The following is a 43,485-nucleotide window of genomic DNA, read 5'->3' on the forward strand; positions in this document are numbered from 1 at the left end:
CAGGTACAGCTGCCCGTTCACATGGTCGGTCTCGTGGGCGAGGCAGCGTGCGAAGTACCCCGTGCCCTCGACGACGAGCGGGCGGCCGTCCCGGTCGAGGCCGCGCACCACGGCCCGGTCCGGGCGCGGTACCGCCATCACGGCGCCCGGCACGGACAGACAGCCCTCCTCCTCGTCGAGCAGCCGCCGGCCGGCCGGGTCGAGCCGGTCCAGCACGGGGTTGACGATGTGCCCGACATGCCGGGCTCCCTCGTCGTCGGGGCAGTCGTAGACGAACAGTCCGAGGCCGATGCCGACCTGGTTGGCCGCGAGTCCGGCGCCCTCGGCGACGTACATCGTCAGGAACATGTCGTCGATGAGCGCGGCGAGGTCAGGACCGAACTCGGTGACGTCCCGGCAGGGCTTGTGCAGGACCTCCTCGCCGACCTCGGTGATCCGCCGGACCGCACCCCGCCCGGCCTCGGGCGCGAGCCGCGGATACGAGTCGACGGGCCTGCCCTGGACGAAGACACCGGGCATCTCCTGGCTCCCTGTGTTTGTGAGGATGCTGTGGGTGACGGAGCTTCGGGGTTCCGGCCTGTGGGACCTCTCCCTACCCTCCGATTCCCATGACAACAGAACACGCCCAGCACTCCCAGGCGCACGTCGGACACTCCCGCAGACGCTTCCTGGCCGCCGCGGGCTCGATGGCGGCCGGGGGAGCGGCCACCGCCCTGGCGGCAGCGGGACGCGCCGCCGCGGCCCCGGGCGCCGCAGGCAAGCGCGTCGCGGTCCTCGGCGGCGGCGTCTCGGGCCTCAGCGCCGCCCACGAACTCGTCGAGCGCGGCTACGCGGTCACCGTCTACGAGTACTACGACGCCCTCGGCGGCAAGGCCCGCTCGATGGACGTCCCCGGCACCGGCACCGGCGGCCGCAGACCGCTCCCCGGCGAACACGGCTTCCGGTTCTTCCCCGGCTTCTACCGGAACCTGCCGGACACGATGCGCCGCATCCCCTTCCCCGGCAACGCCGGCGGAGTCCACGACAACCTCCGCAGCGGCACGGAGGCGCTGTTCGCGCGCGCCGCCGGCCGCCCCGATCTGCACTTCCCGCTGCGCCGGGTCACCACCCCGCCCGCGCCCGGCGACCTCACCCCGTCCTGGATCCGCGACCAGATCCTGTCCGTCCTCGACCTGGGCACCAGCCTGCCCGCCCACGAGGCCGCCTACTTCGCCGGCCGTCTCCTGGTCCACCTCACCAGCTGCGACGCCCGCCGCGAGGGCCAGTGGGAGCAGGTCCCGTGGTGGGACTTCATCCGGGCCGGCGAGATGAGCCGTGAGTACCAGGTGCTCCTAGGGATCGGCCAGACCCGCAACCTGGTCGCCACCCGCGCCGAGATCGCCTCCACGCGCACGGTCGGCCGGGTCATCGTCGAGGCGCTGCTGCTGTGGGGCCTGCTGGGCCGGGGCATGGACGGCGACGCCGATATCGACCGTGTGCTCAACGCCCCCACGAGCGAGGCCTGGATCGACCCCTGGGAGACCTATCTGCGCTCCCGGGGCGTCGAGTTCGTGCTCGGCACCCAGGTGCGTGAGGTGGTCCACGAGGGCGGCCGGGTGACCGGGGTGCGGGTCCGCGCGCGGGACGGCGGCGAGGAGCGCACCGTCACCGCCGACCACTACGTCTCCGCGCTGCCCGTCGAACACGCCCGCGCGACCTGGGGACGGGCCCTGCGCGCCGCCGACCCCCAGCTGGGCCGGTGCGACGCGCTGAGGACGGACTGGATGACCGGCGTGATGTTCTATCTGCGCACCCCGACGCCCGTCGTGCACGGGCACATCAACTGCCTGGACTCGCCCTGGGCGGTGACGGCCGTCGGGCAGGCGCAGTTCTGGGACGAACGGGACTTCGCGCGCGACTACGGGGACGGGCAGGCCCACGACTGTCTGTCGGCCATCGTCTCGGAATGGGACAAGCCCGGCATCCTGTACGGCAAGACGGCCCGTGAGTGCACCCGGGAGGAGGTCGTCGCCGAGCTGTGGGCGCAGTTGAAGGACGGGCTGAACGACCCGGGCAGGACCACGCTCACCGACGGGGACCGGCTCGGCTGGTTCATGGACCCGGCGGTGACGGGGCTCGGCGGTCCCGACCCGCAGAACCGCGAGCAGCTGCTCATCCATCCCACCGGCACGCTCTACAACCGCCCGTCGGCCAGGACCGCCGTGCCGAACTTCTTCCTCGCGGGCGACTATGTCCGCACGGATGTGGACCTGGCGACGATGGAGGGCGCCAACGAGTCGGCGCGCCGGGCCGTCAACGCACTCCTGGACGCGGACAATTCGGACGCCGAGCGCTGCCGGCTGTGGGAACTGTTCCGCCCGCCGGAACTGGAACCTCTCAAGCGTCTCGACGAGGTGCGCTACCGGCTGGGCCTGCCCAACACCTTCGACCTGGGATGACGCGGAAGAGCCGCCGCCCCCCGAGCGGCTGCGGCCCTTCCGGCTGCGACCGTGCTCAGAGCACCCGCACCGCGCCGGACGGCGGGTCGTACGACAGCGGCCTCTCGACGACGCCCGTGGAGGGGTTCTGCGCGCCGACGAACATGCCGTCGCCGACGTACACCCCCACGTGGTAGGCGCTGCCCGCGCCGCCCCAGTACAGGATGTCGCCCGGCTGCAGGTTGCTCAGCGAGACCTGGGTGCCCGCGGTCGACTGGTCCTGGGAGACGCGCGGCAGGCTGATGCCGACCTGCTTGAAGGCGGTCTGCACGAGCCCGGAGCAGTCGTAGGCGGACGGGCCGGTGGCGCCGGAGACATACGCCTTGCCGACCTGGGCCTTCACGAACGAGATGACCGCGGCGGCCGAACCGGTCGCCGCGGAGCTGCCGCTGGAGACGCTCGCGGAGGCGCCCGAGCCGGCGGCGGGGGTGGAGGCCGAGGCGGAGGTGGAGGCGCTCAGGGCGGTCCGCTCGGCGGCGCGCGAGGCGCGCTCGGCCGCGGCCTTGCGGGCGGCCTCCGCGGCCTTCTTCCTCGCCTCCGCCTTCTTCTTGGCATCGGCCAGGTCCGCCTTGGCCTCTTTCGCGGCCTTTGCGGCGGCCGCGTCGCGCTCGGCCTGGAGCTGGTAGTTCGCGGCGGCCTGCTGCGTGACCTCCGCGGACTGGGCGACCTGGACGGCCATGTCGGCCGTCAGGGTGGGCAGTTCGAGGGTCTGCGTCACAGGTTCGGCGGCGCTCGCCGAACCGGACGCACCGGCGACTGCCAGGGTGCCGAGGACGCCACCGGCAACTCCGGCCCGCATCGCGATTTTCGACGCGTTGCGGCGGGGCTTCCGGTGGCTGCGTATGTGAGCGGTGTGGGACATGGGACTAAGCGGTACCAGGGGCTCCTTCATATCTTCAAGAAACGTGTGCTGTGCCACAGTTGCTCAATCGCGACGGCGAATCTCGGGCGCGTCGTTCTTTATTGACGCCGTAACGGACATTGCGGACGCAGGTGATCAAGCCCGTGATCATGGGCTTTCGCTGATACGCCCGAATTGCCCCGCACCTACCATCGGTTGAGGTCGAGGCCAAGCCCCGTTCTCAGGCGGCTCTCATCGATGTGGCGGAGGTCACGGAACGGTTACCGTGGCCGTCGCGTCCGGTGTCCGGTTTGCGCCCTGTCGACTTCGTGAACGCGTGCACGCGTCCACACCTCGCCCCGCACCTCCTCCTGATGTGTGAACGCGCTCCTCTATCAGCGCGTCCGGTCCAGCACCAATTTGCATGCAAGGGAAGTCTCTTGATATTGAGATGCCCCCTCCGGCCTGGCTTGACGAGCGAAAATGTCACCTCGGGTGATCGCTCAAGCGCCTCAGGTGTGAAGATCACCGCTCATCCGGCTTCATGATCCTTCGTCAGGTGGTGGAGATCACAAAGCTTGAGTAATACCCCGTGTCGCAGATCACAGAGCGGCGGGCATAAGATGCGAGGCAGTTGGGCTTGTGACCCGCTTCACATGTTCTCGATCTTCGCCCGGGACGCGCGGGGCTCGTGGGACGGGTGGGGCGGCTGTGAGCCCGATGCCAACCGCCACCAGTCAGTGCCGACTGAGAGGAGCGAGGAGCGGTGAACGCTTATGCGCCCATCCTCGTACTGGGAGCCCTCGGGGCAGGCTTTGCGATCTTCTCCGTGGTCATGGCCACGTTGATCGGGCCAAAGCGGTACAACCGCGCCAGGCTCGAAGCCTACGAATGCGGCATCGAGCCCACCCCCACGCCGGCCGGCGGCGGGCGCTTCCCGATCAAGTACTACCTGACGGCGATGCTCTTCATCGTCTTCGACATCGAGATCGTCTTCCTCTACCCCTGGGCCGTCACCTTCGACGCCCTGGGTGTTTTCGGGCTCGTGGAGATGCTGCTCTTCGTGCTCACCGTCTTCGTCGCGTACGCGTACGTATGGCGGCGCGGCGGCCTGGAATGGGACTGAGGGGCCTTAAGGACATGGGACTCGAAGAAAAGCTGCCGAGCGGTTTCCTGCTGACCACCGTCGAGCAGGCCGCGGGCTGGGTGCGCAAGTCGTCCGTCTTCCCCGCGACGTTCGGACTCGCCTGCTGCGCCATCGAGATGATGACGACCGGGGCCGGCCGCTACGACCTGGCGCGCTTCGGCATGGAGGTCTTCCGCGGCTCGCCGCGCCAGGCGGACCTCATGATCGTCGCGGGCCGGGTCAGCCAGAAGATGGCGCCGGTGCTGCGCCAGGTCTACGACCAGATGCCCAACCCGAAGTGGGTGATCTCCATGGGCGTCTGCGCCTCCTCGGGCGGCATGTTCAACAACTACGCGATCGTCCAGGGCGTCGACCACATCGTCCCGGTCGACATCTACCTCCCCGGCTGTCCGCCCCGGCCCGAGATGCTGATGGACGCGATCCTCAAGCTCCACCAGAAGATCCAGTCCACCAAGCTCGGCGTGAACGCCGAGGAAGCGGCCCGCGAGGCGGAGGAGGCGGCGCTCAAGGCCCTGCCCACGATCGAGATGAAGGGGCTGCTGCGATGAGCGACGCGAACGGCACCGGCGGCGCGAACGGCGTGAACCCCGAGAAGGACCTCGCCGCCGCCAACCTGCCCGGCCGGCGCGGCGAGGGCGGTGAGGAGATCCGCGTCCAGCGCGGCATGTTCGGCGCCAACAACGGCGGTGACACCTCCGGCTACGGCGGCCTGGTGCGCTCGGTCCGGCTCCCGGGACCGGCCACCCGCCCGTACGGGGGCTGGTTCGACGAGGTCGCCGACGAACTCGAGGGCGCCCTGGAGGAGCAGGGACTCGTCCCGGACAACGCCATCGAGAAGACCGTCGTCGACCGGGGCGAGCTGACCTTCCACATCGAGCGCGCGTACCTGGTCCAGGTCGCCCGCACCCTGCGCGACGACCCGGCGCTGCGCTTCGAGCTGTGCACCGGCGTCAGCGGCGTCCACTACCCGCAGGACAAGGGACGCGAGCTGCACGCCGTCTACCACCTGCGCTCGATCACCCACAACCGGCTGATCCGCCTCGAAGCCAGCGCCCCGGACAGCGAGCCGCACATCCCGTCGCTGGTCGCCGTGTATCCGACCAACGACTGGCACGAGCGCGAGACCTACGACTTCTTCGGCATCGTCTTCGACGGTCACCCGGCCCTCACGCGGATCATGATGCCGGACGACTGGCAGGGCCATCCGCAGCGCAAGGACTACCCGCTCGGCGGCATCCCCGTCGAGTACAAGGGCGCCCAGATCCCGGCTCCGGACCAGCGGAGGTCTTACTCGTGAGCACGCAGTCAGCATCCGCGGCGTCGGCGTCGGCGCGCGAGACGACCGAGGGCACCGTCTACACGGTCACCGGCGGCGACTGGGACGAGGTCGTCCAGTCGGCGACCCGTGCCGACGACGAGCGCATCGTCGTCAACATGGGGCCCCAGCACCCCTCCACCCACGGGGTGCTCCGGCTGATCCTGGAGATCGAGGGCGAGACGGTCACCGAGGCCCGCTGTGGCATCGGCTACCTGCACACCGGTATCGAGAAGAACCTCGAATACCGGACGTGGACGCAGGGCACCACGTTCGTGACGCGCATGGACTACCTGACGTCCTTCTTCAACGAGACCGCCTACTGCCTCGCCGTCGAGAAGCTCCTCGGCATCGAGGACGAGATCACCGAGCGGGCCGAGATCATCCGGGTGCTCCTGATGGAGCTGAACCGGATGTCCTCGCACCTGGTGTGCATCGCCACCGGCGGCATGGAGCTGGGCGCCACCACGATCATGATCTACGGGTTCCGTGACCGAGAGATGATTCTCGACATCTACGAGCTCATCACGGGCCTCAGGATGAACCACGCGTACATCCGGCCCGGCGGACTCGCCCAGGACCTGCCGCCCGGCGCGGTGGACCAGATCCGCGAGTTCGTGAAGAAGATGAAGAAGAACCTCCCGGAGTACGACAAGCTCGCCACCGGGAACCCCATCTTCAAGGCCCGCATGCAGGACATCGGCTATCTCGACCTGGCCGGCTGCATGGCCCTCGGCGCCACCGGCCCGATCCTGCGCTCCGCCGGCCTGCCGCACGACCTGCGCAAGGCACAGCCGTACTGTGGCTACGAGACGTACGACTTCGACATCCCGACCGCCGACAGCTGCGACGCCTACGGGCGCTTCCTGGTCCGCCTGGAGGAGATGCGCCAGTCGCTCAGGATCGTCGAACAGTGCCTGGACCGGCTCCAGCCAGGACCGGTCATGGTCGCCGACAAGAAGATCGCCTGGCCCGCCCAGCTCGCCCTCGGACCGGACGGGCTCGGCAACTCCCTCGACCACATCAAGAAGATCATGGGCACCTCCATGGAGGCCCTGATCCACCACTTCAAGCTCGTCACGGAAGGCTTCCGCGTCCCGCCGGGACAGGCGTACGCGGCGGTCGAGTCACCCAAGGGCGAGCTCGGGGTGCACGTCGTCTCCGACGGCGGCACCCGCCCCTACCGGGTCCACTTCCGCGACCCGTCCTTCACCAACCTGCAGGCCATGGCGGCGATGTGCGAGGGCGGCCAGGTCGCCGACGTGATCGTCGCCGTAGCGTCCATCGACCCCGTGATGGGAGGCGTCGACCGGTGACCACCTCTTCTTCGGAGCGGGGCGTCAGCCTGGGCATGCCGGAACTGCCCGCGCCCGCGTACCCGGACGACGTACGGGCCCGGCTGGAGGCCGACGCGCGCGAGATCATCGCGCGCTACCCCGACTCCCGGTCCGCCCTGCTGCCGCTGCTGCACCTCGTGCAGTCGGAGGAGGGCCACGTCACGCGCACCGGGATGCAGTTCTGCGCGGACACGCTGCACCTGACCACGGCCGAGGTCACCGCGGTCGCCACCTTCTACACCATGTACCGGCGCAAGCCGTCCGGTGACTACCAGGTGGGCGTGTGCACCAACACGCTGTGCGCGGTCATGGGCGGTGACGCGATCTTCGAGACGCTCCAGGAGCACCTGGGTGTCGGCAACGGCGAGACCACCGACGACGGCAAGGTCACCCTGGAGCACATCGAGTGCAACGCGGCCTGCGACTTCGCGCCGGTCATGATGGTCAACTGGGAGTTCTTCGACAACCAGACGCCGGCGAGCGCCACCCGTCTCGTGGACGACCTCCGCGAGGGACGCCCCGTCGAGCCCACGCGCGGGGCGCGCCTGTGCACCTTCAAGGAGACCGCTCGCATCCTGGCCGGCTTCCCCGACGAGCGGCCCGGGGCCGTCGAGGAGAGCGGCAGCGCGGGACCCGCCTCGCTGGTGGGCCTCCGCCTGGCCAAGGGAGAGACCGCACCCGCGCGCGTGGTCCATCCGCGAGCCCAGGAGCCCCAGGACACGCCGCCCGCCGGCCAGGCCACAGAGGAGGGGGAGTGATGACCGTGGAGGCCGAACTCAAGGACCACAGCCCCGAGAAGCTGCTCGCACCCGTGCTGTCGGCCTTCTGGGACGAGGACAGGTCCTGGACGCTGGACGTGTACCGCAGGCACGAGGGGTACGAGGGGCTGCGCAAGGCGCTCGCCATGTCGCCGGACGACCTGATCGCGTACGTCAAGGACTCCGGTCTGCGCGGGCGCGGCGGCGCGGGATTCCCGACGGGAATGAAATGGCAGTTCATTCCCCAGGGGGATGGAAAACCGCACTATCTAGTTGTCAACGCCGACGAATCGGAGCCCGGGACATGCAAGGACATCCCGCTCCTCTTCGCGAACCCGCATAGCCTCATCGAGGGCATTGTCATCGCGTGTTATGCCATCAGGTCGTCTCATGCCTTCATCTATCTGCGTGGTGAAGTCGTCCCCGTTCTGCGGCGGTTGCACGAGGCCGTGCGCGAGGCCCGCGCGGCCGGCTACCTCGGCGAGAACATCCTGGGCAGCGGACTCGACCTCGACCTCACCGTGCACGCCGGCGCCGGCGCGTACATCTGCGGTGAGGAGACCGCGCTGCTCGACTCGCTCGAGGGCCGCCGCGGCCAACCGCGGCTGCGTCCCCCCTTCCCTGCTGTCGAAGGGCTCTATGCCTGCCCGACTGTGGTGAATAACGTCGAATCCATCGCGTCGGTTCCCGCCATCCTGAAAAACGGCAAGGAATGGTTCAGGGCGATGGGCAGCGAGAAGTCTCCCGGCTTCACGCTCTACTCGCTCAGCGGCCACGTCGCGAGCCCCGGCCAGTACGAGGCGCCGCTCGGCATCACCCTGCGCCAGCTCCTCGACATGAGCGGCGGGATGCGCCCCGGCCACCGCCTCAAGTTCTGGACGCCGGGCGGCTCCTCGACGCCGATGTTCACCGACGAGCACCTCGACGTCCCCCTTGACTACGAAGGAGTGGGCGCCGCGGGTTCCATGCTCGGCACCAAGGCCCTGCAGTGCTTCGACGAGACGACCTGCGTCGTGCGCGCGGTGACCCGCTGGACCGAGTTCTACGCCCACGAGTCCTGCGGCAAGTGCACCCCCTGCCGCGAAGGAACGTACTGGCTCGTGCAGTTGCTGCGGGACATCGAGGCCGGCAAGGGTGCCATGGCCGACCTCGACAAGCTCGCCGACATCGCCGACAACATCAACGGCAAGTCCTTCTGCGCCCTCGGCGACGGCGCCGCCTCGCCGATCTTCTCCTCGCTCAAGCACTTCCGCGAGGAGTACGAGCAGCACATCACGGGCCGGGGCTGCCCCTTCGACCCGGCCAAGTCGACTGCCTGGGCCGATCGCCCGGAGGTGAACGCATGACCGTGACCACCAGCGCTCCCTCAGGCGGGGGAGAAGCGGCGGTCCCGCCGGAGGACCTCGTCACGCTGACGATCGACGGCGTCGAGATCAGCGTGCCCAAGGGCACCCTGGTCATCCGGGCCGCCGAGCAACTCGGCATCGAGATCCCCCGCTTCTGCGACCATCCCCTCCTCGATCCGGCCGGCGCCTGCCGGCAGTGCATCGTGGAGGTCGAGGGCCAGCGCAAGCCCATGGCGTCCTGCACGATCAACTGCACGGACGGGATGGTGGTGAAGACCCAGCTCACCTCGCCGGTCGCCGAGAAGGCCCAGCACGGTGTGATGGAGCTGCTGCTCATCAACCACCCGCTGGACTGCCCGGTCTGCGACAAGGGCGGCGAGTGCCCGCTGCAGAACCAGGCGATGTCGCACGGCAACGCCGAGTCCCGCTTCGAGGGGCGCAAGCGGACCTACGAGAAGCCCGTCCCCATCTCCACGCAGGTGCTGCTCGACCGCGAGCGGTGCGTGCTGTGCGCCCGCTGCACCCGGTTCTCCAACCAGATCGCGGGCGACCCGATGATCGAGCTGATCGAGCGGGGCGCGCTCCAGCAGGTCGGCACCGGCGAGGGCGACCCCTTCGAGTCGTACTTCTCCGGGAACACCATCCAGATCTGCCCGGTCGGCGCGCTCACGTCCGCGGCCTACCGGTTCCGCTCCCGCCCCTTCGACCTGGTGTCCTCGCCGTCCGTGTGCGAGCACTGCTCCGGCGGCTGCGCGACACGCACGGACCACCGGCGCGGCAAGGTCATGCGGCGGCTCGCCGCCAACGACCCCGAGGTCAACGAGGAGTGGATCTGCGACAAGGGGCGGTTCGCCTTCCGGTACGCCCAGTTGAAGGACCGGCTCGACACTCCTCTGGTACGCGACGCGGAGGGCGAGCTGAAGCCGGCGTCCTGGCCGGACGCCCTGCAGATCGCCGCCCAGGGGCTGCTGGCCTCGCGCGGCAGGACCGGCGTCCTCACCGGCGGTCGGCTGACCGTCGAGGACGCGTACGCCTACAGCAAGTTCGCGCGCGTGGCGCTCGACACCAACGACATCGACTTCCGCGCGCGCGTGCACAGCGGCGAGGAGGCCGACTTCCTGGCCTCCCGGGTCGCCGGCCGCGGCCGTGACCTCGACGGTACGGGCGTCACGTACACCCTGCTGGAGAAGGCCCCCGCCGTCCTGCTGGTCGGGTTCGAGTCGGAGGAGGAGGCGCCCGGCGTCTTCCTGCGGCTGCGCAAGGCCTGGCGCAAGCACAAGCAGCAGGTGTTCTCGCTGGCCACACACGCCACCCGGGGCCTGGAGAAGACCGGCGGCACGCTGCTGGCCGCGGCTCCGGGCACCGAGACCGAATGGCTGGACGCGCTCGCCAGCGGCTTCGGCCTGGAAGGCGCCGGGACCACGGCGGCCGAGGCGCTGCGCGCCGACGGCGCGGTGATCGTCGTCGGCGAGCGGCTGGCCGGGGTGGCCGGCGGCCTCACCGCCGCCGTGCGGGCCGCGGCCGCGACCGGCGCCCGGCTGGCGTGGATCCCGCGCCGGGCCGGGGAACGCGGGGCGATCGAGGCGGGCGCGCTGCCGTCACTGCTGCCGGGCGGACGGCCGGCGACCGACCCGCGCGCGCGTGAGGAGGTCGCGGCGGCCTGGGGCCTGTCCGAACTCCCGCACCGCTACGGCCGCGACACCGGCGAGATCGTGGCCGCCGCCGCGAGCGGCGAGCTGCAGGCGCTGCTCGTCGCGGGCGTGGAGATCGCCGACCTGCCCGATCCGGCACGCGCGCGTGGGGCACTGTCCGAGGCCGGCTTCGTGGTGTCGCTGGAACTACGGCCCAGCGAGGTCAGCGAGCACGCCGACGTCGTGCTCCCGGTCGCCGCGGTCGCCGAGAAGACCGGCACCTTCCTCAACTGGGAGGGCCGGGCCCGCTTCTTCGAGGCCGCGCTCAAGCCCGACCAGATGACCCGGCGGCTGCCGCCGACCGACGCGCGCGTGCTGCAGATGCTGGCCGACGCCATGGACGTCCACCTGGGCCTGCCGGACCTGCGCACCACGCGCGCGGAACTGGACCGGCTCGGCGCCTGGGACGGGCCGCGGGCCGCCGATCCGCTGGAGACGGCGGCCGCGCCGCCGCGTCCGGCCGTCGGCGAGGCCCTGCTCGCCGGGCACCGGCTGCTGCTCGACCGGGGCGCCCTGCAGCAGGGCGACGAGGCGCTGGCCGGGACCCGGCACGCGGCACGCGTACGCGTGTCGGCCGCGACGGCCGCCGAGTCGGGCGTCGCGGACGGCGAGGTCCTCACCGTGACCGGCCCCGCAGGGACCGTCGAACTCCCGCTCCAGGTCACCGAGATGCCCGACCGGGTGGTGTGGCTCCCGCTGAACTCCGTGGGCGGCGGCGTCGCCTCCGACACCGGGGCCCGGCCCGGCTCCCTCGTCCGTATCGGCCCGGCGACACCCGCCGACCAGGCCCCCAAGGAGGTGGAGGCATGAGCACCTACGTCGCCGCTGAAGACCTCTCGATGTTCGGCACCGACCCCTGGTGGCTGGTCGTCGTCAAGGCGGTGTTCTGCTTCGCCTTCCTGATGCTGACCGTGCTGTTCTCCATCGTGTGGGAGCGCAAGGTCGTCGCCTGGATGCAGCTGCGCATCGGCCCCAACCGGCACGGCCCCTGGGGCATGCTCCAGTCGCTCGCCGACGGCATCAAGCTGATGCTCAAGGAGGACGTCGTCGTCAAGCGCGCGGACAAGGTGGTCTACGTCCTCGCGCCGATCGTCGCCGCCATCCCGGCGTTCATGGCGATCGCGGTGATCCCCTTCGGCCCGGCCGGCAACGAGGTCTCGATCTTCGGCCGGCGCACCACGATGCAGCTCACCGACCTGCCGATCGCGATGCTCTTCATCCTCGCGGTCGCCTCGGTCGGCATCTACGGCATCGTCCTCGCCGGCTGGAGCTCCGGATCGACCTACCCGCTCCTCGGCGGCCTGCGCTCCTGCGCGCAGATGATCTCCTACGAGATCGCCATGGGCGCGGCGTTCGCCTCGGTGTTCCTCTACTCGGGGTCGATGTCCACGTCGACGATCGTCGAACGGCAGCACGACCAGTGGTACATCCTGCTGCTGCCGGTCTCCTTCGTCCTCTACATCGTCACGATGATCGGCGAGACCAACCGCGCCCCCTTCGACATGCCGGAGTCCGAGGGCGACCTGGTGGGCGGCTTCAACACCGAGTACTCGTCGATCAAGTTCGCGATGTTCATGCTCTCCGAGTACGTGAACATGGTGACGGTCTCGGCCGTGGCGACCACGCTCTTCCTCGGCGGGTGGCGGGCCCCGTGGCCGATCAGCACGTTCTGGGAGGGCGCGAACCACGGCTGGTGGCCGATGCTCTGGTTCGTCGTCAAGGTCCAGTTGCTGCTGTTCTTCTTCATCTGGCTGCGCGGCACGCTCCCGCGCGTCCGCTACGACCAGCTGATGAAGCTCGGCTGGAAGGTCCTCATCCCGGTCTCCGTGGTGTGGCTGATGCTCGTCGCCACCGTGCGGGCCCTGCGGAACGAGAACTACAACTTCACCGACATCGCCCTCTACGTGGGCGGTGCCGTCCTCACCCTGCTGATTCTCTCCATCGTCGTCGACATGTTCATGGAGAAGGCGAAGGCGGCCGAACGGCCGGTCGGGGAACCGGGATTCGACCCGATGGCGGGCGGATTCCCCGTGCCGCCGCTGCCCGGACAGGAACTGCCACCGGTGCCGAGGCGCCGCTCGCGCCGCGAGCGGGAGCTGATTGTCAGTGGCGGGTCGGACACTGTCAGTGACGGATCTTCGGATGGAAAGGAGGCGTCCGATGGCTGAGGAGCCCAAGGAGACCAAGCCCGGTTTCCAGAACCCCGTGGCCGGCTTCGGCGTGACCTTCAAGGCCATGTTCAAGAAGCGGCTGACCGAGCAGTACCCGGAACAGAAGAAGACCACGGCCCCGCGGTTCCACGGACGGCACCAGCTCAACCGCCATCCGGACGGCCTGGAGAAGTGCATCGGCTGCGAGCTGTGCGCCTGGGCCTGCCCCGCCGACGCCATCTATGTGGAGGGCGCCGACAACACCGACGAGGAGCGCTACTCGCCGGGCGAGCGGTACGGCCGCGTCTACCAGATCAACTACGCCCGCTGCATCCTGTGCGGCCTGTGCATCGAGGCGTGCCCCACCCGCGCGCTCACGATGACCAACGAGTTCGAGCTGGCCGACTCCAGCCGGGCCAACCTCATCTACACCAAGGAGCAACTGCTCGCCGGTCTCGACGAGGGCATGGTCGACACACCGCACGCGATCTTCCCGGGCATGGACGAGCAGGACTACTACCGCGGGCTCGTCACCGAGGCCGCGCCGGGCACCGTGCGCCAGGCCGCCGTCTCCAAGGGCGAGAAGCCCCAGGAAGAGCCCCAGGAAGAGGAGGTGGAGGCATGACCGCGCCACTCGCCGCGTACACCACCTCCACCGGGGAGGCCTTCCAGTTCTGGGTGCTCGGCACCGTCGCCGTGCTGGGCGCCCTGGGCACCGTCTTCATGAGGAGGGCCGTGCACAGCGCGCTCTGCCTCGCCGGAACCATGATCGTCCTGGCGGTGTTCTACCTCGCCAACGGCGCCTACTTCCTGGGCATCGTGCAGATCGTCGTGTACACCGGCGCGATCATGATGCTGTTCCTGTTCGTGGTGATGCTCGTCGGCGTGACCGCGGCGGACTCCCTGAAGGAGACCATCAAGGGGCAGCGCTGGCTGGCCCTGCTGTGCGGGGCCGGCTTCGGCATCCTGCTGTTCGCGGGCATCGCGAACGCCTCCCTGAAGCAGTTCAACGGCACCGGCCGGGCGAACGCGAACGGCAATGTGGAGGGCCTCGCCGCCCTCATCTTCACCAAGTACGTCTTCGCCTTCGAAATCACCGGCGCGCTGCTCATCACGGCCGCCGTCGGCGCCATGGTGCTCACCCACCGGGAGCGCACCGAGCGGCCCAGGACCCAGCGCGAGCTGGCCGAGCAGCGGGTGCGCGAGGGAGTGCACCTGCCGCCGCTGCCGGCCCCCGGTGTCTACGCCCGGCACAACGCGGTGGACATCGCCGGCCTGCTGCCCGACGGCACCCCGTCCGAGCTGACGGTCAACAAGACGCTGCGCGAGCGCGGCCAGGTCCGTGACGTGTCGACGGAGGCGCTCAACGACCTGCGGGCCCTGGAGCGGCGCGCGGAGGAGCGGCTGGAGCGCACCGAGATCGAGCCGTCGATCGCCAAGCGGCCCGAGGAGGCGTCGAAGTGAATCCCGTCAACTACCTCTATCTCGCCGCCCTGTTGTTCACGATCGGCGCCACGGGCGTGCTCATCAGACGCAACGCGATCGTCGTGTTCATGTGCATCGAGCTGATGCTCAACGCGTGCAACCTGGCGTTCGTCACCTTCTCCCGGATGCACGGCAATCTCGACGGCCAGATCATCGCCTTCTTCACGATGGTCGTCGCCGCCGCGGAGGTCGTGGTCGGGCTCGCGATCATCGTGTCGCTGTTCCGTACCCGCCACTCGGCCTCGGTCGACGACGCCAGCCTGATGAAGCTGTAGGGGGCGCTGGACCGTATGAACGCAGAGAACCTGATCGCGCTGCTGATCGCGGCGCCCCTGCTCGGAGCGGCCGTCCTGCTGGTCGGCGGCCGGCGGCTGGACGCCGTCGGCCACTGGGTCGGCACGCTCCTGTCGGCGGCCTCCTTCGTGATCGGCGTGATCCTCTTCGCCGACCTGCTCGGCAAGGACGCCGAACACCGCACGCTCACCCAGCACCTGTTCAGCTGGATCCCGGTCGAGGGCTTCCAGGCGGACGTCGCCTTCCGCCTCGACCAGCTGTCGATGACGTTCGTGCTGCTGATCACGGGCGTCGGCTCGCTGATCCACCTGTACTCGATCGGGTACATGGAGCACGACGAGCGGCGGCGCCGCTTCTTCGGCTATCTGAACCTGTTCCTCGCGGCGATGCTGCTGCTCGTCCTCGCCGACAACTACCTGCTGCTGTACGTCGGCTGGGAGGGCGTCGGCCTCGCCTCCTACCTGCTGATCGGCTTCTGGCAGCACAAGCCGAGCGCGGCGACCGCGGCGAAGAAGGCCTTCCTGGTCAACCGCGTCGGCGACATGGGTCTCTCGATCGCGATCATGCTGATGTTCACCACCTTCGGCACCTTCGCGTTCGGCCCGCTGCTCGGCACCCACGCCGAACCCGGCCTCGCGGGCGGCGCCTCCGAGGGCAAGCTCACCGCGATCGCCCTGATGCTGCTGCTCGCCGCGTGCGGCAAGTCCGCCCAGGTGCCGCTGCAGTCCTGGCTCGGGGACGCGATGGAGGGCCCGACCCCGGTCTCGGCCCTCATCCACGCGGCGACCATGGTGACCGCCGGCGTGTATCTGATCGTCCGCTCGGCGGCGATCTTCAATGCCGCGCCGGACGCGCAGCTCGTCGTCACCGTCGTCGGCGCGGTCACGTTGCTGTTCGGTGCGATCGTCGGTTGCGCGAAGGACGACATCAAGAAGGCGCTGGCCGGTTCGACGATGTCGCAGATCGGCTACATGGTGCTGGCGGCGGGCCTCGGCCCGATCGGCTACGTCTTCGCGATCATGCACCTGGTGACGCACGGCTTCTTCAAGGCCGGGCTGTTCCTCGGCGCCGGTTCGGTCATGCACGGCATGAACGACGAGGTCGACATGAGGAAGTACGGCGGTCTGCGGACGTACATGCCGGTCACCTTCATCACCTTCGGCCTCGGCTACCTCGCCATCATCGGATTCCCGGGCCTGTCCGGCTTCTTCTCCAAGGACAAGATCATCGAGGCGGCCTTCGCCAAGGGCGGCACCGAGGGCTGGATCCTCGGCGGCGCGGCCCTGCTCGGCGCGGCCATCACCGCGTACTACATGACCCGCGTGATGCTGATGACGTTCTTCGGTGAGAAGCGCTGGCAGCCCGACGAGAACGGCAACGAACCGCATCCGCACGAGTCGCCCAGGGTCATGACGATCCCGATGATCGTGCTGGCCGTCGGCTCGGTCTTCGGCGGCGCGATCTTCGGCATCGGCGACCGCTTCCTGCACTGGCTGGAGCCCGTCACCGGCCACTCGCACGGCGATTCGCCGGTCAGCGCCCTCACCGTCACCCTCGCCACGGTGGTGGTGCTGGTGATCGGCGGCGCGATCGCCTATGCCCAGTACGGCCGCCGCCCGGTCCCCGCGGTCGCCCCGCGCGGCTCGCTGCTCACCCGGGCCGCCCGGCGCGACCTGCTCCAGGACGACTTCAACCACGTCGTCCTGGTCCGCGGCGGAGAGCACCTGACGCGCTCGCTGGTGTACGTCGACCACACCCTGGTCGACGGGGTCGTCAACGGCACGGCCGCCGGCTTCGGCGGCCTCTCCGGACGGCTGCGCCGCGTGCAGAACGGCTTCGCGCGCAGTTACGCGGTCTCGATGTTCGGCGGTGTGGCACTCCTGATCGCCGCGACCCTGCTGATGAGGGCGGTCTGATACCGATGTCCTTTCCCCTGCTGACAGCGACGGCGGTGCTCCCGGCCGTCGGGGCGATCGCCACGGCGGCCGTACCGGCCGCGCGGCGCACCGCCGCCAAGTGGCTGGCGCTGCTGGTCTCGCTCGCCACGCTCGCCCTGGCGATCGTCGTCCTGGTCCGCTTCGACCCGGACGGCGACCGCTACCAGCTCACCGAGTCCCATGCCTGGATCAAGGCCTTCGGGGTCAGGTACGAGCTGGGCGTGGACGGTATCGCGGTCGCTCTCGTCGCGCTGACCGCCCTGCTGATCCCGTTCATCATCCTCGCGGGCTGGCACGACGCCGACCCGCTGGAGACCGGCAGCCGCCGCTGGCGGCCGACCCAGGGCTTCTTCGCCCTGATCCTGGCCGTCGAGGCGATGGTGATCATCTCCTTCGAGGCCACCGACGTCTTTGTCTTCTACATCTTCTTCGAAGCCATGCTGATCCCGATGTACTTCCTCATCGGCGGCTTCGGGGACCGTGCCCACGAGCACGGGGAGAAAGCGGCGGCGACACAACGGTCGTACGCGGCGGTGAAGTTCCTGCTCTACAACCTGGTCGGCGGTCTGATCATGCTGGCCGCGGTGATCGGGGTCTACGTGGTCGCCGGGAACTTCAGCCTCCAGGAGATCGCGCAGGCGCGGGCCGACGGCTCGCTGCACATGGCGACCAGCACCGAGCGCTGGCTGTTCCTGGGCTTCTTCTTCGCGTTCGCGGTGAAGGCGCCCCTGTGGCCGCTGCACACCTGGCTGCCCAACGCCATGGGCGAGGCCACCGCACCGGTCGCCGTCCTCATCACCGCGGTCGTCGACAAGGTGGGCACCTTCGCGATGCTCCGCTTCTGCCTCCAGCTGTTCCCGGAGGCGAGCAAGTGGGCGACGCCGGTCATTCTCGTACTGGCCCTGATCAGCATCATCTACGGGGCGCTGCTCGCCGTCGGCCAGCGCGACATCAAGCGGCTGGTGGCCTACGCGTCGATCTCGCACTTCGGCTTCATCATCATGGGCATCTTCGCGATGACCAGCCAGGGCCAGTCCGGTGCCACGCTCTACATGGTCAACCACGGCATCTCCACGGCCGCGCTGATGCTGGTCGCGGGCTTCCTGATCTCCCGGCGCGGCTCGCGGCTCATCGCGGACTACGGCGGGGTCCAGAAGGTCGCCCCGGTGCTCGCGGGCACCTTCCTGATCGGTGGCCTGGCGACCCTGTCCCTGCCGGGCCTGGCGCCCTTCGTGAGCGAGTTCCTGGTCCTGGTCGGCACGTTCACGCGCTACCCGGCGATCGGCATCATCGCCACCTTCGGCATCGTCCTCGCCGCGCTCTACACCCTCGTGCTGTACCAGCGGACGATGACGGGCCCGGTGAAGGCCGAGGTCGCCAAGATGCCCGACCTGCGGGTGCGTGAGCTCGTGGTGGTGGCACCGCTCGTCGTGCTGCTGATCTTCCTGGGCGTCTACCCGAAGCCCGTCACGGACATCGTCAACCCGGCGGTGCGGCAGACCATGTCCGACGTACACCAGACCGACCCCAAGCCCGAGGTGGAGGCGGCCAAGTGAGCGCAGCAGCCGTCCACAGCCTGTGGACAACCGCGGCCGACCCGATCTCGAAGATCGACGCGCCGAAGATCGAGTACGGACAGCTGTCGCCGACCCTGATCATCGTCGGCGCGGCGATCCTAGGGGTGCTGATCGAGGCGTTCGTGCCGCGCAGATCCCGTTACCACGCCCAGGTGTTCGTGTCCGTCGTGGCGCTGTGCGCCGCCTTCGCCGTGGTGGTCGCGCTCGCGGCCGACGGGTACGGCACGACGAAGGCGCACATCGCGGCGATGGGCGCGATCGCCGTCGACGGGCCGTCGCTGTTCCTGCAGGGGACGATCCTGCTGGCCGGTCTGGTCGGCCTGTTCACCTTCGCCGAGCGCCGTCTGGACCCCGAGGCGCACGGCAACCGGGTCGACTCCTTCGCCGCGCAGGCCGCGTCCGTGCCGGGCAGCGACAGCGAGAAGGCCGCCGTGAAGGCCGGGTTCACCACCACCGAGGTGTTCCCGCTGCTGATGTTCGCGGTCGCCGGCATGCTGGTCTTCCCCTCGGCGAACGACCTGCTGACCCTGTTCATCGCCCTGGAGGTCTTCTCCCTCCCGCTCTACCTGCTGTGCGCGCTCGCCCGTCGCAAGCGCCTGATGTCGCAGGAGGCCGCGGTCAAGTACTTCCTGCTCGGCGCGTTCGCCTCCGCGTTCACGCTGTTCGGCATCGCGCTGCTCTACGGCTACGCGGGCTCGGTGTCGTACGCGACGATCGCGCAGGTCGTCGACGGCACGGTCACCGACGTCGACCCGGCCCTGGCCAACACGATGGGCAACGACGCGCTGCTGCTGATCGGCGGCGCGATGGTGCTGATGGGCCTGCTGTTCAAGGTGGGCGCGGTGCCCTTCCACATGTGGACCCCGGACGTCTACCAGGGCGCGCCGACCCCGGTGACCGGCTTCATGGCGGCGGCCACCAAGGTGGCGGCGTTCGGCGCGCTGCTGCGCCTGCTGTACGTCGTCCTGCCCGGTCTGCGCTGGGACTGGCGGCCGGTCATGTGGGCGGTCGCGATCGTCACCATGCTGGGCGGTGCGATCGTCGCGATCACCCAGACCGACATCAAGCGACTGCTGGCGTACTCGTCGATCGCGCACGCGGGCTTCATCCTCGCGGGTGTCATCGCGACCTCGAGGGACGGCGTCTCCTCCGTCCTCTTCTACCTGGCCGCGTACTCCTTCGTGACGATCGGCGCGTTCGCCGTGGTCACCCTGGTGCGCGACGCGGGCGGCGAGGCGACGCACCTGTCCAGGTGGGCCGGGCTCGGCCGGCGTTCACCGCTGGTCGCGGCCGTGTTCGCGGTGTTCCTGCTGGCCTTCGCGGGCATTCCGCTGACGTCCGGGTTCGCCGGGAAGTTCGCCGTGTTCAAGGCGGCGGCCGAGGGCGGCGCGGGTCCGCTGGTGGTCATCGGTGTGATCTCGTCGGCGATCGCGGCGTTCTTCTACATCCGGGTGATCGTGCTGATGTTCTTCAGCGAGCCCCGGCCGGAGGGCCCGACCGTCGCGGTGCCCTCGCCGCTGACGATGGCGACGATCGGCATCGGTGTGGCCGTCACGGTAGTGCTCGGTGTGGCGCCGCAGTACTTCCTGGACCTGGCGAACCAGGCGGGCGTCTTCGTGCGCTGACGCGTCGCGTCGCATGCGGTACGCGGCGGCCCGGCACCGTTGGGAGGTGCCGGGCCGCTGTCCGTCTCGTGCCGGGCTACTGCGGCGTGGCGCGGCGCGTCCTGATCTGGGTGAGGTCCAGGTCCACGGAGAAGGGAACGTCCGTCTTCATCCGCTCGCGGAAGATCCCCACGCTGGTGTAGGTGCCGGTCGTCGGCTCCAGTTCGAAGGCGTGCACGGCGGCACGGCCCTTCTCGTTCTCGACCCGCCAGTAGTGGGGGATCTTCGCCCGGGCGTACTTCAGGGGCTTGGTCTCGCGGTCGCGGGAGACGGAGTCCTCGGAGACGACCTCGATGGCCAGGATCACCGCCGCCACCGGGAAGCGGGTCTGGTTCGCGTCCTCGACCACGTTCCCACGCACGACGACCACCTCCGGTTCCGGGCGGTTCTGCCGGTCGATATCGATGGTGAGCTCGCGGAACACCTCAAAATCCGCAGGCGCCAGGGACTGGAGCTGCCACTTGAAGTAGTCGGTGGCACGCTCGTGAAAGATGGTCTGCGGCCTCACGAAGACCAGGCTCCCGTCGATCAGTTCTGTGTGCGGAGGAAGATCCGGAAGCCGGTCCAGGTCGTCGGCGGTCCAGCCGCCTTGAGGCGGGACCGGCCAGCTGGACGCGGACGCCTTCGGCGCGACGCTCGTCTGTGCTCCCATGGGACGGAGTCTCGCCGGTTCAATCAGACTATCGGCCGGAAACGGGCAGGTCTCCCGCAAACGTGTGAACGACTGCCGTGTCCTTGACGCAGTGTGAAGCCAGAGCCTGTGGATAACTACGGGGCTGTCGGTCCGGGCCCCTATCGTGGAGGCAGTGGTCGAGGGACGACGTACGGGGGACACGGCGATGGGTGGGACGGGCGGGATCGACGAGATGCCAGGGGTGACCGAGAGCGAGGCGCTGGCCACGCTGCACCGGATCTTCGGATACGACGCATTCCGGGGCGAGCAGGAAGAGATCATCGAGCATGTGGTGGCGGGCGGCGATGCGGTCGTCCTCATGCCGACCGGCGGCGGCAAGTCGCTGTGCTACCAGATCCCGGCCCTGGTCAGACCCGGTACGGGCGTCGTGGTCTCGCCGCTCATCGCACTGATGCAGGACCAGGTGGACGCGCTGCGCGCGCTCGGCGTGCGCGCCGGGTTCGTCAACTCGACCCAGGACTTCGACGAGCGCCGCATGGTCGAGGCGGAGTTCCTGGCGGGCGAGCTTGACCTGCTCTATCTCGCCCCGGAGCGGCTGCGCCTGGACTCCACCCTCGACCTGCTCTCCCGCGGCAAGATCTCCGTCTTCGCGATCGACGAGGCGCACTGTGTGTCCCAGTGGGGCCACGACTTCCGGCCCGACTACCTCGCCCTGTCCCTGCTCGGCGAGCGCTGGCCGGACGTCCCGCGGATCGCGCTGACCGCGACGGCCACGCGCGCAACCCACGAGGAGATCACCCGCCGGCTGAACATGCCGTCGGCCCGGCACTTCGTGGCCAGCTTCGACCGGCCCAACATTCAGTACCGGATCGTGCCCAAGGCCGACCCGAAGAAGCAGCTGCTCGCCTACCTGCGCGAGGAGCACGCCGGGGACGCGGGCATCGTGTACTGCCTGTCGCGCAACTCGGTCGAGAAGACGGCGGAGTTCCTGAGCCGCAACGGCATCGAGGCGGTGCCCTACCACGCGGGCCTGGACGCGGGCATGCGCGCGGCGCACCAGTCCCGGTTCCTGCGGGAGGACGGCCTGGTCGTGGTGGCGACCATCGCCTTCGGCATGGGCATCGACAAGCCGGACGTGCGGTTCGTCGCCCATCTCGACCTGCCCAAGTCCATCGAGGGCTACTACCAGGAGACGGGCCGCGCGGGCCGCGACGGACTCCCCTCCACGGCCTGGATGGCCTACGGGCTCAACGACGTCATACAGCAGCGCAAGCTGATCCAGTCCGGCGAGGGCGACGAGGCGTTCCGCCGCCGGGCCGCCGCCCATCTGGACTCGATGCTCGCGCTGTGCGAGACGGCCACCTGCCGCCGCGGCCAGCTGCTCGCCTACTTCGGCCAGGACCCCGATGCGGCGGGCTGCGGCAACTGCGACACCTGTCGCACCCCGCCCGAGACCTGGGACGGCACGGTCGCCGCGCAGAAGGTGCTGTCGACCATCGTGCGGCTGCAGCGGGAGCGCGGGCAGAAGTTCGGCGCGGTGCAGATCGTGGACATCCTGCTCGGCAAGCGCACGGCGAAGGTGATCCAGTTCGACCACGATCAGCTGTCCGTCTTCGGCATCGGAGAGGATCTGACCGAGGGCGAGTGGCGGGGTGTCGTCCGGCAGCTGCTGGCCCAGGGGCTGCTCGCGGTCGAGGGGGAGTACGGCACGCTGGCGCTGTCCGAGGCGAGCGGTTCGGTGCTGCGGGGCGACCGTGAGGTGCCGCTGCGCAAGGAACCGAAGAAGCAGGCCGCCGCGCGCACGACGTCCTCCTCGTCCGGCCGGGGCGACCGCAAGTCCAGGGCTGCCGCGGCCGAGCTGCCCGACGAACTGCTCCCCGCCTTCGAGGCGCTGCGTGCCTGGCGCGCCGAACAGGCCCGTGAGCAGGGCGTTCCGGCCTATGTCATCTTCCATGACGCGACCCTGCGGGAGATCGTCACCAGCTGGCCCGGCTCGGTGCGGGACCTCGGCACGGTGAGCGGCGTCGGCGAGAAGAAGCTGGCGACGTACGGGGAGGGCGTGATCGGGGTGCTGTCCGCACTCGATGCCCCGGCCGCGGCCGACCCGACCGCCACCGCACCCTCCGCCGCCGTCCCGGCCCCGGCGGGCGGTGCGGCGACGGACGACGACGGCTGGCCCGACCAGGACGCCGAGCCCGAACCGGACGACTGGTTCTAGGCCGGCACCGGAGGTGCTGCCCGGGCCACGGTTCCAGCCATGGCCCGGGGAAGCGTCAGGACAGCGCCGTCAGCCCCGGGGCGAAGGTGATCAGCAGCGGCAGCAGGGGCACCAGCGCGGCCACTGTCGTCGTCAGAGCCCGGTGCCTGCGCAGCAGCCGGGGCGGGGGCTCCAGCAGGCGGTCCACGCGCTCGCCCAGCAGGCGTCGGCTGGAGGCGCAGGACAGGACGCCGCGGTGCTGGTTCAGCTCGATCAGGGCGAGGGCCGTGGTGAGGTGGCCGCAGCGGCGCGACGCCGTGTCGTCGGCGGCCAGCTCGACCAGCCGGTGGGTCTGGTCGCAGAAGTGGGCGAACAGCGGGACCCGGGGGAAACCGGTGGCCAGCGCGGTGGACAGGTGCAGCAGCCAGTCGTGGTGGGCGCGGGCGTGGCCGCGCTCATGGGTGAGGACGGCGTCCAGCTGGTGGTCGGTGAGCCGGTGCAGCGCCCCGGTGGTGACCACCAGCTGCGGCGGATGGCCCGGCATCCACCAGGCGTCGGGGTACTCGTCCTCCAGCACCAGCATGGGGCCGCGCGCCATGGGCAGCCCCGCCGGCAGGTCGGGGGCGCGTTCGCGCAGGTGAGCGCGGGTCTGGCCGCGGTGCCTGCGTGCTTCGACCAGCTCGCGGGCGAGCATCGCCGTCGTCCACGCGGCACCGCAGGCCAGCAGCACGGTGAGGGCGACGGCCCAGACCGGGGCGGTGGAGAGGTCGTAGGCGGCGGTGACGGCCGGCGGAGCGGGCGCGAAGACGTGGTCGCGCACGGTGTGGAAGACGGCGGCGGCACCCAGGGTCAGCGCGGTCAGGCAGCACAGCAGCACGGTGGCGACCAGGCACTGCCACACCCACAGCGCGACCACGGGTTCCCGCTCGGGCCAGGCGGCCCGGGTCAGCGCGCGGGGCGCCGGCACGGCCGACGTCACGGCGACGACGCTCAGCAGGAGCAGGCAGACGGTCATGCCGGGGGCTCCGGTTCCTGGTCGGAGAAAGGGCGGGTGTTGAATGGTGCGCGGGAATCGGTGCGTCGGACGGCGCGGTGGCTCTTCCGCCAGTATGACGGGGACAGGCGGCAGGAGTAAGGAGTCGAGGCCGAACCGGGCTCGCGCCTGCCTCGGTCCGGCCCCCGCCCGGCCGCCGCCGCTCCGTGGCCGCCTGCCCGGCCGCTGACGACCTCGCCGCCGACCGGCGGGCCGGGACCGTCGGTATCGGGTGCAGCGCGGGCCGGATGCCCGCGTCGGACGCGCAAGGTCAGGCGCGCGCGACCACCCGGCCGGTGACGTCGCCCAGTCCCACCCGGACCCCGCCGGGGCCCGGCGCCCACGCCGAGAGCGTGACCATGTCCCCGTCCTCCAGGAAGGCCCGCTTGCCGTCGGGGAGTTCGAGCGGATCCCGGCCGTTCCAGGTCAGTTCGAGGAGCGAGCCGCGCTGGTCCGGTTCCGGCCCGCTCACCGTTCCCGACCCGTACAGGTCGCCGGTGCGCAGCGAGGCGCCGTTCACCGTCAGGTGCGCCAGCTGCTGCGCGGCGGTCCAGTACATGGTGGAGAACGGCGGCTCGGACACCACGTGACCGTTGACGGCGACGGTGATCCGCAGGTCGTAGCCGCCGGGCTCGTCGCCGGAGCCGGAGTCGTCGAGATAGGGCAGCAGGGGGTGGGTGCGCGGCGGCGGTGCCACCCGGGCGTCCTCCAGGGCCTCAAGCGGGGTGATCCACGCCGACACGGAGGTGGCGAAGGACTTGCCGAGGAACGGGCCGAGGGGGACGTACTCCCAGGCCTGGATGTCGCGCGCGGACCAGTCGTTGAGGAGGCACAGCCCGAAGACGTGCTCCCGGAAATCGCCGAGCGCCACCGGCTCGCCCTGCGCGGACGGCACCCCGACCACGAAACCGACCTCGGCCTCGATGTCCAGCCGGACCGAGGGGCCGAAGACCGGTGCCGGGTCGGCGGGGCCCTTGCGCTGGCCCGACGGCCGCACGACATCGGTGCCGGAGACCACGACCGTGCCGGAGCGGCCGTGGTAGCCGATCGGCAGGTGCTTCCAGTTCGGGGGCAGCGGGTCCGCGGCGTCGGGGCGGAAGATCTGGCCGGCGTTCCGGGCGTGGTGTTCGGAGGAGTAGAAGTCGACGTAGTCGGCGACCTCGAAGGGGAGGTGCAGCGTCACCGACGACAGGGGGTGGAAGAGCGGTTCGATCGTCTCCCGGTGCGCGGGGACCGTCAGCCACGCCGTCAGCGCGCGCCGCACGTCCGACCAGGCCGTGCGGCCCGCCGCGAGCAGCGGGCCGAGGGTGGGCCGCGCGAGCAGGGAGACATACGGCGAACCGAGCGCGGCGGCCGCGGCGCCCGCATCGAGCACGTGGTCGCCGAGCCGGACGCCGACCCGCCGCTCCTGGCTGCCGGCGGGCGAGAACACGCCGTACGGAAGGTTGTGCGGGCCGAAAGGATCGCCCTCGGGGACGTCGAAGGGGGGCATGGGTGCTGCCTCGCTCTCATCCGTGCCGTACCTGGCCATGCGTTCCATGGGTCGCGGCACACGTTACGGGTGAGGTGCCCTCCTCGGGCAGTGTCTGAAGAGTTCGCCATGTCCGGATAGGCCCTGTTGTCGGAGAGCGCAATTCCGGCTTAGTGTCCTTTGAGGGGACACAGGCGGGGTGGATCCGGTCCGTAGGGGACACGTGGGGGGACCCGTGGCCAGGAATGCCGTGCGCGTGCCTTTCCGGGCGGACCGTGAAGTGCCCGGCCTGATCGTCAAGTTCGGTGACTATCCCTTGCACCACGGTGGCGTCGGGGCGATCCGCAGCCTGGGCCGGCTGGGCGTCCCGATGTATGCGATCACCGAGGACCGTTACACGCCCGCGGCCTGCTCCCGCTATCTGGAGCGCGCCTTCGTCTGGCCGACGAGCGGCGCGGAGGAACCCGCCTACCTGGTGGAGGGCCTGCTGCGGGTCGGCCGGCGCATCGGCCGGCCCGCCGTCCTCATCCCCACCGACGAGGAGGCGGCCGTCCTGATCGCCGAGCATCAGGACGCGCTCGCGGACCGGTTCCTCTTCCCGCGCGTCGAGCCCGGCCTGCCCCGCCGGCTGGCCAGCAAGCAGGGGCTGCACGAACTGTGCGCGGCGCACGGCGTGCCCAGCCCGGTGGCGGCCTTCCCGCGGTCGTACGACGACATCGTGGAGTTCGCCGAGAAGGCCCGCTTCCCGGTGGTGGCCAAGAACCGCGAGGCGTTCGTACGGCGGACACGGCCCGCCGTGAACGGCACCACGAAGATCGCCACCCGAGCCGGTCTGCTCACCCTTGCGCGTGACTGGGGCGAGCGCCCCGGCGTCGTCCTCCAGGAGTACCTGCCGCGCGAGGAGGCCGAGGACTGGATCGTGCACGCCTGCTTCGCCGCGGACTCGACGCCGCTCGCCCTGTTCACGGGCGTCAAGGTGCGCTCGTGGCCGCCGCACGCGGGCATGACGGCGAACGCGTACGTCGTCGACAACCCGGAACTCGCGGACCTGGCCGCACGTTTCATCCAACAGATCGGCTTCAGCGGCATCGTCGACCTCGACCTGCGCTTCGACCGGCGCGACGGACGGTACAAGCTCCTCGACTTCAACCCCCGCATGGGCGCCCAGTTCCGGCTCTTCGAGAGCGGGTCGGGGGTGGACGTCGTACGCGCCCTGCACCTGGACCTGACCGGCCGTCCGGTACCGGCGGGGGAGCAGCGCGCCGGTCACCGGTACGTCGTGGAGAACATCGACCTGCCCGCCCTCCTCGCCTACCGCCGCAGCGGCTACACGACGCCGCACGCGCCGCACCGCCCGAGCGGGACGGAGCTGGCCTGGTTCGCGGGTGACGACCCGCTGCCGTTCCTCACGATGCTCGCGCGCTTCGTGCGGCCCGGCGCGAAGCACCTCTATCGGCTGTGGCGGACCAACCGCCGCGGCGGCACCACCACCGCCATGAAGTAGGCGCCATGTCCTGGGGAGGGACTTCGTGATCCAACCGGTAGCAGTCATCGGTGCCGGCCCCTTCGGCCTGTCCACCGCCGCCCACATCAAGGCGCGCGGGATCCCCGTGCGCGTCTTCGGCGACCCCATGGTGAGCTGGCGCGGCCACATGCCTGCCGGGATGCTCCTCAAGTCGACCCCGGCCGCGTCCACCATCGGCGCCCCGCAGCCCGGCCACACCCTGGCCGACTACTGCGCCGCGGCGGGCATACCCCGGCTGGCGACCGACGAGGACATCATCCCCGTCGAGACGTTCACCTCCTACGGCGAGTGGTTCCAGCGGGAGCTGGTGCCCGACCTGGAGCGGGTCCGGGTCGTCTCGGTCGGCCGGCACCCGGGCGGCGGCTTCGAAGTCGAGCTGGAATCGGGTGAGTTGTTCCCGGCCCGCGCGGTGGTGGTCGCCACGGGACTGTCGGGCCTGTCCCATCTGCCCCCGGAACTGGCCGCCGCAGCGGCGGACGGACCCGCCCCGACGGGCCCGGTGTCGCACAGCTCGCAGCACCACGACCTCACCCGGTTCGCCGGGAAGGAGCTGATCGTCGTCGGGGCCGGGCAGTCCGCGCTGGAGACCGCGGCGCTGGCGGCCGAGGCGGGCGCACGCGTGCGCGTGGTCGCGCGGCGCCGCGTCGGGTTCGGCGCCCCGCCGTGGCATCAGCCGCGGCTGCGCCCCGAGTCGCCGTTCGGCCGGGCCTGGTCGCTGTGGGCCCTCAGCCACTACCCCCACCCCTACCGCTACCTCCCCGCTCACACCCGGCACTACCTGGCCCGCCGGGTGCTCGGCCCGCTCGGCGCCTGGTGGCTGCGCGACCGTTTCGAGGGCAAGGTGCGGGTCGAGGAGATCGACCGCGTCATGGGCGCGGAGGCCCCCGACGGCACACCGGTCCTCACGGTCCGCACCCGCACGGGAGCCACCGGCCGGCTGCCGGCCGACCATGTCATCGCGGCGACCGGCTATCGCGTCGACATCGGCGCGATGGGCTTTCTCGGCCACGGAATCCGCTCCCGGCTCGCCGTCAGCCGGGGCACTCCGAAACTCGGCCCGGGCTATGTCTCCTCGGTCCCCGGCCTCTACTTCACCGGCCTGCCCGCCGCGGCCTCCTACGGCCCGGTGATGCGCTTCGTGTGCGGCACCGGGTTCGCCTCGCCGCGGCTGACGAAACACCTGGTGGCGGCACACGGCTGAGACCCGCACGGCACCGGACGAGCGCGCCGCACCGGGCGAGCGCCTCGTCGTCATCCGGGTCGTCCCCGGATTCCCCGTCGAACCACAGGCCGAGCCGCTCGACCTCCTCGACGTACAGCGGGGCGCCGGCCGGGTCCTCGGAGCTCAGGCGTGGACCTCGGGTCTCAGCTCGGCCGGGAAGCGCTCCAGGCAGTGAACACAACCTGATGCCCACCATTGACAGCCGGGTTTTGGCCGGGCGGCCGGGGCAAGAGGAACACAAGGGGCTGGAAAGAGGGGTGAGTCGGAGCGGCCGGCTGTCCGTATTCTCTGATCATGGCCGTTCCTCCCGCGTATTCACTCGTCGCCACCGACCTCGACGGAACGCTCCTGCGTGGCGACGACACCCTTTCCGACCGGTCCCTCGCCGCGCTCGCGCGCGTGACACGGGCCGGCGCCCGGCACCTGGTGGTCACGGGGCGCCCGGCACCACGGGTGCGGCCGTTGCTCGACACCCTGGGCGGCACGGGGCTCGCGGTGTGCGGCCAGGGCGCGCAGCTGTACGACGCCGGCACGGACCGCCTGCTGTGGTCGGTCACCCTGGACCGGGAGTTGGCCGAGACCGCGCTCGGCAAGATCGAGGCCGAGGTGGGGCAGGCGTACGCGGCCGTCGACCAGGACGGGGTGCGCGGGCTCACACTCATCGAACCCGGGTATCTGATGCCGCATCCGACCCTGCCCGCGGTCCGTGTCGAGCGGCGCGACGATCTGTGGTGCGCGCCCATCAGCAAGGTGCTGCTGCGCCACCCGTCCCTGTCCGACGACGAGTTGGCGACGACGGCGCGCTTGGTCGTGGGCTCCCTGGCGACCGTCACCATGTCGGGGCCCGGGACCGTCGAGCTTCAGCCGTGCGGCATCACCAAGGCCACCGGTCTCGCGCTGGCCGCCGAGCACCTGCGGCTGGCCCCGGAACGGGCCGTCGCCTTCGGTGACATGCCGAACGACATCCCGATGTTCGACTGGGCCGCCCACGGGGTGGCGATGGCCGGCGCCCACCCCGAGCTCAAGGCGGTGGCCGACGAGATCACCTTGTCGAACGAGGACGACGGCGTGGCCGTCGTCCTCGAAAGACTGTTTCCCGACGGGGTGCGTCAGTAGGGGCCGTTGACGTTGTCGATCGAGCCGTAGCGCTTGGCGGCGTAGTTGCAGGCGGCGGTGATGTTGGCGACCGGGTCGTAGATGTCGTACGACGTGCCTGCCACGTGGTAGGCGTTGAACGTCGGGTCGATCACCTGGAGCAGGCCCTTGGACGGGATGCCCTTCGCGGCGTTGGAGTCCCAGAGGTTGATGGCGCGCGGGTTGCCCGAGGACTCACGCATGATGTTGCGGTGGATGCCGTTGTAGGTACCCGGGATGTTCTTCTCCGCCATGATCGCGAGCGACTCGCGGATCCAGCCGTCGAGGTTGTTCGGATATCCGGCAAGCGTCGTGCCGACCGTCGCGGCGGTCCCGGGGGTGGCCGCGTGGGCGCCGGTTGCGCCGAGGAGCGGCAGGGCGAGCAGCGTGGCGCCGGTGCCGGCCACGGCGAGGGTGCGGACGAGACGGTGGGTGCGGGTACGGCGGTGGTGAGCGGCAGCAGACATGGCGATGTTCCTCTCCGGCGCCTGCGAGGTGAGCTGTCGGGTTCGGGCGGGGGAGGTGCCCGGCCGGGCCGCCGGAAGGCGACTCGACTTCACCCCTAGCCGTTCCGGTCGGCTGGGCCGTCCGGTTCGGCGACTTACCTGGGTCCCCCGCTCCTGCCGTACGAAATGTGGTTCGTCGATGGGTCACGACGGGTGGCGGCAGGATTCGGCGTCCACCCGACTTGGCCCGGAAGCTATGCGACCGCACATGTCGGAAACAAGTGGTGGGTTCATAGATCATGCCGATTGACATGCGATTGAGACGTATGCGCCGCTTGATCCTTTGCGATTGCCAAGCCTCAACTGGACTTCGGGGGAGGGGTGGTGGGGGCTATGAGCGAGGCGCCGTGCGACGGTAAAGGGTGACCCAAGTCACTCTCCTCGGTGACTCAAGTTCATTCGGCATCAAGAGGAATTGAGATGCCAATTGCGGCAAATCGGTCACTTCATTCCGTGGTCCGTGGAATTCGCTTCTCCCACGTCCGGTGGAAGACCACCTCGCTGCCCGCCGTGCAGACCACCTCGTCGACGGTGACGAAGTGGCCGACGTCACAGGAGATTTCCGAACGGACCCGGACCGTCGTGTCCCACGCCAGATCCGGGCGGTGCAGCCGCACCGAGCGGTCGGAACGGGCGCGGGCCGACAGCGGGTCGTTCCCGGTGATCGTGTACGTCTCCAGGGCGTCCTCGGTCCACTCCAGACCGTCCGGGTACGCGCGCGTGCCCGCGGCGCACGGGGCGACCTCCACCCGCCACTCGTCCTCGGCGATGTCCCGCACCACCAGCAGCCTCGGGCGCGGTCCGTCCAGCGTGACGGACTCGCTCGCGCCCAGCGGCTCGGCCTGCTCGGGTGCCCCGAAGACGATGGCCGAGTCCGACGTCCTGGCCCGCACCGGCAGTTCGAGCGAGCTGCCCACCGGGTCGAGCGTGCAGCCCGCCGCCGACTCCGGCCGTGGCCAGACCGACGGCCAGTACGCGGAGGAGACCGCGAGGCGGATGCGGTGACCGGCCGGGAAGACGTGGCCCACGCCGCCCAGTTCGACGGTCACGTCCGCCGTGCCGCCCGGCGTCCGGGGCGCCGGCCCCTCGCGGCCGGGCGGTGCCGCCAGTTCCAGCACGCCCCGGGCGACCAGGGCCGACGCGCCGTCCGGGGCGATGTCGCAGACCCGCGCGATCAGCTGCGTCCGCGGCGCCGGGCGGATCAGCCGCAGTTGTGCCCTGGGCCGCCCCAGCACCCAGGTCTCCTCGGCCACCTCGAAGTCGAAGCAGAGGGACCGCCCGTCCTCGGCCCGCTGGTCGAGCGGCAGATCGGCGTCGTCGCCGGCCGGTCGGAAGCGGCCCGCGTCCACGCCGGTGTGCAGGGGCGAGCGCACCAGGACCGGGTCGCCCCGGAGCTCGTACACGACGCTCGTCACGTCGGGGGAAGGCCAGGCGGGTTCGCCGACCCAGCGGCCCGGGGAGCCGGCCCCGGCCGGGGCCGGCGGGCGGGAGCCGGTGACGTATGCGCGCAGGAGCGGCTCGGACATCACCGGTCGCGTGCCGACGGAGCCGTGGGAAGTGCCGGACACGGAACCGTGGAGGGCGTCGGACGGGGGGTCGTGGGAAGTGCCGGTCGGGGAGCCGCCCTTCAGCCAGTGGTCCCACCAGCGCAGGGTCTCCTGGAGGAAGCCGATCGCCGGTCCGGGTGACAGGTCCTGGTCGGGGTAATGGTGCGACCAGGGACCGATCAGCCCGCGGACACGGTCGCGGGGGAGGCGTTCGACCAGACGGAGGACAGTGTCGTGGTGCGGGCCGTACCAGCCGCCGACCGCCAGCACGGCCGCCTTGACGGCACCGGGGCCCGGGGGCGGGCCGGCGTGCCCGTACGGGGCCTTGCTGTCGTCCCCTTGTGCGCCGGTGCTCCGGGGCGCGAGCCAGGTGTGGAGGGCGGGGGCCAGGGCCTCCAGGCGCGTCGGCCAGAGGGCCTGCCAGGCGTCGCCGGCGTACCGCGGGTCGGGCGGGAGTGCGGCGGTGGTGAGCGCCGCGGCGGACCGCGCGTGCAACTGGGCCGCGAAGGCGGAACCTCCGGGGTCGTGCCCTTCGTTCTCGTTCTGGCCGTCGGCGCAGCAGACCGCGACGACCGCCTTGAGCGGCTCGGGCGCGAGGGCCGCGATCCGGAGGGAGGCGGAGCCGCCCCGGGAGATGCCGAACACGCCCACGTTGCCGTCGCACCACGGCTGCGCGGCCAGCCACTCGACGACCTCCACCCCGTCCGCCGCCTCCGCTGCCTCTGCCGTCGCGCCCGCGCCCGTCGGCACCCCCTCGCTGGTGCCGTACCCCCGCGCGTCCACGCGGACGGAGGCGTAGCCGTGCCCCGCGTACCAGGGGTGCCGCTGGGCGTCGCGCGGCGCGGTCCGGTCGGTGAGGCGGTCCGGGGCGTACTCGAGGAGGGCCGGTACGGGGCCGTCCGTCAGGGGGCGCCACACGCGCGCGTACAGCCGCGTCCCGTCGGCGAGGGGGATCCAGAGGTCCGTGTGAGCGGTTTCGTGCGGGAAGGACGTACGGATGTGCATGGGCGGCGTTCCGGGGCATTAGCGGGGCAAAAAGTGTCACATCCCCTTGAGTCGATGAATATCGGGTTGTATCAGCTGATCAGCAACATACCGGTCGTGTTCCGATACCGCCCGGGCTGGACGGTGGGCGCTATCGGTGATCGAAACCTGACCGGATACGCTGACTTGAGTGATGGCAACGACCTATCGACAAACCGTGTAATCGCCAGCAGACACCAGCAGACAGGAGACCCCTCGTGACCGTCGTCGGGCCGTTCGGGCTGAGCGTGCGGGACCAGGCTCTCGAAGCCGATGTCCAGGCCGGATTGGCGGCTGTCGAGGAAGGCTTGCTCGAAGCCACCAAGAGCGAGGTGCCCTTCATCACGGGGGCCGCGCAGCACCTGGTGCGGGCGGGTGGCAAGCGGTTCCGCCCGCTGCTCGTGATGCTCGCCGCGCGGTTCGGCGATCCGTACGCGCCCGGGATCGTGCCGTCGGCCGTGGTGGTGGAGCTGACCCACCTGGCGACGCTGTACCACGACGACGTGATGGACGAGGCCGACGTACGGCGCGGGGTGGACAGCGCGAACACCCGCTGGGGCAACTCGGTCGCGGTCCTGACCGGCGACTTCCTGTTCGCCCGCGCCTCGCAGATCCTCGCCGACCTCGGTCCCGAGGCGGTGCGGGTGCAGGCCGTCGCGTTCGAGAGGCTGGTCACCGGCCAGATCCTGGAGACGGCCGGGCCCTCGGACGGCCGGGACCCGGTCGAGCACTACCTGGACGTGCTCTCCGGCAAGACGGGCTCGCTGGTCGCGGTGTCGTGCCGGTTCGGGGCGATGATGTCCGGCGCCGACGAGACGGTCGTGGACGTGCTCACGCAGTACGGCGAGCGGCTGGGCGTCGCCTTCCAGCTCGCCGATGACGTCCTGGACATCGCGTCGGACTCCCACGAGTCCGGCAAGACCCCGGGTACGGACCTGCGGGAGGGCGTCCCCACGCTCCCCGTGCTGCGGCTGCGGGAGCGGGCGGCGCGGCTGGGGCTGCCCGAGGACCTCGCGCTGTGCGAGCTGCTGGACTCCGACCTGTCCGACGACGGCCGGCACGCGCAGGCGCTGGCCGCCCTCCGGGCGCACCCGGCACTGGAGCAGGCCCGGCGGGACACCGTGCGGTACGCGAAGGAGGCGCGGGCGGCGCTGGCCCCGCTGCCCGAGTGCGAGGCGAAGACGGCCCTGCTGGAGCTGTGCGACGCGGTGGTGCACCGGGCGGGATAGCGACCGGACGGGACGCCCACCGGACGGGACAGTTACCGGGCGGGACGGTCACCAGGTACGGTGACCCGCCCCGCCCCGCCACCGCTCGCGCCACCGGCCCCCGGTCCCGGCACCTGGGCCGTCCGCCGGATCCGCCGCCCGTGCCGGCGGTCCGACCCGGCTCCACCCTCGACCCCCACCCCCTTCGACCCCGTTGACCTGGGAAGCAGCCGGGGAAGCGGCCCTTACCCCTACGGGTCGGTGGAGGCTCCTCCTCCGTGTGTCATACCGGAGGTGTACGTGGAGTTGAGTCCGCGGGTTGACGCATTCGCTCGGCGGATTTGGTCAGATGGAAGCCACGGAAATCACCACTCCTCACCGATTCGGGTGAGAATGGCGGCTCAGGGTGGGACCGGTGCATCGGTGCGTAGAAGGCCGCCGCCGACGACGGAGGTAAGCCACACATGGCACGGAACGAATCCGCTGACAACTCGGGTGCCGAGGAGACCGAGGAACTGCGCTCCGGCCGGCGCAAAGCCGCTCGGTACGTCGTCCCGGTCGCGGTCATAGGGGTGACGGCGGCGACCATCGGGCTGGTCCCGGCGCTCGCCGACTCCGGTGACCCCAGTCTGCCGAAGATCACCGCACAGCAGCTCATAGAGAAGATCGCCAAGTCGGACGTCGAGCAGCTGTCCGGCACGGTGAAGATCAGCACCGACCTGGGCCTGCCGAACCTGGGCGGCCTGGAGAGCAGCCTGGCCTCGGGCGTCGCCCCGTCCGGCGACGGCTCCTCGGCCGACCCGACGTCCAAGCTCACCGAGCTGGTCTCCGGCACGCACACCCTGCGCGTCGCCGCCGACGGCCCGGACAGGCAGAAGCTGTCGCTGATCGAGAGCGCGGCCGAGTACAGCCTCATCCACAACGGCAAGGACGTCTGGGGCTACGACAGCAAGTCGAACGAGGTCTACCACGGCACCGCGGCCCAGGACGGCGCGGAGCACGGGAACGAGGCTCCGGCCACGCCCAAGGACTTCGCCGACGAGGCCCTGAAGTCCGTCGACGACACCACGTCCGTGACCGTCGACGGCACCATGCGGGTCGCCGGCCGGGACGCCTACAAGCTGCTCGTCAAGCCGAAGCAGTCCGGCACCACGGTCGGCGCGATCAGCATCGCGGTGGACGCGAAGACCGGCATGCCGCTGAAGTTCACGCTGACCCCGGCGAGCGGCGGCGCGGCGGTCCTCGACGCGGGCTTCACCCAGGTCAGCTTCGCCAAGCCGGCCGCCTCGACCTTCGACTTCACCCCGCCGAAGGGCGCCAAGGTCACCGAGGAGGACAAGTCCGCCGAGGCACCGGAGCCCCGCTCCGGCCACGACCTCGCCCAGGGAACCCAGGGCGCCGAGGGCTACGAGGTGCTCGGCAAGGGCTGGAACTCGATCGCCACCTTCGACACCGGTCAGAAGGGCGGCCTGCCGTCCGGTTCCGCCGGCGGCGACCTGGGCGACTTCCTCGGCTCGCTCGGCGACCAGGTGAGCGGCAAGTTCGGCAAGGGCACGGTGTTCTCCACCCGGCTGGTCAACGCCCTGATCACGGACGACGGCACGGTCTACGTCGGCGCCGTGACCAAGGACGCCCTGGTGAAGGCGGCGGACTCGGGGCAGTAAGTACCCTGCGGGCACGACGAATCGAGGGAGCCGATGGACGAACCGTCCGCCACGGGGCGAACGACGGCGCGGGAGCCGGAGGACGCGGGACAGGGCGTCATCGACACCCGCGGCCTCACCAAGCGCTACCGCGGCGGACAGCTCGCCGTCGACGGTCTCGACCTGACCGTCCCGGCGGGCAGCGTCTTCGGCTTCCTCGGTCCGAACGGCTCCGGCAAGACCACCACCATCCGCATGCTGATGGGGCTCATCGAGCCCACCTCCGGCACCGCGCGGGTACTCGGGCGGCCCATGCCCCGCTCGGCGCGCGCGGTGCTGCCGCACGTGGGCGCGCTCATCGAGGGCCCCGCCCTGTACGGCTTCCTCTCCGGCCGGGACAACCTCACACGCTACGACGCCGCGGATCCGACCGCCGACCCGCGCACCCGGCACGCCCGGGTCGCCGCCGCGCTGGACCGGGTCGGCCTGGCCGCCGCCGCGGGCAAGAAGGCACGGGCGTACTCGCTGGGCATGAAACAGCGCCTCGGGCTGGCCGCCGCGCTGCTCCAGCCGCGCAGGCTCCTCGTCCTGGACGAGCCGACCAACGGGCTCGACCCGCAGGGCATGCGCGAGATCCGCTCCCTGGTCAGGGAGTTGGCGTCCGACGGCACGACCGTCTTCCTCTCCTCCCATCTCCTCGACGAGATCGAGCAGGTGTGCACCCACGCGGCGGTGATGGTGCAGGGCCGGCTCATCACCCAGGGCGCGGTGGCGGACCTGGCCGCCGGGGCGCGCGGCCGGCTGGTCGTGACCACGCCGGACACCGGGGACGCGGCCCGGGTGCTGAAGGAGCGGGGCGTGGGCGACGTCGTGGTCGCCGAGGACCGGGTCACCGCGGAGCCCCCGGAGGGCGAACTCGCCGACCTGAACGCCGCGCTGGTGTCGGCCGGAGTCCGCGTCCGCGGCTTCGGGGTCGAGCGGGCATCGCTGGAGGACGCGTTCGTGGCACTGACCGGAGAGGGCTTCGATGTCACAGGTTGACGCCGGGGCGGGCGAGGCCGCAGCCGCGGCGCCGACGGCGGGACCCGGGGCCGGACGCGCCCCGAGCCCGTTGTGGACCTTCGGGTTTCTCCGCAGCGAACTGGTCACCACCTTCCGGCGCTGGCGCACGCTCGCGCTGCTGGGCGTGCTGGCGGCGGTGCCGGTCCTGGTCGGGATCGCGGTCAGGATCGAGACGCGGGACGGCTCGTCGGCCGGCGGCGGTGGCGGCGGCGAGGGGCCGGCGTTCATCGCGCAGATCACCAACAACGGCCTGTTCCTGGTGTTCACCGCGCTGGCCGCGACGCTCCCGTTCTTCCTGCCGATGGCGATCGGGGTCGTCGCGGGCGACGCGGTCGCCGGCGAGGCCAACGCCGGGACCCTGCGCTATCTCCTGGTCGCCCCGGCGGGCCGCACCCGGCTGCTGCTCACCAAGTACGCGACGACGATGGCGTTCTGCCTGGTCGCCACGCTGGTGGTGGCGGTCTCGGCGCTGGCCGTCGGGGCGCTGCTGTTCCCGCTGGGCGATCTGACGACCATCTCCGGCACACGGATCAGCTTCGCCGAGGGTCTGGCGCGTGCGCTGCTGATCGCCCTGGTCGTGGCCGCGTCGCTGATCGGTGTCGCCGCCCTCGGTCTGTTCGTCTCCACTCTGACCAACAGCGGGATCGCGGCGATGGCCACCACGGTGGGGCTGCTGATCACCGTGCAGATCCTCGACCAGATACCGCAACTGCACGCGCTCCAGCCGTACTTCTTCTCGCACTACTGGCTGTCCTTCGCCGACCTGATGCGCGACCCGGTCTACTGGGACGACCTGGTCAAGAACCTGGGGCTGCAGGCGCTGTACGCGGTGGTGTTCGGCTCGGCGGCCTGGGCGCGGTTCACGACGAAGGACATCACCGCGTAAGGGCGCCCTCCTCCCGGGGCCGGGGCGGCTGCCGGACGGCCGCGCCCGTCTCGTGCGGGAAGCGCGCCAGCGGCGCCTCCTGCGCGAAGAAGGTCTTCGCGCGCGCCAGCGCCGCCGAGTCCTGGAGCACGTCGCCGGGCGCGCTGCCGTTGCCGAGCAGGACGCCGCCGAACCGCATCTTCAGGTACGCGGCCGAGTTGGTGAGCGTGCCGACCAGCGGGGCGGCGACGCCGGGTTCGCGGTGCGCGAGCGCGGTGACGCCCCAGAGCGTGCGGCCGGCCAGGGTCGCCTCGAAGCCGACGCCCGGGGTGCGCAGCCAGCCCGACCAGTGGTCCAGGTAGCGCTTGACCGGGCCGGACACCGCGTACCAGTACAGCGGTGAGGCGATCACGATGTCCGTGGCGGCGAGCGTGGCGTCCAGGAGCCGGCCCGCGGCGGTGTCGGAGGGCGGCCGCACATGGTCGCTGTCGTGGCGCAGGTCGGAGAACTCGGGCAGTGGGTCGTCGATCAGACGGATCCACTCCTGTTCGACGTCCGCGGACAGCTGCGCGGCGGCCCTGCGGGCCAGCAGTTCGGTGTTGCCGTCGGGACGGGTACTGCCCAGCACGAACAGGAAACGACGGGTCATCGGTCCCCCAGATGATCGGCGTGCGAGGAATACAAGCTCGCGCATTATATGCACGCGCAAGCATCTTTCGTCGAGGGTGCGGAGTGTGCTGCGGAGCCGGGGGAGTTCCTGGTGCGAGTCTGTGACGTCGCGGTGACCTGGGAGCGGTGGCGAGCGGCGACACTCGACAGCACGCATGAGTACGACCGGATCGTGACGCCGGGGGAGTGAGGGGACCGATGTCTCGACTCAGCCGCGAGGAGAAGCGGGACGAAGGACGCGGTGTGGATCCGGCGGCACGGGTGGACGTCCGCGTCTCCGCCACGGGCGAGGCGACGGTCGACGGCGTTCCGCTCGCCGCGCCACCCGGCCGGGAGATCCAGCATGCCGTCCTGGACCACCTCCAGCGTCTGGCCCGCACGCTCGGCCACCCCGTACAGGCGGCGATCCACGACACCCGGATCGGCTATGTGGTCCCCCTCCAGGTGGACACCAACGGCGCCAGCCACTTCACCGGCGACCCCGCGAGGTTGACTCCGAAAGCGACGGCGAAGGCATCGGGGAAGCCGGGGGCGGCCGGGGAGCCGGGGACTCCGGGGGAGCAGGCCGACGGCTCCTCCGCGGGCTCCGGTCATGACTCCGCCGCTGCCGCCGCCGAACCGGCGCCGTACCGCGACAGGCCCACCCCCTCCCTGCGCCCCGTCGTCGAGCCGGCGCGGGACGTGGCGCCGGCGTTCCCGCCTCGGCCGGTGCCGGAGCCGACGCCGCACGCGGAGCCTGCGGCCACGTTCGCACCGCGCCCGGTGACCGGCGTCGCCCCGGGCACGGTCCAGCCCCCCACCGGTGTCTTCGGGCCGCCCCCGGTCATGCCCGTCACCCCGGCCCGCCCGGCCACCCCGGCCTGCCCCACGGACCCGCCCCGCCCCGCCGAGCCGCCGCGGTCCACCGGGCCGATCCCGGTCGCGGTGCCGAGGCCTGCCGGCACGCCCGGGGCGGACGGTACGACCGGCTCCGCGCCGGACTGGGTGGCCCAGGCGGCTGTTTCGGGGGCGGCCCCCACCACCGTGCTCCCCGTTCCCGAGCCACCCCGCGCCCCCCGACCGCTCGTCGCCGACTTCCCCGCCGGCACCGATCCCGACCCCAGGCCCACGCCGGCCCGGGGGTTCGATGCCGTGGCCGAGGCCGTGCTGGGGGACGGGGACGACGGCGGGGCCGCGCTCGGGGAGCCGACCGCGCGGATCAACGAGGCCGTCAGGGCGGGGCGGATCGACGCGGCGGCCGAGTTGGCGAAGCGTACGGTCGAGACGGCCGCCGCCGACCTGGGACCCGACCACCCCGACGTGCTCAGGCTGCGCGAACTGACCGCCTACATCGCCTACCTGTCCGGTGATCCGCTGCACGCCTTCCAGCTGTCGCTGGACCTCGCCCGGCTCCGCCGCAGCGGCCGGGACGCCGAGGCGGCCTACGGCAACGTCCAGAGCGCGGCGGCGGCCTGGCGTGCCGTACGCGATCCGGAGCAGGGGCTCAGCCTCGGCCGGGACCTGATCGCCCTGTGGACGGAACTCACCGCCGAGGAGGGTCCGGCGGCCGACGACATCGAGGAACTGGAGTCCGCCCGCGCCCGCATGGTCCGCCTGACCGAACGCGCGGCCCGGGCGGCCGGTTGAGCGCTCCGCTGGAAATGCCGCGAGGTGCCGTCGGTCGTCCGCGGCACCATCGTGGCCGGCCTCGCAGTTCCCCGCGCCCCTTCAGGGCGCTGCCGAACCGCAGCGGAATCCGCCGCCGCCGTCACTGCACGCAGAACTCGTTGCCCTCCGGGTCCGTCATCACCACCCACTCCCCGCCGTTCTCCCGCACCCGCCGCAGCACCTGCGCACCGAGCCGCTCCAGCCGTCCGACGTCGTCATCGCGTCCGCCCGCGGGCGCGTGCACGTCGATGTGGAGCCGGTTCTTGCCGGCCTTCGGCTCCGGGACCCGCTGGAACAGCAGCCGCCGTCCCAGCCCGGTGCCGCTGTCCTGGTCGTACGGGTCGTCGGGATGCCGTACGGCGATCAGGTCACGGAAGGCGGGGCGGCCGTGGTGCTCGACGGTGGCCGCGCCGGGCAGCGCGCCGAGCCCCAGCAGCCGCTCGACGAGCGCGCTGTTGTCCTCGACCTCGTAGTGCAGCGCGGCGGCCCAGAAGTCGGCCTGCGCATGCGGATCGGCGGCGTCGACGACCAGTTTCCAGTGCAGCGGGACGGGCCCTGGTGCGGGTGTCTGCGTCATACCGCCACTTATATCCGACACCTCTGACAGCCCGGCCCGTCGCTGACCACGAGCCGGACGGCGCGTTTCACCGGTCCGTCCTGTTCCAGTCGGCGTCGGGTTCCCGGCCGTGACCGCGGTCTACGGCCTGGCGGCCTCCGGATCCGGCTCCGGTCCCGAGGCGAGGCTCTCCGCCTTGCGGGCGGCGCTCGCCGTGCCGGTGGTCATGGTCCTGCCGGGCACGGTGCCCGCGTCGGCGAGCGTGCGGGCCGCGCGACGGGCGGTGCGCAGGGCGTCCCAGGTCAGCAGCGACAGCGCCAGCCACACCAGCGCGAACCCGGCCCAGCGCTCGGGCGGCATGGCCTCGTCGAAGTAGAGGACGCCCAGCAGGAACTGGAAGACGGGCGCCAGATACTGCAGCAGCCCCAGCGTCGACAGGGGCACGCGGATCGCCGCCGCGCCGAAGCAGACGAGCGGGAGCGCGGTCACCACACCGGTGGCGGCGAGCAGGGCGGCGTGCCCGGCGCCGCCACCGGTGAACGTGGAGTCGCCGTGCGCGGTCAGCCACAGCAGATAGCCGAGCGCGGGCAGGAACTGGACCGCGGTCTCGGCGGCCAGTGACTCGATGCCGCCGAGGTTGACCTTCTTCTTCACCAGCCCGTAGACGGCGAAGGAGAGGGCGAGGCTCAGGGAGATCCACGGCGGGTGGCCGTAGCCGACGGTCAGCACGACCACCGCGGCGAAGCCGACCCCGACGGCCACCCACTGCGTGGGCCGCAGCCGTTCCTTCAGGATCAGCACGCCCATCGCGATGGTGACCAGGGGATTGATGAAGTACCCGAGGGAGGCCTCGACCACATGCCCGGCGTTCACGGCCCAGATGTAGACACCCCAGTTGACCGTGATCACCGCGGCCGCGACCGTGATCAGCGCGAGCCGGAGCGGCTGGCGCAGCAGCTCCCCGACCCAGGCCCAGCGCCGTACGGCGAGCAGCAGCACGCCCACGAAGACCAGGGACCACACCATCCGGTGGGCGAGGATCTCCACCGCTCCGGCGGGCTTCAGCAGCGGCCAGAACAGCGGGACGAGCCCCCACATCCCGTACGCGGCGAGGCCGTTCAGCAGTCCTGTCCGCCGTTCACCCCTCGACTCGACGGCCACGGGCCCTCCCTCTCATGTCCTCGCGCGCGCGTTCGCCTGCACGAAGGTAGCGCCGCACGCCCCTGCCTGTCATTGCCGTATCGCCATACGGTCATGACAGGCAGGGGTGTGTGGCGCCGAGGCTCCGGGTCGGGCGGGTCAGCCCTTGAGCGCGGCGGTGACGACCTCCGCGAGCGGGGTGGTCGTCCGTCCGGCCAGCCGGGACAGATCGCCGGTGGAGACGACCAGCTCGCCCTCGGCGATCGACGCGTCCACGCCGACCAGGATCGCGGCCATCGCCTCGGGCACCCCGGCGCCGGTCAGAATGCCCTGCATGGTCTCGCCCGGCACGGAGTTGTAGGCGATCTCCTTGCCGGTCTGCCTGCTCAGCTCGGCCGCGTACTCGGCGAGGCTCCACGCCTCGTCGCCGCCCAGCTCGTACGTCTGGTTCTCGTGCCCCTCGCCGGTGAGGACGGCGACGGCGGCGGCCGCGTAGTCGGCACGCGAGGCCGAGGAGATCCGGCCCTCGCCCGCCGCCGCGACCACGGCGTCGTGCGCCAGCACCGGGGCGAGGTTCTCGGTGTAGTTCTCGTGGTACCAGCCGTTGCGCAGCAGCGTGTAGGGCAGACCGGAGGCGAGCAGCGCCTTCTCGGTGGCCCGGTGGTCGTCGGCGAGGGCGGCCGTCAGGCTGCCGGGGGCGCTGGTGTAGGCGAGCAGGGCGACGCCGGCCGCCTTGGCGGCGTCGATGACGACGGTGTGCTGCTGGACCCGGCCCTTGTCGAACTCGTTGCCGGAGATCAGCAGCACCCGGTCGCCGGCGGCGAAGAGGCCGTCGAAGGTCTCGGGCGTGTTGTAGTCGGCCACGGCGATCCGCACGCCGCGCGCCGCGAAGTCGGCGGCCTTCGCCTCGTCGCGCACGACGGCGGTGATCTGCTCGGCCGGGACCTTCTCCAGCAACTGGTCCACGACGTGACGGCCGAGGTGCCCGGTGGCTCCGGTGACGACGATGCTCATGATTCAGAACTCCTAGTGGGGTGCGACTGTCGCTAACCCTAGGAGTAGCGCTAACTCAGGGAAAGTACCCACTTTGAAGTAAGGTACTTGCATGGGAGTTAGCGCTGTGGAGAAGACGGCCCGCGACACCGGCGAGGCGATGTGCCCCCACCGGCTCGTCCTCGAACATGTCACCAGCCGCTGGGGCGTCCTGATCCTGATCGAGCTGCTGGACCGCCCCCACCGCTTCAGCGAGCTGCGCCGGGCGGTCGGACGCTTCGGCCGGGGCGTCAGCGAGAAGATGCTCACCCAGACCCTCCAGACCCTGGAACGCGACGGGTTCGTGCACCGCGACGCCAAGCCGGTGATCCCGCCCCGGGTCGACTACTCGCTCACCGCGCTGGGCCGTGAGGTGGCCGAGCAGGTGCGGGCGCTGGCGCTGTGGACCGAGGCGCGGATGGGGGAGGTGGGGGAGGCCCGGGAGAGGTACGACGCGGCGAAGCGTGCCCTGGGCGCCGCCACGCAGGACGACCCGCGCGCCTGACCTGGGCGGCTCGGGCGGCCCGGACGCGTGGTTCGGGCCGCCCGTGCGTGACATGACGAGGGCCCGGACGCGGTGGTGCGTCCGGGCCCCGCCGTGCCGAGCGGACACCGGCCTCGCCGGTCCGGTCGCCCCACGGCGGATGCGAGCCGACCGGTCGACGGTCAGCCGATGACGGTCCAGGTGTCGTTGCCGGCGAGCAGGGCCGCGAGGTCCCCCTTGCCGTGCTGCTCGACGGCCGCGTCGAGCTGGTCGGCCATCTGCGTCTCGTACACCGGACGCTCGACGCTGCGCAGGACGCCGATCGGCGTGTGGTGCAGGGTGTCCGGGTCGGCCAGCCGGGACAGGGCGAAAGCCGTGGCCGGCGAGGCCGCGTGGGCGTCGTGGACGAGGATGCGCTCCTCGTTGCCGGGCGTCACGGTGACGATCTCCAGATCGCCGGTGAGCGGGTCGCGCACCACACCCCGGCTGCCGTCGGGGCCGAACCGGACCGGCTGCCCGTGCTCCAGCCGGATCACCGCCTCCTGGGCGCTGCGCTGGTCCTTGAGCGCGTCGAAGGCGCCGTCGTTGAAGATGTTGCAGTTCTGGTAGATCTCCACCAGCGCGGTCCCCGGGTGGGCCGCGGCCTCCCGCAGCACACCGGTGAGGTGCTTGCGGTCGGAGTCGATGGTCCGGGCCACGAACGACGCCTCCGCGCCGAGCGCGAGCGAGACGGGGTTGAACGGCGCGTCGAGGGAGCCCATCGGTGTCGACTTGGTGATCTTGCCGACTTCGGAGGTGGGCGAGTACTGGCCTTTGGTAAGGCCGTAGATGCGGTTGTTGAAGAGGAGGATCTTCAGGTTGACGTTGC

The 43,485-nt window shown here is 71.1% G+C and carries 37 protein-coding genes and 1 riboswitch (1 of these 38 only partly in view); of the genes, 25 read left to right on the forward strand and 12 right to left on the reverse strand.

Translation table 11 applies throughout. The features are described from left to right. A protein-coding gene (def, locus tag CTZ28_RS31050) for a peptide deformylase (RefSeq protein ID WP_121893037.1) crosses the window boundary here: on the reverse strand, positions 1 to 519 show its 5' portion. Its footprint begins 108 nt before the window's first position; 519 of the gene's 627 nt are visible here — the first part of the coding sequence; it begins with the start codon at positions 517 to 519; its stop codon lies off the left edge, out of view. An 89-nt stretch (positions 520 to 608) separates the two neighbouring features. On the opposite strand from def, the gene CTZ28_RS31055 reads away from it, so the two are divergent. Then, positions 609 to 2,438 carry a hydroxysqualene dehydroxylase gene (locus CTZ28_RS31055; RefSeq protein ID WP_121893038.1) on the forward strand — a complete coding sequence of 610 codons (1,830 nt, stop codon included), beginning with the start codon at positions 609 to 611 and terminating at the stop codon, positions 2,436 to 2,438. Between the two features lie 55 nt (positions 2,439 to 2,493). Here CTZ28_RS31055 and CTZ28_RS31060 read toward each other — a convergent pair whose 3' ends face one another. Next, entirely contained in the window at positions 2,494 to 3,339 is an 846-nt protein-coding gene (locus CTZ28_RS31060; RefSeq protein ID WP_121893039.1) for a C40 family peptidase, read from the reverse strand. Between the two features lie 745 nt (positions 3,340 to 4,084). On the opposite strand from CTZ28_RS31060, the gene CTZ28_RS31065 reads away from it, so the two are divergent. From CTZ28_RS31065 to nuoN, 14 genes are read left to right on the forward strand one after another with little or no spacing between them, the layout of a single operon-like run. Further along, positions 4,085 to 4,444: an NADH-quinone oxidoreductase subunit A gene (locus CTZ28_RS31065; protein WP_086791863.1), complete on the forward strand. Its 360-nt coding sequence runs from the start codon at positions 4,085 to 4,087 to the stop codon at positions 4,442 to 4,444. A 14-nt stretch (positions 4,445 to 4,458) separates the two neighbouring features. Next, entirely contained in the window at positions 4,459 to 5,013 is a 555-nt protein-coding gene (locus CTZ28_RS31070; RefSeq protein WP_037887621.1) for a NuoB/complex I 20 kDa subunit family protein, read from the forward strand. Beyond that, positions 5,010 to 5,762: an NADH-quinone oxidoreductase subunit C gene (locus CTZ28_RS31075; protein WP_121893040.1), complete on the forward strand. Its 753-nt coding sequence runs from the start codon at positions 5,010 to 5,012 to the stop codon at positions 5,760 to 5,762. Before CTZ28_RS31070 ends, CTZ28_RS31075 begins: the two co-directional genes overlap by 4 nt. Continuing rightward, entirely contained in the window at positions 5,759 to 7,096 is a 1,338-nt protein-coding gene (locus CTZ28_RS31080) for an NADH-quinone oxidoreductase subunit D (protein ID WP_121893041.1), read from the forward strand. Before CTZ28_RS31075 ends, CTZ28_RS31080 begins: the two co-directional genes overlap by 4 nt. Then, positions 7,093 to 7,875 (forward strand): NADH-quinone oxidoreductase subunit NuoE, encoded by a 783-nt coding sequence (gene nuoE, locus CTZ28_RS31085; protein ID WP_121893042.1) that lies wholly within the window; start codon positions 7,093 to 7,095, stop codon positions 7,873 to 7,875. The genes CTZ28_RS31080 and nuoE overlap by 4 nt, the downstream gene beginning before the upstream one ends. Further along, entirely contained in the window at positions 7,872 to 9,221 is a 1,350-nt protein-coding gene (gene nuoF, locus CTZ28_RS31090) for an NADH-quinone oxidoreductase subunit NuoF (protein ID WP_183154674.1), read from the forward strand. The genes nuoE and nuoF overlap by 4 nt, the downstream gene beginning before the upstream one ends. Further along, positions 9,218 to 11,722 carry an NADH-quinone oxidoreductase subunit G gene (locus CTZ28_RS31095; protein WP_121893044.1) on the forward strand — a complete coding sequence of 835 codons (2,505 nt, stop codon included), beginning with the start codon at positions 9,218 to 9,220 and terminating at the stop codon, positions 11,720 to 11,722. Before nuoF ends, CTZ28_RS31095 begins: the two co-directional genes overlap by 4 nt. Continuing rightward, positions 11,719 to 13,080, forward strand: coding sequence for an NADH-quinone oxidoreductase subunit NuoH (gene nuoH, locus CTZ28_RS31100; protein ID WP_121893045.1), 1,362 nt, complete (start codon positions 11,719 to 11,721; stop codon positions 13,078 to 13,080). The genes CTZ28_RS31095 and nuoH overlap by 4 nt, the downstream gene beginning before the upstream one ends. Continuing rightward, positions 13,073 to 13,687 carry an NADH-quinone oxidoreductase subunit NuoI gene (nuoI, locus tag CTZ28_RS31105; RefSeq protein WP_121893046.1) on the forward strand — a complete coding sequence of 205 codons (615 nt, stop codon included), beginning with the start codon at positions 13,073 to 13,075 and terminating at the stop codon, positions 13,685 to 13,687. Before nuoH ends, nuoI begins: the two co-directional genes overlap by 8 nt. Beyond that, positions 13,684 to 14,526 carry an NADH-quinone oxidoreductase subunit J gene (locus CTZ28_RS31110; RefSeq protein WP_121893047.1) on the forward strand — a complete coding sequence of 281 codons (843 nt, stop codon included), beginning with the start codon at positions 13,684 to 13,686 and terminating at the stop codon, positions 14,524 to 14,526. Before nuoI ends, CTZ28_RS31110 begins: the two co-directional genes overlap by 4 nt. Further along, positions 14,523 to 14,822 carry an NADH-quinone oxidoreductase subunit NuoK gene (nuoK, locus tag CTZ28_RS31115; RefSeq protein ID WP_023547474.1) on the forward strand — a complete coding sequence of 100 codons (300 nt, stop codon included), beginning with the start codon at positions 14,523 to 14,525 and terminating at the stop codon, positions 14,820 to 14,822. Before CTZ28_RS31110 ends, nuoK begins: the two co-directional genes overlap by 4 nt. 15 nt (positions 14,823 to 14,837) lie before the next feature. After that, positions 14,838 to 16,757 (forward strand): NADH-quinone oxidoreductase subunit L, encoded by a 1,920-nt coding sequence (gene nuoL / locus CTZ28_RS31120; protein ID WP_121893048.1) that lies wholly within the window; start codon positions 14,838 to 14,840, stop codon positions 16,755 to 16,757. A gap of 5 nt (positions 16,758 to 16,762) precedes the next feature. Beyond that, positions 16,763 to 18,334, forward strand: coding sequence for an NADH-quinone oxidoreductase subunit M (locus CTZ28_RS31125; RefSeq protein WP_121893049.1), 1,572 nt, complete (start codon positions 16,763 to 16,765; stop codon positions 18,332 to 18,334). Further along, a complete protein-coding gene (gene nuoN, locus CTZ28_RS31130) occupies positions 18,331 to 19,980 on the forward strand; it encodes an NADH-quinone oxidoreductase subunit NuoN (protein ID WP_121893050.1) in 1,650 nt (549 codons plus the stop codon). The genes CTZ28_RS31125 and nuoN overlap by 4 nt, the downstream gene beginning before the upstream one ends. Before the next feature lie 76 nt (positions 19,981 to 20,056). Here nuoN and CTZ28_RS31135 read toward each other — a convergent pair whose 3' ends face one another. Then, the gene (locus tag CTZ28_RS31135; protein ID WP_121893051.1) at positions 20,057 to 20,671 is read right to left on the reverse strand and encodes a Uma2 family endonuclease; all 615 of its coding nucleotides are present in this window, start codon (positions 20,669 to 20,671) and stop codon (positions 20,057 to 20,059) included. Positions 20,672 to 20,858: 187 nt separating this feature from the next. Between CTZ28_RS31135 and recQ the strand changes: the two genes are divergently transcribed. Next, entirely contained in the window at positions 20,859 to 22,871 is a 2,013-nt protein-coding gene (gene recQ / locus CTZ28_RS31140) for a DNA helicase RecQ (RefSeq protein ID WP_121893052.1), read from the forward strand. Positions 22,872 to 22,926: 55 nt separating this feature from the next. On the opposite strand, the gene CTZ28_RS31145 is transcribed toward recQ, so the two are convergent. Together CTZ28_RS31145 and fahA are read right to left on the reverse strand one after the other, a co-directional pair. Next, complete coding sequence (locus CTZ28_RS31145; RefSeq protein WP_121893053.1) at positions 22,927 to 23,865, reverse strand: M56 family metallopeptidase; 939 nt, start codon at positions 23,863 to 23,865, stop codon at positions 22,927 to 22,929. A 289-nt stretch (positions 23,866 to 24,154) separates the two neighbouring features. Beyond that, positions 24,155 to 25,375, reverse strand: a complete 1,221-nt coding sequence (gene fahA, locus CTZ28_RS31150) for a fumarylacetoacetase (RefSeq protein WP_121893079.1) — start codon at positions 25,373 to 25,375, stop codon at positions 24,155 to 24,157. A 235-nt stretch (positions 25,376 to 25,610) separates the two neighbouring features. Between fahA and CTZ28_RS31155 the strand changes: the two genes are divergently transcribed. From CTZ28_RS31155 to CTZ28_RS31165, 3 genes are all read left to right on the forward strand, one after another. Beyond that, positions 25,611 to 26,858, forward strand: a complete 1,248-nt coding sequence (locus tag CTZ28_RS31155; RefSeq protein ID WP_121893080.1) for a carboxylate--amine ligase — start codon at positions 25,611 to 25,613, stop codon at positions 26,856 to 26,858. A 25-nt stretch (positions 26,859 to 26,883) separates the two neighbouring features. Further along, on the forward strand, positions 26,884 to 28,080 hold the full coding sequence (locus CTZ28_RS31160) for an NAD(P)-binding domain-containing protein (RefSeq protein ID WP_121893054.1): 1,197 nt from the start codon (positions 26,884 to 26,886) through the stop codon (positions 28,078 to 28,080). Positions 28,081 to 28,395: 315 nt separating this feature from the next. Then, entirely contained in the window at positions 28,396 to 29,217 is an 822-nt protein-coding gene (locus CTZ28_RS31165; protein WP_121893055.1) for an HAD family hydrolase, read from the forward strand. Here the strand turns inward: CTZ28_RS31165 and CTZ28_RS31170 are convergent. Together CTZ28_RS31170 and CTZ28_RS31175 are read right to left on the reverse strand one after the other, a co-directional pair. Continuing rightward, positions 29,211 to 29,702 carry a transglycosylase SLT domain-containing protein gene (locus CTZ28_RS31170; protein WP_121893056.1) on the reverse strand — a complete coding sequence of 164 codons (492 nt, stop codon included), beginning with the start codon at positions 29,700 to 29,702 and terminating at the stop codon, positions 29,211 to 29,213. The two genes, CTZ28_RS31165 and CTZ28_RS31170, sit on opposite strands and share 7 nt — an antisense overlap. 3 nt (positions 29,703 to 29,705) lie before the next feature. Beyond that, a riboswitch (cyclic di-AMP (ydaO/yuaA leader) is annotated at positions 29,706 to 29,890 on the reverse strand. A gap of 297 nt (positions 29,891 to 30,187) precedes the next feature. Next, complete coding sequence (locus tag CTZ28_RS31175; protein ID WP_121893057.1) at positions 30,188 to 32,293, reverse strand: CocE/NonD family hydrolase; 2,106 nt, start codon at positions 32,291 to 32,293, stop codon at positions 30,188 to 30,190. A 236-nt stretch (positions 32,294 to 32,529) separates the two neighbouring features. Here CTZ28_RS31175 and CTZ28_RS31180 point away from each other — a divergent pair, with 236 nt between their 5' ends. The 4 genes from CTZ28_RS31180 to CTZ28_RS31195 all read left to right on the forward strand — a co-directional run bounded on the left by CTZ28_RS31180 (position 32,530) and on the right by CTZ28_RS31195 (position 37,110). Then, positions 32,530 to 33,540 carry a polyprenyl synthetase family protein gene (locus CTZ28_RS31180; protein WP_121893058.1) on the forward strand — a complete coding sequence of 337 codons (1,011 nt, stop codon included), beginning with the start codon at positions 32,530 to 32,532 and terminating at the stop codon, positions 33,538 to 33,540. Positions 33,541 to 33,983: 443 nt separating this feature from the next. Beyond that, complete coding sequence (locus CTZ28_RS31185; RefSeq protein ID WP_121893059.1) at positions 33,984 to 35,183, forward strand: LolA family protein; 1,200 nt, start codon at positions 33,984 to 33,986, stop codon at positions 35,181 to 35,183. Between the two features lie 33 nt (positions 35,184 to 35,216). After that, complete coding sequence (locus CTZ28_RS31190) at positions 35,217 to 36,203, forward strand: ABC transporter ATP-binding protein (RefSeq protein WP_121893060.1); 987 nt, start codon at positions 35,217 to 35,219, stop codon at positions 36,201 to 36,203. Continuing rightward, positions 36,190 to 37,110, forward strand: coding sequence for an ABC transporter permease (locus CTZ28_RS31195; protein WP_121893061.1), 921 nt, complete (start codon positions 36,190 to 36,192; stop codon positions 37,108 to 37,110). Before CTZ28_RS31190 ends, CTZ28_RS31195 begins: the two co-directional genes overlap by 14 nt. Here CTZ28_RS31195 and CTZ28_RS31200 read toward each other — a convergent pair. Continuing rightward, positions 37,100 to 37,738 (reverse strand): flavodoxin family protein, encoded by a 639-nt coding sequence (locus CTZ28_RS31200; RefSeq protein WP_121893062.1) that lies wholly within the window; start codon positions 37,736 to 37,738, stop codon positions 37,100 to 37,102. The genes CTZ28_RS31195 and CTZ28_RS31200 overlap by 11 nt on opposite strands. 218 nt (positions 37,739 to 37,956) lie before the next feature. Here CTZ28_RS31200 and CTZ28_RS31205 point away from each other — a divergent pair, with 218 nt between their 5' ends. Next, the gene (locus CTZ28_RS31205; RefSeq protein WP_121893063.1) at positions 37,957 to 39,384 is read left to right on the forward strand and encodes a tetratricopeptide repeat protein; all 1,428 of its coding nucleotides are present in this window, start codon (positions 37,957 to 37,959) and stop codon (positions 39,382 to 39,384) included. A 121-nt stretch (positions 39,385 to 39,505) separates the two neighbouring features. Here CTZ28_RS31205 and CTZ28_RS31210 read toward each other — a convergent pair whose 3' ends face one another. From CTZ28_RS31210 to CTZ28_RS31220, 3 genes are all read right to left on the reverse strand, one after another. Continuing rightward, complete coding sequence (locus tag CTZ28_RS31210) at positions 39,506 to 39,982, reverse strand: VOC family protein (RefSeq protein ID WP_121893064.1); 477 nt, start codon at positions 39,980 to 39,982, stop codon at positions 39,506 to 39,508. Positions 39,983 to 40,102: 120 nt separating this feature from the next. After that, positions 40,103 to 41,122 carry an EamA family transporter RarD gene (gene rarD, locus CTZ28_RS31215; RefSeq protein WP_121893065.1) on the reverse strand — a complete coding sequence of 340 codons (1,020 nt, stop codon included), beginning with the start codon at positions 41,120 to 41,122 and terminating at the stop codon, positions 40,103 to 40,105. Positions 41,123 to 41,260: 138 nt separating this feature from the next. Continuing rightward, positions 41,261 to 42,115 (reverse strand): SDR family oxidoreductase, encoded by an 855-nt coding sequence (locus CTZ28_RS31220; RefSeq protein ID WP_121893066.1) that lies wholly within the window; start codon positions 42,113 to 42,115, stop codon positions 41,261 to 41,263. A gap of 91 nt (positions 42,116 to 42,206) precedes the next feature. On the opposite strand from CTZ28_RS31220, the gene CTZ28_RS31225 reads away from it, so the two are divergent. Further along, on the forward strand, positions 42,207 to 42,638 hold the full coding sequence (locus CTZ28_RS31225; protein WP_183154675.1) for a winged helix-turn-helix transcriptional regulator: 432 nt from the start codon (positions 42,207 to 42,209) through the stop codon (positions 42,636 to 42,638). 161 nt (positions 42,639 to 42,799) lie between these two features. Here the strand turns inward: CTZ28_RS31225 and CTZ28_RS31230 are convergent. Beyond that, a partial coding sequence (locus CTZ28_RS31230) for a thiamine pyrophosphate-dependent enzyme (protein WP_259471901.1) occupies positions 42,800 to 43,485 on the reverse strand: 686 nt, incomplete at its 5' end.

This window comes from Streptomyces shenzhenensis (genome assembly GCF_003688995.1).
In the GTDB taxonomy this organism is placed as follows: domain Bacteria; phylum Actinomycetota; class Actinomycetes; order Streptomycetales; family Streptomycetaceae; genus Streptomyces; species Streptomyces shenzhenensis_A.

What these genes read in the sequence shown, in the direction of transcription:
- CTZ28_RS31055 (WP_121893038.1), top strand. Translation starts at nt 609, where the DNA reads ATGACAACAGAACACGCCCAGCACTCCCAGGCGCACGTCGGACACTCC.
- CTZ28_RS31060 (WP_121893039.1), bottom strand. Translation starts at nt 3,339, where the DNA reads ATGTCCCACACCGCTCACATACGCAGCCACCGGAAGCCCCGCCGCAAC.
- CTZ28_RS31070 (WP_037887621.1), top strand. Translation starts at nt 4,459, where the DNA reads ATGGGACTCGAAGAAAAGCTGCCGAGCGGTTTCCTGCTGACCACCGTC.
- CTZ28_RS31075 (WP_121893040.1), top strand. Translation starts at nt 5,010, where the DNA reads ATGAGCGACGCGAACGGCACCGGCGGCGCGAACGGCGTGAACCCCGAG.
- CTZ28_RS31095 (WP_121893044.1), top strand. Translation starts at nt 9,218, where the DNA reads ATGACCGTGACCACCAGCGCTCCCTCAGGCGGGGGAGAAGCGGCGGTC.
- nuoH (WP_121893045.1), top strand. Translation starts at nt 11,719, where the DNA reads ATGAGCACCTACGTCGCCGCTGAAGACCTCTCGATGTTCGGCACCGAC.
- nuoI (WP_121893046.1), top strand. Translation starts at nt 13,073, where the DNA reads ATGGCTGAGGAGCCCAAGGAGACCAAGCCCGGTTTCCAGAACCCCGTG.
- CTZ28_RS31110 (WP_121893047.1), top strand. Translation starts at nt 13,684, where the DNA reads ATGACCGCGCCACTCGCCGCGTACACCACCTCCACCGGGGAGGCCTTC.
- nuoL (WP_121893048.1), top strand. Translation starts at nt 14,838, where the DNA reads ATGAACGCAGAGAACCTGATCGCGCTGCTGATCGCGGCGCCCCTGCTC.
- CTZ28_RS31125 (WP_121893049.1), top strand. Translation starts at nt 16,763, where the DNA reads ATGTCCTTTCCCCTGCTGACAGCGACGGCGGTGCTCCCGGCCGTCGGG.
- CTZ28_RS31135 (WP_121893051.1), bottom strand. Translation starts at nt 20,671, where the DNA reads ATGGGAGCACAGACGAGCGTCGCGCCGAAGGCGTCCGCGTCCAGCTGG.
- recQ (WP_121893052.1), top strand. Translation starts at nt 20,859, where the DNA reads ATGGGTGGGACGGGCGGGATCGACGAGATGCCAGGGGTGACCGAGAGC.
- CTZ28_RS31145 (WP_121893053.1), bottom strand. Translation starts at nt 23,865, where the DNA reads ATGACCGTCTGCCTGCTCCTGCTGAGCGTCGTCGCCGTGACGTCGGCC.
- fahA (WP_121893079.1), bottom strand. Translation starts at nt 25,375, where the DNA reads ATGCCCCCCTTCGACGTCCCCGAGGGCGATCCTTTCGGCCCGCACAAC.
- CTZ28_RS31165 (WP_121893055.1), top strand. Translation starts at nt 28,396, where the DNA reads ATGGCCGTTCCTCCCGCGTATTCACTCGTCGCCACCGACCTCGACGGA.
- CTZ28_RS31170 (WP_121893056.1), bottom strand. Translation starts at nt 29,702, where the DNA reads ATGTCTGCTGCCGCTCACCACCGCCGTACCCGCACCCACCGTCTCGTC.
- CTZ28_RS31175 (WP_121893057.1), bottom strand. Translation starts at nt 32,293, where the DNA reads ATGCACATCCGTACGTCCTTCCCGCACGAAACCGCTCACACGGACCTC.
- CTZ28_RS31185 (WP_121893059.1), top strand. Translation starts at nt 33,984, where the DNA reads ATGGCACGGAACGAATCCGCTGACAACTCGGGTGCCGAGGAGACCGAG.
- CTZ28_RS31190 (WP_121893060.1), top strand. Translation starts at nt 35,217, where the DNA reads ATGGACGAACCGTCCGCCACGGGGCGAACGACGGCGCGGGAGCCGGAG.
- CTZ28_RS31195 (WP_121893061.1), top strand. Translation starts at nt 36,190, where the DNA reads ATGTCACAGGTTGACGCCGGGGCGGGCGAGGCCGCAGCCGCGGCGCCG.
- CTZ28_RS31200 (WP_121893062.1), bottom strand. Translation starts at nt 37,738, where the DNA reads ATGACCCGTCGTTTCCTGTTCGTGCTGGGCAGTACCCGTCCCGACGGC.
- CTZ28_RS31205 (WP_121893063.1), top strand. Translation starts at nt 37,957, where the DNA reads ATGTCTCGACTCAGCCGCGAGGAGAAGCGGGACGAAGGACGCGGTGTG.
- CTZ28_RS31210 (WP_121893064.1), bottom strand. Translation starts at nt 39,982, where the DNA reads ATGACGCAGACACCCGCACCAGGGCCCGTCCCGCTGCACTGGAAACTG.
- CTZ28_RS31220 (WP_121893066.1), bottom strand. Translation starts at nt 42,115, where the DNA reads ATGAGCATCGTCGTCACCGGAGCCACCGGGCACCTCGGCCGTCACGTC.
- CTZ28_RS31225 (WP_183154675.1), top strand. Translation starts at nt 42,207, where the DNA reads ATGGGAGTTAGCGCTGTGGAGAAGACGGCCCGCGACACCGGCGAGGCG.